Genomic DNA, 57,671 nt, shown 5'->3' on the forward strand with positions numbered 1-57,671 from the left:
ACAGCAACAGTAATTCTTGTAGGAGCGCACCCGGGCGCGAAAGCAGTCGCCAGACTGCAGCCGTTGGTCGCGCCCGGGTGCGTGCCAAGACCGCATACCGCACGCCCTACGCGTTGCGGCTTTCGGCCTTATGACCAGTGCAAAATATCGGCGATTATCCCCATGGGGATGCCATGTTGTTGTAGGTGCGAATTCATTCGCACAAGCTCGTACAGAATAGTTGAAAGTGCGAATAAATTCGCACCTACGGCTTTACGCACTGCGGCATACGCCTGGATGACCGTGCAGCTTGCGGTCTTGAATAAATATTAACAAACAAAATTAATGGCAGTATATTTTAAAGTCTCAATAAACATATGCGGGAAATGCCATGAAAATTGTGATACTCCATGTTTTTACGAATATCAACAAGTGTTCGGTTCATACAGGAGAAATCCAAGCCGAAGCGGTTTCTGTAGAGCGCATCCGGGCGCGAAAGCAGTCGCCAGACTGCAGCCGTTGATCGCGCCAGGGTGCGCTCCACCAAAACCACGTCACTGCATTTTTGATAGATCAAACATTAAATCAAGCAACAAATAGTCACCGAGCACTTAAAATGAAAATCCAATCAACAAGCAATAAAGCCGACCCAATGCGAGCAAAGCTTTGAAAGTCACCATCGTAGGCACCGGCTACGTCGGCCTAGTCAGTGGCGCATGCCTGGCCGAAGTCGGTAACAAAGTCCTCTGCCTCGACCTCGACCCTGAAAAAATCCGCATCCTCGACAATGGCGACATCCCCATCCACGAGCCGGCCTTGCTCGAAATGGTCCGTCGCAACGTCGCAGCGGGCCGGCTGCAATTCACCACCGACATCGACCGTGCTGTCGCCCATGGCGCGATCCAATTCATCGCAGTCGGCACGCCACCGGACGAAGACGGCTCGGCCGATCTCAAATATGTACTAGCAGCAGCCCAAAACATCGGCAGCCGCATGACCGAATACAAAGTCATCGTCGATAAAAGCACCGTCCCTGTCGGCACCGCCGACAAAGTCAATGCTGCAATCGCAGCAGAACTGCGCAAGCGCGACATTAACAACATCCAATACAGCGTTGTCTCCAACCCAGAATTCCTTAAAGAAGGCGCAGCCGTAGAAGACTTCATGCGACCCGACCGCATCGTCATCGGTGCCGACGACGAACAAGCCATTGACTTGATGCGTAAACTCTACGCACCTTTCAATCGCAATCACGACCGCCTCATCGCGATGGATGTCAAAAGCGCCGAGCTCACCAAATACGCCGCCAATGCCATGCTCGCCACGCGTATCAGCTTCATGAACGAACTGGCCAACCTCTCGGAAAAGCTGGGTGCCGACATTGAAATGGTGCGCCAGGGCATTGGCTCCGACGTTCGCATCGGTTACCACTTCCTCTATCCAGGCTGTGGCTACGGCGGCTCCTGCTTCCCTAAAGACGTCAAAGCCCTGATCAAAACTGCAGCAGAAGATGGCGGCATCACGCTCAAGGTACTCAGCGCAGTCGAAGAAGCCAACGACGCGCAAAAGCACGTCCTCACCAACAAGATCAAAGCCCAATTCGGCAATGACCTCAGCGGCAAAAAATTTGCCCTCTGGGGCCTGGCCTTCAAGCCCAACACCGACGACATGCGCGACGCCCCTAGCCGCAAACTCATCGCCGATCTGTTCGCGGCAGGCGCCACCGTCACCGCCTACGACCCGGTAGCCATGTCGGAAGCAAAGCGTATTTTTGGAAAGGAAACCAGACTCGCCTACGCTGAAGATCCGCTCAGCGCCTGCGAAGGTGCCGATGCGCTAGTCATCGTCACCGAATGGAAAGAATTCCGCAGCCCCGACTTTGATGTGATTAAAGCCAAGCTCAAAAATCCGGTGATTTTCGATGGACGCAATCTTTATGATCCGAAGGCTGTGCGCAGTGCTGGAATTGAGTATTTTGCGATTGGGCGATGAGCAGCAGTTTGCACTCAGCAAAACAACCATTTTTTCCACAAATACCAAACTTTATGCAACAACCTACCAACACACCCTACGCTATGGTCAAGATCTCCGGCATCAAGCATTGCGGAAGATGCCAGTACGGTACTGGCGACAGCGCTAGGTTTGTAGCTGAAAGGTTTGAGTATTCTCAGATTGGTGAGAGATGAACTCTAGAATTCTTCATATCATTACATTAGACAAATTCATACCGCCCTTTATAGATTTTGTGGGTGCAAACTTTGATATCTCTAAACATCATTTTTTGATCATCGGCAAAAAAAAATATGAATATGGGTTGGCACAAGATCATCCCGTGACCTGGATAGACAAAATATCGAAAATTTTTACTCTTCTGATCGCAATGTACAAAGCGGAAAAGATCATTCTCCACGGTCTTTGGAATAAGCAAATTATTCAACTACTTTTTCTCCAGCCGTGGTTGCTCAAAAAATGTTACTGGTGCATCTGGGGTGGTGATCTTTACTACTATCAAAACCGACCAAAAAAATTTCTGGCAGATCAATTTGAAAAAATTCGGACGTCAGTAATTGGCAAAATCGGGCATTTCGTTACCTACATCGAAGGTGACTATGAGTTAGCGAAAAAGTGGTACGGCGCAAAGGGGCGTTACCATGAATGTTTTGGATATATTAGCAACCTTTATAAAGATTACGACATTACATCCAAAGCTCACGAAATTATAAATATACAAGTGGGTAACTCTGCTGATCCAACTAATAACCATTTCGAAGTTTTGGACAGCCTTATTAGGTATAAGGGAGAGAATATAAAAATATTCTTGCCATTGTCTTATGGAAACCAGTCATATGCTCAAAAAGTTATTGAGTATGGAAAAAATAAATTCGGCGAAAAACTTGTTCCAATGACGAACTTTATGCCATTCGAGGAATACCTTGCTTTTCTTTCAACTGTTGATATTGCCATTTTCAATCACAATCGACAGCAGGCTCTTGGAAATACAATCACCTTGCTTGGTCTTGGAAAAAAAGTATTTGTTAGGAGCAGCAATACAACGTGGTCTCTGTTTGAAAAAGAAAATATTAAGATATTCGATATAAATGACCTTGAACTTAGTGTTTTGGATGAGGAAACAAAGAGTATAAACACGGCTGCAGTAAAAAAATATTTCTCTTATGGAAACTTGGTTAGGCAGTGGCGAGAGATTTTCGAGCAGTAATTTGTGCATTTCTCAAAATTGACGTGGACTCAACTTTAGTAGAGGTAAGGTGTGCAGATGAATGTTGTTATTTTTGGCGCTGGCGAGTTTGCGAAATTGATGCACTACTACCTTTCGGTGGAGAGTAAAGGTGTATTCAATGTTGTTGGTTTTGCGGTGGACGATGCTTACGTACAAGATAAAAAATTTTGTGGATTACCAATTGTTGGCATGAGCCAAGTCGAGGCTAAGTTTCCATCACCGACTCACAATATGTTACTCGCTATAGGTTACAGTCAAATGCGAGCCAGAAAAAAAGTGTATGAAGCGATTAGGGGAAATGGCTATCGCCTGATTAACTATATACACCCGAGTGTGGATAAGAAAAATTTAGTATGTGGTGAAGGCAACATTATCTTAACGAATGTAACGATTGAGCCTTTCGTGACAATAGGGAACAATAATATTTTTTGGTCAGATACATTACTGGGTCATGATTTAATCGTTGGGTCGCACAATTATGTGTCTGCGAAATGTTTGTTGGCTGGAAAATGCCGTATTGAGGATATGTGCTTTATTGGTAACGGCATCATTATGATTAACTCGCTGACTATAGCAAATGAAACATATTTGGTAGCAGGAACAAACATAAGGAAAAGCACAAAGCAATATGGAATGTATGCGGGCAATCCTGCAAAGCTCATCAAGTTTAATGATGCTAAAGGCATTGTAATTAAATGAAAAAAATCGCGATCCTTCAGTCCAACTACATTCCGTGGAAGGGCTATTTTGACATGATTGCTGCCGTGGATGAGTTCATTCTCTACGACGATATGCAGTTCACCAAAAATGACTGGCGAAATCGCAATAAGATTAAAACCCCTAATGGGGTTGAATGGTTAAGTGTTCCTACAGGGCAAGACATCAGTCGACGCATCCGCGATGTTGAAATATCTAACCCTATCTGGCAAAAAAAACACTGGCGTACGCTCGAGGCTAATTATCGCCGTGCACCGTATTTTAAAGAGATAGCTGCTTGGCTTGAACCCATTTACCTTGAGCAGTCCTATGCGTACCTCTCAGTGCTTAACCGTGCGTTGATTGAAGCAGTGTGTGGCTACCTCGGCATCAACACTAAGATTAGTAATTCTTGGGATTATCAACTTATCGAAGGTAAAACCGAAAGGTTAGTGGATCTCTGTATGAAGGCAGGGGGTACCGAATACATTTCGGGGCCTGCAGCTAAGGATTACATTGAAGAACATCTCTTTGAAGAGCGTGACATAAAACTCACATGGTTCGATTACGCAGATTACCCAGAGTATCCCCAACTATGGGGTGAATTTATCCACGGCGTGACCATTCTTGACCCACTATTTAATGTAGGCAAGAATGCACCGAATTTTATGAACTACGTAGGAAAGAAATGATTTCATTTAACCACCCTCCCTATACCGGCAACGAAGATCAATATGTATTGGCCGCCATGCGTAGCACCAAAATTTCCGGCGATGGTGAATATGGTCAAAAATGTCAGCAATGGTTTGAACAACTGCTCGGATGCAAGAAAGCATTTCTAACACCGTCCTGCACCCAGGCATTGGAAATGGCAGCGTTGTTAATCGACATTCAGCCTGACGATGAAGTCATCATGCCGAGTTACACTTTTGTCAGTACTGCTAACGCCTTTGTATTGCGCGGGGCAAAAATTGTATTTGTGGATATTCGCCCGGATACCATGAATATTGATGAGTCTTTGATCGAAGCGGCTATCACTTTGAAAACCAAGGCGATTGTTCCGGTGCATTACGCCGGTGTTGCATGCGAGATGGACACAATCATGGACATTGCCAATCGCCATAAGTTGTTTGTTATTGAAGATGCAGCGCAGGGCATGATGTCCACTTACAAAGGCCGCGCTTTGGGTACGATTGGACACATGGCCGCTTACAGCTTCCATGAGACAAAAAACTTTACCAGTGGCGGCGAAGGCGGATTGCTTATCATCAACGACGACCAATTTACGCGGCGTGCTGAAATCATTCGTGAAAAAGGTACAAATCGCAGTCAGTTCTTCCGGGGTATGGTGGATAAATACTCGTGGGTAGATATTGGCAGTAGTTATTTGCCTAGCGAGATTCAGGCTGCGTACCTTTGGGGACAATTGGAGTGTGCTGAAAAAATTACTCAGAACAGATTGGCAATTTGGAATGACTATCATGCAGCCTTAAGCATCTTGGCAAGAGACTGTGTTATTGAATTGCCTACGATTCCGCAAGAGTGCACGCACAACGGCCACATGTTCTATCTCAAGACTAAAAATTTGGATGAACGCACGGCATTGTTAGCGCATTTAAAAACCGATGGTATTTACGCGGTGTTTCATTATGTGCCTTTACACAGCGCACAAGCGGGCAGCAGATTTTCGCGGTTCCATGGAGATGATGAATTTACTACTAAAGACAGTGAATGTTTAATTCGTTTGCCTATTTTTTATGGCATGGACAAGCAGACGGGTGAACATATTGTGCAAAGTATTCTAAAGTTTTTTAAAATAAAATGATTCGTGCATATAACAAACTGAAATATCAAATATACACTGATGACGTAAGAAATTACGGCAGAATAGTTGGATTTAGATTTCGACTCAAAAGTAGTCGTGGTCAACTACTTCTACTTTTAAGAATTTGTAATTTCATGAGTTCAAATGAACCAAAATATATTTTTAGATTGCCTTACAAGTTATTCAGTCACATCGCCACTGCTAGACTATATAAATTGCAAAATAAACTACTTGTAGAAATAAGTCATAGAACAAAAATTGGCTACGGGTTATTTCTGCCACATCCCAACGGGATTATTATTCATCCATATGTAGTTATTGGAGATGATTGTACAATATTGCAGCAAGTTACTATTGGTAATAATATTAATAAAGGAAAAGATAACCTCGCCATTATTGGAAATAATGTTTCAATCGGTGCAGGTGCTAGAATTATTGGCCCAGTAAAAATAGGAAATAATGTAATAGTTGGTGCAAATGCAGTTGTTACTAAGGACGTGCCTGATAATTGTGTTATCGCTGGTGTACCCGCCAAAATAATCAGTAATATAGTGGCAGCGCCTCACAACGGTGACTATGCACCTTATGTAGAAAGATGATGTTGATTGATAAACATAATTGTCGTTTTTTCACAAATTTCAAACTTACTTCTCTGTGACCCTTAAACGTAAAACCTTTTCCGCCGTGCGCTGGACGGCTACTGCAGCGGTATCTCGCGCAGTGCTGCAACTTATCCAAGTTGCGTTACTCGCACGCATACTGCTGCCTGCAGATTACGGTCTCATGGCAATGGTTAGTGTGGTGCTCGGATTTGCCGGTATGTTTGCCGACCTTGGTGTCAATAGCGCTTTTGTGCAGCGCCAGGATGTAACCCAGGAACAGCGCTCTAGCCTGTTTTGGCTAAATATCGCTTTGAGTGCCACGCTAACTTTGCTGGTGGTTGCTGTCAGCCCACTATTGGCATGGTTATTTGGGGATACCCGTTTAACGCCATTGTTGATGTTGAGTGCCACCACTTTTGTGATTGGCGCGCTGGGCTTGCAAGTGCGTATGGCGGCAGAAAAAGAACTCGATTTTCGACCAGTGGTGGTTTTGGAAATCGCTTCTGCTGCTTTGGGATTTGTTGCGGCACTACTTGCGGCCAATTTGGGATGGGGAGTGTATTCGTTGGTACTGGGCAGCATTGTTTCGGCAGTGGTCGGAACTGCGTTTGCGTGGATGTTTGTCGCCCGCGGCTGGCGGCCTATGTGGCGCTTGCGCATGGCAGATGTGCGCCCGTATTTAAGCTTTGGTGGTGCCATGGTGGCAAACAACATCGTCAACCAGATCAATATGTCAATCGATCTGTTTCTCGGTGGGCGCTTGCTGGGTGCTGCGCAACTGGGTTTGTACAGCGTGCCACGCAATCTTGTTTTGCAACTGCAGTTCATGATTAACCCGATCATCACTCGCGTGGGTTTTCCGCTAATTGCCCAAGTTCAAAACGATGTGGTACGGGTTAGAGCTATTTATCTCAAAACCTTAAATATGACGGCATCGATTAATGCCCCGCTTTATATGGGGGTAGCAGCTTTTGCGCCAGAAGTCGTTGCAATACTGCTTGGTGATAAGTGGCAAGATGCTGCACCTTTGTTGCGCGCATTGGCAGCATGGGGGTTTTTCCGTTCAATCGGAAATCCCGCTGGTAGTTTATTGTTTGGTATGGGGCGTGCTGCTTTGGCTTTGAAATGGAATTTCGGATTGCTATTTATTGTTCCTCCAGTCGTCTGGCTAGGCTCGCAATATAGCGCTATTGGCATGACATGGGCGCTTTTTGGTTTTGCGGTTTTAATGTTTATACCAGGCTGGTATTTTCTGGTACACCCATTGTGCAAGGCGGGCCTTCTTGAATACACCGTTGCCGCCCTTCGTCCATTAGCATTGGCTCTGATAAGCATAGCGCCATCGTATTTTGTAGCGACTCAATTTAATGGATCAGTTTTACGTTTTATTTTGGCCATAGTTATTTCGGTGCCGCTTTATTTAGTGATTAGTTACAAGGTTAACCAAGAGTGGTTTTCTGCGATGGCAGGGTTATTTGGACGACGGCGCGCTCTTGGGTAGCTAAGTGAGTGTGAATTTCGACATCGCAGCCCCTTACAGCAAAGGGTTTTGCACTTTTACTTTGAGACTGCCCTATTTGTGGGTTAATGCGCTAAATGTAGCGAGTCAACTGCGTGCTAAAGATGCAACTTAATTATTTCCTTTGCATGAAAAGCCTCTTTCTAGCGATTGCATTAACTATCAGAAAACATCTTGGCCCAAGCAATGACAATCCTCCTTCCTTTTCTCAATCAGCTCCATGCACTGCGCGCTTATGCGTTCAGTCGGCGATTTATGCCTTTCGCCATAGTCTGTCTGGTTGCGATGGTTGGCGGTGCTATCGGCCTTACTGAAACAGTCTATGGTCCCGGCAACAAACTTATTATGTCGCTGGTTACTCTTGGCATGGCAGGTGCTTTATGGATTAGTAGCACTGAAATGCTGCCGCATGAAAAGCGCTGGTTACGACGGCTGACGCGGCAAATCGATGATTGCTGCTACGAGGATGCCGAGCACAAGTTCGCTTCACCACTGTGGCTTTCAGGATTTGCTGTCCGCATCAGGCGGTTGGAAATACAAGCCCGCTTGAAGATCGAAACCGGTGATCTGGCTGCCGCCTATGCGGTGTTGGCAACCGCAGAGCAAGGGGTTTTGCTACCGGAAGAGCGAGTTTCCATTCGACTGGCGAAGACGAGCGTGCTGTTCCAGGCTGGCAATTATGTTGCTTTTCGCAAGGAGCTTGGCGAACTTGCTTCCAGTGTGCAGCAATCAAAATTGCATCACTCCAGGTATCTGTTCTTGAAAAATTACGAGCACGAACTGGACGGTCAATACGGGCCTGCGAAATCCCTGCTTGAAGACGTCATCGAGAGAACGCCCGAACCCTGTCTGGTCGTGGCCGCATACAACAACCTGGCTCGCCTGGAAGATATGCAAGGTAACCACACCAATGCCCAGAGCTACTACGAGCAGGCTTGGCATGCCTTGCAAAAAGAACCGTTGCGGCGGCTGTACCCGGTTGTTATACACAATCTGCTGATCAAATACGCGCGGCACGGGCAGCCTGAAAAGGCTATCAATTTGCTCGAAGCTTATCGTGCTGCGGTCATGCCTGAAAATATCCATCAAGTCGCCCAACTCATCAACAATCAACTGATTTTAGCGCGCCAACTGGGCAACCGGCCCTTGCTACTGGATTCTTACGCGCGCGCCGAGCGTGCGCTGAAACCGCATCTCGACAAGCGCCAACGGCTTGCATGCGCTGTTGCCGAACTGCGCATGCGCTTGAACGATGGCGTCGGATTTGCCAAACACCTAGTCCAGACATTAACCCTGCTCGATGCACACAAGGATTTGCCGGTGCCAGAGCGATTTGCGGCCCTGAGCGAACTGCTTGCCGTGCTCGATCAATGCGGCGAAGCACAAGCAGAAGGTCTGGACCTGCGCGTACCGAGGCAGAGTACAGTTGCAGCCTTGCTGGCGATGCAAGACGATATTGACCTGCAACTCCGCGACGCTCCAGCGAGTTTGCCGTTGGTCAGGGATATCTGGCTACGCCACAAAATTCAGCTGTGCAAACTCAAATTGCAACAGCCGACAGGTGGAATATCCTATTTAGCAGCACAAGAGCTGTTCCGGCTACAGCAGGAACGGCGGCACGTGTGGGCTGATAAAGGTAATTCAGAATGCGAAATCGACGCCCTGATTGTTCTCTGCGATGAGTACGTCGCCTACGCACGGCAGCTCGATTCCAGGTTCGCAAAGGATTACCACCCGGTAGCGCAACAAGCGCTGACCGACGCCGGCCACATCCTCGAAAGCCGCTGGCCCCACCCGTCCATGCACCAATATGCACTGGGAATTGCATATTTCTACTGGCAGATCGGCAATGACCGAGAAAGCGCGGCTTACTGGTTATCCAGATTCGATGGATTGAATCTCAACGTGGCGCATTACGCCCAGTGGCTGCGGGGGCACTATGCGGAGGTTAAAGGATGGGTTGGTGGATTGCATGAATAACTAATGTTACGCATCTTCAATATTATGGAAAACAATGTCCACGAAAAACCCGAAAGGCACGAAACAAGACTTAAGGATGGTAATGGAGTGTGTGGCAGTTGCACAAATTCAAGCTATGGCTAAACGCATCTCTAATACTTGGTTGTGTATATTTTATACGCGCAATAAAAATATGCGGGAAATGCCATAAAAAATACGATACTCTTTCTTTTAAATAAATTTTTGGGTTGGGAGACCTGTTTGTTCTTTTCGTATATTTCGCGGAAAATACGCAACATCAGTCAATAAAAAGATAGCGAAGTGGCGGGGGGAAGTCAAATGATTCACTTGCACGGTCAGTTTGGTTCTCAGCGAAACAATTGAAGACTGTCATCAATTCGCGGTGATGGGCAAGGTCTTACTCCGATTCATGAAAGAAACGCCATTAATCGTCGTTATTTGATGATGCTTTTGTGGAAAGTCACTGAAAGAAAATAAATTTTCAGACGTTGAGGAGCGCTTCAAAACCCCATTGAAAATCAGTCGTTCAGACGCTGTCTGCGTATCAAGAGTATTACTTGTTATCTTATGCCCCAATTTTTTTATAAATATATGCAATCAAAACCATTAATAAGTATTTATATACCGACACATAATAGGATTGAAAAATTAGAGCGGGCCTTAAATTCAGTTTTTTGTCAAACATACAAAAATTATGAAATATTGATTTGTGACGATGGTTCTACCGACGGGACCCAAGATAGAATGAGAAAATTAGCGGAAAGTAATAATCAGGTGCGCTACTTTAGAAATCCCGTACCACTCGGAGCCTGTAGCGCCAGAAATCTAGGTATATTTGCCGCGCACGGAGAATTCATTACAGGTCTGGATGATGATGATGAATTTACTCAAGATAGGCTTGAAACATTTATTTTTGCATGGAAAGATGAATATGCATTTGTATGTAGCAATTTTACAAACAAGTACAAAAATGGTGGGCTGGTATCGCACTATAAAAACAAAAAATTAAATTTTACAATAAAAGATTTACTCGTTAATAACGAAGCCTCGAATCAGATTTTTACCAAGACAGAACGGCTTAAAGCCATCGGTGGATTTAGAGTGGATATTAAACGATTACAGGATTGGGATACATGGATAAGACTCTGTGCCAAATATGGCGATTTTTTTCGATTTACCACTCCTCTTTATATAATGCATCACGATCACGGTGTAGATGAGTCTAGAGTTTCTAACGATATGCCATTGCATACCGCCATGGATGAATTGTGCAACAGGAATAAAGAAATATATGATCAAAGATCCGAGCTTATAATTCGCTCTCGCTCGCGTTTTCTGCAACATAAATTTACATCTCTTGATATGGTAAAAAATATTATTTACAAAAAAAGTGTTAAGCCAATATTTTGTTTTTTGTTTCAAGCATTTAAATAGATTAATAGAGATTTTTAATTTTTCATCTATTTTATAATTTATTTATATTTTTAGAATTATATAAAATATTTATATAATAAATATACTTTTGTTATAATATAAATATAGGTCCCATATTATGGATAATAAAAATTATAAAGGCGTCATTTTTTTTATTTACTCCTATTGCGTAATTTTAATTTCAGCACTGCCAACAGGAGCTATTTTTGGTTTTCCAGTAAAAATAATTTTTCTTATAATATTTTTTTTAATTATATTTTTTATTCTACTAAAAAAACCATTGCCAACTATTTTTTGGAATAATTTTTTATGTATTTCTTCATTTTTAATTTTTTATTTTATTGTTGGGTTAATTGATTATAAATTAGAAGCATTAAAAGAATTTCAGTTAATTTTTACAACAATTATATTATCTGTCTTTATTTGGATTTTGCATTGTAAAGTTTTTTCTTTTAGGGATTTTTTTAATATTTATATATTATCTTTATTAGCTTCTTTATTTGTTAAAATTTTATTGATTTTATATGGAATAAAATTCGGTGCTTTTGCCATGGTTCAAGCTTTCTATGATATTTTTGGGAGCCGAATTATAACCATGGTGTTGCCGTTTAACTTATTCAGGATATATATACAAACTGATATTGTTCTTGCTTTCTTCCCGTTTGTTTATATTTGGGCTACTAGAGATGGAATAATAAAACCAAGTAATTTATTAAGAATTATTTTAATAATTTCTTTTTTTGCAGTACTGGTTAGTTTTTCGCGTTATTTGATAATTATTAATTTAATTGGCTTATTACTCCTATTGAAGTTTAATAGGCATTGGATTATTGGAATCGCATCTTTATTTATTTTTATATTTCTATTTTTATTTTTTAATTTTAATTATTTTTATGAATTTTTTGAATTGAGATTTTTGTCAGATGCTAATACTGAATCTGACAAAATAAGAAAAGAGCAGTTCGATATACTAGTTAATTTATTTAATAAAAATCCTATTATTGGAAGTGGTATTGGTGCATATGACCCCAGCCATATCCGTTCCGCCCTTAATCCATTTTCTTACGAGCAGCAGATCTTATCACTTTTACCTAAATTTGGAATTTTAGGAGGAGTTGTGATTGTTATGACTATAATCTCCATTAGTTATATTTTTTTAAATCGTAAAAACTGGTTTGGATTTTTTGTTTTTGTTTTATTTCTCATGTCAGGTATATTTAATCCATATCTATTTTCATCAAATGTTATTCTTATTTATTCTTTTATATTTATAATGATTTCTTCTAAATTATCAATTCGAAACAATCGTTTTGAGCGGAAATTTCCACGCTCAATTCATCCGATAATTATTTTCAATAAATCTTTTCTAAATTAGATGAGAAAATTAATCTGTGAAACTTATTTAGAGTATAGCCAAGACATCCGAATTATCTAATTTATATGAAGTATATTTTGAAAACTTGCGCAGTAATTGTCACATACAATCCAGTAACTCATATTCTTGAAAAAACAATAAATGATCTTAATGATATTGATATAGATTGTTGCGTAGTAGACAATACTAAAGGTAGCTACATAAATAATATCTTTGAAAATAATAATCTTATTCGTCTCGAAGAAAACTATGGCATCGCAAAAGCACAAAATTTAGGTATTACATTTGCCATTAAAAATAGCTATAATTTTATTATATTTTTAGATCAGGACAGCATAATAAATAAAGAATGCATCTTTAAACTAATAAATACACTTGATAATCCTGACGTAATGATTGCAGCTCCTGTATTTAGGGATAAAGAAAAGGGTTTTTTCTACAAAATTGTTGATGTTTCTAAATATGGTTTTCGAAAAATAATAAAACCAGAAAATATGCAAGAAAGCCATATTGTTTCAACGGCAATATCTTCTGGTACTATTGTTAAATCATTAGTTTTTGAGTCTATTGGACTGATGGATGAAGATTTTTTTATTGATTACGTAGATACTGAATGGTGTTTACGGTGCGCCAAAAATAAAATTTTTATTAAAGTTAACCCAAATGCTCAGATGATTCATTCTATTGGGGAAAAAAGTTTGAATTTTTATTTTTTTCGCGTTCCAGTTCATACCCCAGTAAGACGATATTATAGAGTTAGAAACTCTTTTTTGTTATTAAGGAAAAAAAGCATCCCTAAATTTCTAGCTTTGCGTGAGATATTTTTTGCAATAGTGCATCAAGTTATAATAATCATATTTTGTAAAAATAAAATCCAGTACTGCAAATACATGATTCGCGCATTTATTGATGCTATAAGATTCAAGACAGGGAAAATCAGTTAATTTATACATATGATTCTATATTTATAAGGCCTATTGTTTATGTTCTACTCTGTTTTTTTACGGGATTGTGTTTTTGTAATTTTTACAGATAAACAGTTTAATTTTTTGAGAAATTTTTCTGGAGAGGTTTTTTAAATGGGCAGAGTGGTGATTTCAGTTGATAGATCCCAAACTCGCATAGCTTGCATTGTGCCCACCTATAACGGTAGAGACGATCTCGAGCGTCTTTTGGATTCGTTGGATAAGCAGCGCGCGCAGTTCGATCTGTTCGTGGTTGATTCCAGTTCCAGGGACGGCACCGGTGAACTGGCTGTTTCTCGTGGCAAGAATGTGGTGACCATTCCGAGCAGCCAGTTCAACCATGGAGGTACCCGGCAGATGATGGTCAGCGAAAATACTGGATATGACCTTTATATATTTCTGACGCAGGACGCCTATCTGGAAGAAGCGGACGCGATCGAGCGCCTGATAGTGCCTTTCGCTGATGTTAAGGTCGGTGCGGTTTGTGGTCGGCAGTTGCCGCATTTGGATGCCTCGCCTTTGGCGCAACATGCGCGCCTGTTCAATTACCCGGATACTTCGCAAACCAAGTCGTTCTTGGATGCGCCCGTTTTGGGGCTGAAGGCGGCCTTTATGTCGAATTCCTTTGCCGCGTATCGCGGTAGTGCCTTGCTAGAAGTGGGTGGTTTCCCTGAGCATGTCATCTTCGCCGAGGACATGTATGTGGCGGCCAAGATGCTGCTTGGTGGTTGGAAGGTCGCCTATGCGAGTGATGCTAGTTGTCGGCATTCCCATAACTACACGCTTCTGGAAGAGTTTCGCCGATATTTCGACATGGGCGTGTTCCATGCGCGTGAGCCGTGGATTCGCCAGCGCTTTAGTGGAGCCGGTGGGGAAGGGATGCGCTATGTGAAGTCGGAGTTGCAGTTTCTTGGCCTTGCACGCCTTTATCTCTGGCCTACGGCTATCTTGCGCAATGCTTGCAAGCTGCTGGCTTACAAATTGGGCCAGAACGAGCAGCGCATGCCTATCGGCCTGAAGAAAAAAATCGGTATGTATAAAGGCTATTGGGCTAGCTCTTACGCGAAGAAGCATTGAGACGAATGCTTTTTACCTACGCCGACTTTATCGGTTTGACCGTGGTTCGCTGCTACGTGCGGCAGGCTCTGGCGAATGGTGCTGGCGTGTTCATGAATCTATAACTTTTTTTAATTTCCTTTTTCCATGCCTAAAAAAATTCTGGTCACCGGCGCGTCCGGCTATATCGGTTCGCATACCTGCGTCGAATTGTTGCAGGCGGGTTTTTCTGTTATCGCGCTGGACAATCTTTGCAACAGTTCGCGTGAGGCGATTGCACGGGTGGAGCGCATTACAGAAAAATCATTGCCGTTTTATGAAGCCGACGTGCGTGACCGCTCCGCGCTGGATCGCGTCTTGCGCGAACATGCGTTTGATGCGGTGATTCATTTTGCCGGACTGAAGGCGGTTGGGGAATCGGTCGCCAAGCCGCTTTTGTATTTCGATAACAATGTGTCGGGCACGGTGACATTGTTGCAGGCATTGTCGGATGCGAACGTCAAGCGCTTCGTGTTCAGTTCGTCAGCGACTGTCTATGGAGACCCGGAAGCATTGCCCATCCTGGAGACGGCGCGGCTGTCCGTGACCAATCCTTACGGTCGTTCCAAGCTGATGGTGGAGCAGTTGCTCGGTGATGTGGTGCAAGCCGACCCGGATTGGCGCATCGGTGTTCTGCGTTACTTCAACCCAGTGGGTGCGCATCCGAGCGGATTGATCGGGGAAGATCCGTTGGGTATTCCCAATAACTTGATGCCTTTTGTCGCCCAGGTCGCCGTCGGGCGCCGCCCTAAGCTGGCAGTGTTTGGCAATGATTACCCGACACCGGACGGCACCGGGGTGCGCGACTATATTCATGTGGTAGATCTGGCACGCGGCCATGTTGCGGCGCTGAACCGCTTGTTTGCCGAGCAGGGCGGATTTACAGTCAATCTCGGGACCGGGCAGGGCTACAGTGTATTGGAGACGGTACGTGCCTTCGAGAGCGCGAGTGGTTGCGCTGTGCCGTATGAGATTGTGCCGCGCCGTGCGGGTGATATTGCCAGCTGTTATGCGTCTTCAATCAGGGCGCAGCAATTACTGGGCTGGCATGCAGAAAAGAATTTGGAAGATATGTGTGCGGATCACTGGCGCTGGCAACGGATGAATCCGCAGGGTTATGCCGTCTAATACTCTCTTCGGACGCGATTCGTATCGCGCGGCCGGGATTATTCAAGCTGCAAATCGTTTTTTGATCATGGGTTGCATAGTGCGGTTGATGTCGCGGCTCCTTCTACAAGACAGCATACCGCACGCCCTACGCCATGCGGCTTACGACCTTGTGACCAGTGAAAAATATCGTCCATGATCCCCATTGGGATGTCATTTGCTTGTAGGTGCGAATTTATTCGCATCAGTTCGCACAGTTAAAAGTGCGAATAAATTCGCACCTACAGCGCTGCTGTCTCTACGTGAAAAGGCTTGATGTTGAACAGAGTAATAGGTAGTGTTCTAAAGAAATATGATGGAGTATGGGCAATAACATGCCAATTTCCGCATATATATAATGAATATTTATAAATACATACCATAGTTCATTGGTACTGAGCTTGCGAAGCCCAACATTGTGCGTACAAAGTTGGGCTGATAAGGCGTTAGCCCAACCGCGTTCAAGAAATAGGAAGGAGCGATTGCGCGGGTAGGGCGTATTACAGAAAAATCATTGCTGCTTTATGACGGTGCGTAAGCGCTCTGCGCTGGATATCAGCTTGCGCGAGCATACGTTTGATCGAATGGCATATTCTGCAAGAAGGCGCGAAATGCCTCTTTCACTTCCGGGTGTTTGAGTGCAAATTGCACTGTTGCCTGTAAGTAACCTAGCTTGCTGCCACAGTCATAGCGGATGCCTTCAAACTGGTAGCCCAGCACCGTTTCTTGCGCGAGCAGAGCGGCAATGGCATCGGTCAGTTGCAGCTCACCGCCGGCACCCGGCTGCAAGTTGCGCAGATGCTTGAAAATCGACGGCGTCAAAATGTAGCGGCCAACTACACCCAGGTTGGAGGGGGCATTTTCGGGCGCTGGTTTTTCTACGATGCCGTGCAGTTTGAGTAAGCGCTCGTCAAACAAGGTGCCTGCTATGACGCCATAGGATCGGCTCTGCTCGGGAGCAATGGCTTCCACGCCGATGATGCTGTTACCACACTGCGCATGCAGTGTGGTCATTTGTCGCATGACAGGAACCGTGCCGTCCAGCAGATCATCTGCCAGGATTACAGCAAATGGCTCGTCATGCACCAGGCGTTCCGCGCACAGTACTGCATGACCCAAGCCCAGCGCTTCCGCTTGCCGTACGTAGATGCACTGGACGTTGTGAGGCTTGATGTCGCGCAGTACATCGAGTAACGCATGCTTATTGTGGGCTGCCAGTTCGGTTTCCAGTTCATAGGCTTTGTCGAAGTGATCTTCGATTGCGCGCTTGTTGCGCCCAGTGACAAAAATCATTTCAGTGATGCCTGCTGCTGCGGCTTCTTCTACAGCGTATTGGATCAAGGGTTTGTCGACAATCGGCAGCATTTCCTTGGGGCTGGCCTTGGTGGCGGGTAAAAAACGCGTACCAAGTCCGGCAACAGGAAAGACAGCTTTGGTAATTTTTTTGTGCATAACGGAAGCTCTTTTTTGCAGAATATTATTGATGGAACTTGGCTACTATTCAGTCCCCTATAAGATACCTCCAAGCCGAAGTTGTTCTTGTAGGAGCGCACCTGGGCGCGACCAACGGCTGCAGTCTGGCGACTGCTTTCGCGCCCGGGTGCGCTCCTACAAAAAAACCAAGTTTAGGGATGACGGGCTAGCCATCTCATAGACGGCTGAATAGTAACTGGAACTTAGTCAAAACAAGGTAGGTGGTTTTTCGGGTGTTGGCCACACTTACAATTTTTTTCAGATGTTTTATGTCACAACCTATTCAATACGCGCCATCTCTTTTCAAGATCACTTTTAGCGTTTTAAGCATAATAACGAGATCGTTGAAAAGTGACCAGTTCTTCACATACCAGGCATCGAGATAAACCCGTGTATCGTAGGTGATATCGTTCCTGCCGCTGATTTGCCATAGTCCGGTAATTCCTGGCTTTGCTTCCAAATAAAAATCGACCTGATTGCCGTAGCGTTCCAGTTCGGCATCTACAATCGGGCGCGGCCCTACCAGGCTCATTTCGCCTTTAAGTACATTCCATAATTGGGGCAACTCATCCAGGCTTGTTTTTCGCAAGAATGCGCCAATGGATGTAATCCGCGGATCTTTTTTGAGCTTGAAGTCGCGCAGCCATTCGGCCTTGGCTTCAGGATCTCGGGCTAACAGTTCCTGTAGCAATTTATCGGCGTTTGGCAGCATTGTGCGGAACTTATAGCAGGGAAAATGTTTGCCATGCTGTCCAACGCGTTTGTGTCCATAGAATATCGGTCGACCAGAAACGAGAACCTTTGCTGCTATCCAGCATAGAACAGGCGATCCGATGATCAATATGCATATTGACGCAAATAAATCAAAACAGCGCTTGAGCAATTTTGGTCCGCGTCGTGCCAAATTGTTGCGCAAGGTCAGCAGCATTACTTCGTGACTAAAGAAGTAGTTAACCTCCATGCCATATAGAGGCAAGCCGCGCAGCGACGGTACAATTTGCATATCGTTATAGTAACGACTAAGCTGCTGGATCAGTCCCTGAAATGTATCAATCCCGCCTTGCTCTAACGCCAAAACTATATGCGGGTTACCGAGGTACTTCAATGTTTGTTCTGGATTTTTCCCAAGTGAAATGCAAGGAACTGGTTGACCATTTCGATCTTTGTAATCGTGTTCAAATTTCTTCTTTCCATTGGGGATCAAAAATGCAGTGAGGCCAAATCCCATCAACGACTCGTCATCAAAAGCGTGCGCTGTTTCTACTGCATTTTCGCCCCAACCGATAATCACCATGGGACGAATCCATCCACCGGCGGATGTCAGAAGATACTTTAAAGTCCCGCGCATTAACACTAAAAGACACGGCGCTAGCAACCAGTTCACAAGAAGTAAGGCGCGAGAAAATGGCCATTTTCCAAAAAAAACTAAGGCAGTATCAATTAATGCTAATACCAGGGTGATATTGAGAATCTCTCTAATTTCATGCCAATAAGGCCTGCGCTTTGAATAATGTCCCTTACTCAAAAAAGCTGCGATGGTTAATATAACCAGCACAAAATACGTCCACAAGCGCGTAAAGTTTTCCTTTGTCCACCACTCATCGAAGGCAATACCGATTGGCTGATGTTCCACCATCGACTTCAATGTTCTGGCTAAGCAAAAAGCCGTCATCATGGCAAGAATATCAATAGCGACAAGCAGCCATTTTTCTATCTCTTTGCTGCAATACCATTGTGTCTCGCGGAGGAAGACAGCATCAATCGACTTCATATTTTGCTCCCAAACTTAAATGGATTACTAGAGATAGAGTGCTTATCAATGTCTTCTGCCGCATCTGTTTCAGTGCGCGGTTGATGGTATCCAATGGTGTAATGGGTAAGCCGCCGCCTTGTCATGGCCGCATTCACGGTAGACAGCATCAGTACACTCGACAACGCTGCTAGCATGTCAAACGCCCAGTCAGCCAAGTCCGCACTGCGGTATGGCATCAAGCTTTGTATTGCTTCATCCAGTCCGCCCAGCAAAGCGATTAGCAGCAATGTGCGTAGCGCGCGACGCGCCATGCCACCTGCCAAGCCGCCATAAATCAAGCTGCTTAAACAGGCATACGCCGTAAAGTGCAGTAGTTTGTCGGGCACCTTGGCAGATAGCGCTGTGGCTTCGCCCGGGATGGCGCCAATCAATACCATCAACGCGAAAAAAGTGCATGCGGTTATCAGGCAACGCTTGTGCGTGATGAACGCGCTCAGTGTCTGGCGGTGAGGTTGAGGATGCGTGTGCTGCATGTTGGCTCTGCGTGTCGCTCGCTGGGAATGGATATTCTTTTGCTACGTTGATTCATCACTGAAGAGAGACTGGGTTCAGGCACCCCCCATTGCGGGCGCAGTATTGCGGCGCATTGGTTCCAGAAGAATCTGTGCATCGTCGATGCCGGTTTCCCGCAATTGTTCTGCAGCTACAAAACGTGATGATTCATTGCATACCAGTAGCGCTGGACCCATTGCCTCAATGCTAGTAAGCCGTTGCATCATTTGCTGGAGCAGGCTCTCTTTACCTAACAAGCGCAAAAACTGCTTTGGATAAGTTGCGCGGGAGAGTGGCCACAGGCGGGTGCCGGAGCCACCGCAAAGAATCACTGGAATCAGGGCAGAACGAGTCATTGTTGGATCAATTCAAAAAAATTGGCTTATCCGATTGTCCAATTGACGGAATGCTTGGCGGTATATATGGGGACAGGCGGAAATTTGCCCCGAATTAACAATATCAGCAAAGCACCTAAGAATTTCCGCAAGGGAATTTTTTATTTTTGCAGCGCAGCATATCTGTTTTATTGCATCAATGCAAGCGTGAATGGGATTATTCAGCCCGCTATAAGAGGAGTCCAAACTGAAGCAGTTTTTTGTAGGTACTCTGTTCAAAATCAGGTTTTTTCACGTTGAAACAACAGCGGCGTAGGTGCGAATTTATTCGCACTTTTAACGATTCCATGCGAGCTGATGCGAATAAATTCGCACCTACAAGGAAATGGCATCCCAATGTGGATAATCGCCGATATTTTTTACTGGCCACAATGTGCACCGTACAGCGGATCTATCGGAAGGCAGTAAGTCGTATAGCGTAGGCATCGTCAGCATACAAGGAGCGCACTTGGGTGCGATCAACGGCTGCAGTCTGGCGAGCGCTTTCGCGCCTGAAGGCGCTCCTACCGAACTGCACCATCTTGTCCCTGACGGGCATGCTGGCTGAACAGTGCCAATATTTATGAATAGGTTCTTCTGAGCATTTATCCAAAAATACCGTCTTTATCAGCTGGCGCAGTAGAAACCAATCCGCTCATTTTTACTTCACCATTGGGATTGGTCGCGCTAACGGGAATGAAAATTGGATTAGTGAAATACGCTGCGACACTTCCTGAGCCAGAAAAACGCTTCACTCTCAAGTCATCCTCAGCGTTGTGGGGTGGGGCGGCTGTGAATAATCTAATGGTGCTGTTTGCAGCTCCACCGCCTTTTCCGATTATTGCAGGTTTGATTATGGGGATTGCTACCTGGATGAATATCGGGAGCCGGTATGAAAAAGAGGATCAGTTGCTGGCCGCACGTAATAAGAAGACTCCAGATAAGAAGACTCCAGATATTGAGGCACAGACTGCATCAAATCCAGCACAGATAAGCGTAGCGGTTATTGCCCCGGCATCACTGCCAGCGGCGGAGCCCGGCCTGGTGTCAGTACCTAAGCTAGAATAATCGTTGCAGATGGCGAACTATGTCAGGCACGTCTCAAGCAGGAATGCGATAAATACGCACATGCCTGTGATGCTAAGCAGCAACACCGCGCCAGCCGCACAGTCCTTTGCGATCTGAATGGCAGGGTGTTGTGCGGGATGCAGATGATCCAGCGCATGCTCTAATGCCGTGTTGAAAAGCTCGGCAGCCAGTACCACGCCGCAGTTTATCAGCAGCAATGCCCACCAGAACATGGCGGGTCTGCGCCAGATCAAAACCAATATCACAGCCAGGGTAGTAACACACTGCTGTCGGAAACTCATTTCTCTATGCCAGGCAGTGGCGATGCCTTGCATGGCAAACCCAAGGCGCTTGCGAAAAGATTGATTTTTCATGAGGGACGTTTTTTGCCAAGATGCAACTGCCCGGTATTCGGCGAAGGGGATTGCAGAAAAGTGAAAAAAATTTAAAACGATTAAATTTTTCCAAGTTTAACTGAGGAACAGTCAATTGCCGGAAAACAGCGGTGGTTTGTGCTGAGGGGAACTCGGGAACACCATACGGTATTCCCGATAAACTTAATGATGCGTTGTGGTTGTGTGTGTTGTTGCTGAGTCGGAATTAGAGGCAATTGCAGCAACCGCAGCAATACCAACACCTATCGCAACTAATGTAGCCGTACTCAGACCGGCTGCAGTACCGCCAGCAGCACCTGCGGTAGATCCAGTAGTAGTTTCAGTAGCAGAAGTAGTTACTGGCGCTGCAGAGGTCTGGGCGATTACTTGGGCAGAAAACAGGCTGAAGATGGCTGCGGTAAGTAAAATCTTCTTCATGAGAACATCCTTTCTTTAGTGAGATGGTAAGTAGGGTGGAAAAATTTATCATTGATGCAATTGCATTATACTAATTTTGCCCTGATAAGTGCCGGTTGGCAATCAAACTAACCCCATGTAAGTGCAAATGAAGTGATGGAAAGAAAGTTGCTTTCTTGCGATTCTTTTGCCGCGTTGCGATCCGGCAGAAAGAGGATGTGCGTCGGAGGTGTGCCGGTCAACGGTTCGAACAGTTCTGTGCCATTCAGTGTTACGAGCATCTTGTGCTGAGCGCCGGCTAGGGACATCCGCTTGGGCGCGTCTTTCGTGAGCGACACATGGAGCAGGTTGATGATGCGTTTGTTCAGTTCGTGCAGCGGTAACCGCTTGACGCCGTGCTCGGTAGGAACTGGCTTTTCAGGATCACGCAACACTTGGGAGCCGGCCGACTCCGCACCGAAATACGCCAGAAGGCCAAAGGCATCTTCGGCGTTCAGAGCCGCTTCTTTGGCGATCACAGTGCGAAGCACAACTTCAGGTAAAAAGTTATCGAAATACCACCGGACGGGACTGTTCGATGCGCCATTCGCATGCAGTCCAGCCGCGCGAGGCAACGCTGGAGAAAGATCGAACCCCTGCGGAGACTCTACCCATTGATCGGCGTATTTGAACTGCCAGAGGTCAGTTTCCTCGTGCAGGTGGCCTACCTGCTCGCCGTTGACCAGTACCTCCAACGCACGGGTAGTCCCGTGTCCTTGTCGGGCGGCGCGTCGTTGTGTCGTACTCCGTCAGACTTCACCTTCGGCGCGAGTCGACGCGGCTTGAGGGGCTTAACACTGGTGAGCTTGAGCGCGGCGAGGGTGGGCATAATGTCATCGGTACATCGGCCTTGAGCTCGATGCCCAACTCGGACAGGATTTTCATGGCACGTCCCAGTCGGACAGTTTACTTGCCGCGCTCCACTTCGCGAACGAATACTGATCCAACGCCAGTGCTGCCGGCGACATCATCCATCCGAATCTTCTGGTGCTTGCGCGTAGCCTGGATGAGGAGCCCTAATTCCTGCGGTGATCTGATACTGATAAACATGGCTTGCCGAAATCGATGCGATCGCATCATTTTATGCAAAATCGGAGGCAGTCCAATAAGAATCGATGTGAACACATTGATTCCGGTAATCACATGAACAAATTTAGACACAAGCCAACAGCCATAGCCAGAAGCCGCTTACCACCCCAAAAAGGTGAGCAATGCGAATCTCATGAGCGTCTGGTTTGCAGCGATGGACAACCCTTACGGTCGCAGATATTAGGCCGCAGATGCTTGCCCGGCATAATGGCCGATAGCAGTCGGATTTTATCCGGAAAACGGTAATTTTCGAACGGGTGAGACTTATGCTCACTTTCTGAACCCATCGAGCGAAACCATGATGCTCACGAAAGCGGCATTATTCCGGCTGATGAAGCAGATCTTCCGTGATGGCTATCTGTACAAGAAGGCAGGCGTGATGCTGATGGTGTTAATAGATTCGACAAGTCGCCAGGCTACCTGTTTGATGACGTTGCAGTGGACGTGCGCGAGGCAAAGCTGATGGGTGTGCTCGATGTCCTTAATCGGCAGCATGGCAGAGATACCGTGCAATTGGAAGCAGCAGGCATCCAAGCCAGATAGATCATGCGTGCCGACAATCGAACGCCGAGGTACACGACCAACTGGGATGAGGTGTCTGGTGTGTGGGTGATCTGAACTGTCGAACAGTACTAAACGACTAAGATGCGGCCGTATGGTGGTGCGTGTTGATAGTCAACCCTGCAGGTAAGTCAATATAGCGGCTGTTTGGGTGGGACGTTTTAAAAATTCCTGTACGTATAACAGCACTCCTTAACACTCAGCAGGAGTTGCCGATTATCCGGACACCTGCCGGACACGGATCATGATAAATAAAAATGGTTTCAGACCTAAATATGTAACCCGTTGATTCTATTGGTCGGGACGGAGTGATTCGAACACTCGACCCCTTGCACCCCATGCAAGTACGCTACCAGGCTGCGCTACGCCCCGACGAGCTTGCGATTATAACTGAACGCGCCGGAATTTAGCTGTCCGAAGTGCGTGAAGTTTGATGCGATTGGCTATGCGAAATGGATTTCCGGACGCACAATGGCAGCTTCTTCATTTCCCAATAAGGTTGTCCCGACGCTGCAGGCGGCCTGCTTGCGCAAGTCTGTTTGGGCAAAAAAATTACTTATGTCGATAACAATCAGTCAACAATTTGATGCCGGTGCGATTGAGGTGGTGCGCGCTGATGATCCGCAGGATATCGTTTTGAACTTGCGCAAGGATTCCAGCGCCGATTTTACCCAATGGTTTTATTTTCGCCTGCAGGGTGCGCGCGGCCTGCCTTGCACGATGCGCTTTTTGAATGCAGGGCAGGCGACGTATCCGGATGGCTGGAAAGATTATCGGGTGGTGGCGAGTGTCGATCGGGAACACTGGTTTAGGGTGCCTACCGCATTTGATGGTCAGGTGATGACGGTATCTCATACGCCGACTTCCGATGTTGTGTATTACGCCTATTTTGAGCCATATTCCTGGGAGCGCCATTTGTCCTTGCTGGGGCGAATCGCGTCTGCGCCGCTGGTGCGACTGGAGTCGCTGGGTCGCACGGTGCAGGGGCGCGAGATGGATCTGGTGGTGGTGGGGAATCCTGCGGCTACCAAAAAAATCTGGGTCATCGCGCGCCAGCATCCGGGTGAAGCCATGGCGGAATGGTTTGTCGAGGGCATGCTGGATGCGCTGCTGGATACGGCCAATCCGCTGGCGCGGCGCTTGTTGGCGGAGGCGGTGCTGTATGTGGTGCCGAACATGAATCCGGACGGTGCTGTTCTGGGTAATTTGCGCACCAATGCCACGGGGGCAAACCTGAATCGCGAATGGATGACGCCATCGCTGGCGCGCAGTCCGGAAGTGTTTGTGGTGCGCGAGAAGATCCATGCGATCGGGTGCGATCTGTTCCTGGATGTACACGGTGATGAAGGATTACCGTATGTATTTGTGGCCGGCAGTGAAATGCTGGAGGGTTTTACTGCGGAGCAGTTGGCACAGCAGCAGGCGTTTATTGATGCATACCGGCTGGCTAACCCTGACTTCCAGAATAAGGTCGGCTATCTCCCCGGTAAATATCAAGCTGATATGTTGACCCTGGCGTCGAAATATGTGGGCCATCATTTAAAGTGCTTGTCGTTGACGCTGGAGTTGCCGTTCAAGGATAACGCCAACCTGCCGGACCCCGAGTCGGGCTGGAACGGTGCCCGCAGCGCGCGTTTGGGTGCGGCGGTGCTGCAACCGATGCTGCAATCTATCAAGCGAATGCAGTTGCCCATGAGCAGGGCGTGATGGTGCTGGCGTATTAATAAAAAGCGGGAGTATGCCTTAAAATAATGGCATTCCCGCTTTATTTTATTGCGATATTAAAAATACTGTTGTATGTATTTATATGGTCTGCTGCTCAGTGAAAATGCTCGCTGCCTTGTGGAGCGTCTTCCGGCATTTCGGGGTGCACCAACTCGCCTTCGTCATCGGCGAAGAGGGGCGCGCCGCAATCGTCGCAAAATTCTATCGAGAAGCGTGTGTTATGGCGTTTGATGTTGGTGATGCCTTCTTCTTGCAGCAGGGCCGTGATGATTTCGATCGGCCTTTTTTGTTCTTCCTGGATCGACAGGTCGCTGTCATCTTCCTCGCCGTAGAGCGGCCAGATGATGCCGTAGACGATTTCCGGTTGCGTGCCGATGGCAAAGCCGATCCGGTACTCACTGATCTGGTCGTCGCTGCCGTCGTCGCCGAAGCCGCCGATGATGGCGCGCAGTTCCGACGCTGCCACATTGAGCGTATGGGTCAGATAATGCTGGGCGGCGCGAATCGCTGCCGGACGGATTTGCTTGTCGGCTTCGCGACAAGCGATGTAATACGCTTCCGGCAACAGTAATTCAATACCGCAACCCGGTAACAGGCGGGCGATATTGGGCGCGGCCTGCTCTTGCCATTGCGCCAGCACCTGCTGCTGATCGGCAATGACGTTTGGCTGGTTTTGCGGCATTTGCCAGCGAAACAGCGGTGTGCCTGCTGGTACCACAACGATTGCCAGCAAGTAGCGGGTATCGGCCAGGAAAGGCACGGTTTCCGCCGCTTTGGCTGGAAATTGAACCACGCTGTTTTTCAGCGCAGCTTGTGCCATGCGGCGCGTGAGCGCGAAGGTTTCGGCATGCGTGTGCGGCAGTTGGTCAATCGAAAATAGCGCTGGTGCAACGACTAAATGTGCGCCATCGGCCAATAAGTGCGCGCCGAGTTGTGCCGACAGAGTCAGGCGTATATCTTCCGCGATCGGCCCTGACGGGATAACAAAACGTGTCCACGCCAAAATTGGCGCAGCAATCAGCAGCGCATCAAACTGGACGCCGTCCTGTTCTATCACGCAGGACTCGCTGGTTGCCTCGATGGCTTCGACCAGCGAGTCGTAGGCGTCCAGGTCGGCCTTGAAAACATTATCGAGCGCGGCGTCGATGGTGTCCTGATGGTTACTCTTCAACAGTTTTTGGGACAATGTGTCCAAGCCGCGCTCCCAGGCGCGTTCTTCCAGGCGGCTAGCAGCTTGCGCGACGGCATGGCTGAAGCCAATCAATCGCTGGCTGTCTGTAGATAGTTTGGGAGAGGAGCTTTTTGACGGACGACGCATGTGAAATTTCGATGTAGTGAAACGGGAGGCACGTATTGTACGTGGATTAGCGCTGCATTCATGCAATTACGTTCGCGAAAGCTGCGCTGGTTGCGGGCGGAACTGGATTCTTTGCGTTGATATGGAAAATAAAAACGCATGGTCAATTTAGGAACCCAGGCTCACTGCACTTTTAATTCTGCAGTCATTTGTGCCGCGTTCTTGCACTCATTGGCGAGTTGCTGACCTTTCTTGGTGTCCAGCAACATGCTTTTTGCCGGTATGCCAATCCAGAGCAAGCCATATTTGTGGTTTTCGAAACGGTTCGCGCCGGTTGTTGTCTCTACGCGCCGGAGACGATGTATGCGTTTTTTCCAGGCCAGAGCAATATGTTTGTCATCATCCGCATTCTGGTACATCGTTAGTTTATTGCCGAGTTCGCAATTGTATTCAGTTGAAAGCGCGTTTTTGGTATCCAGTTCCAGATCATCTTCGTCTATCGCTGCATTGGAGATTACGAGGGGTTTTTTTACTTTGCCATGTTTCGCGCTGGTTTTACCTGATTTGGCAGGCGCAGTCGTGGCGGCCAGTGCCTGCGGTGCAACAAATGCGATACAGGCGATCGTTAAAAGAATTTTGGGATATGTCATTTTCATGGGGTGTGTCTCGTTTGTTGGAGGTTATTTACACAATAGTGTTTTCGGGCCGGTGGCGCATTCACCCTGCAGCAGGGTGTTAGCCCAATCCGGTATTGCCATGCCACTTAATTTTGCGCGCTTCAAAAGCATCCAATAATATCTATAGCTGGCCCTGTCATATAAGACGCCATTATGCTGTATCGGCCCCCATTGGGCGTTCCTGGCCTCGGAAATGATGAGGGCGGCGTGATTGATCTCGTCATTTCGGGGTGACATTGCCTGCAAAATAGGCTTGATCTGGTTCGGATGGATGCTCCACATCCTGGTGTAACCGAATTCTGTCGCGGCCCGGTAGGCATCATTGGCGACAATCGCCATATCCTTGATTTCTGTGGTGACATTGTGCGACGGCACCTTGCCGTGCGCATGACAGGCAGCGGCAATCTCAAGTTTGGCGCGTACCACCAATCCATGTGTGAATTGGGCAGGCGAGCGCATTGCATTATCAGGAATAGCGCCGTGATGCTCCGAGACGAAATCCATGATGCCAAATGACAGGCACTCTACCTGCGGCAGCGCCGCAATCGCCTGGACATCGGCCAGGGCGCCGTGGGTTTCGATCAACATGTGCACTGGCAGCGCGTCGCGACCGGCTTGTCGGGCATGTTGATTGATGCGTTCGATGGCATGCCTGGCGTCGGCTATGTCATTAATTTTAGGTACGACCAGATAGGCCAGCCGTTTGGCCGCGCTTTGGCAGAGGAGGGCGATGTCTTGCTCGAAGAATGTGTGGAGGCGGTCGTGAATACGGGCGCCGATCCTGTCGAAGCGGTTATCTTCGCTATTGATGATCGATGCGATCAGTTGTGCGTGGGATGCTTCGTTGCCGGTTGCTGCGCCGTCTTCTGCATCGAACGTGATGTCAAAAACCGGGCCAAGTTGTTGCTGTAGTGCGACCGACTTGCGCATCAGCTTTTCGGAGCCGGCATAGTGATCGCAAACCGGTAATGAGGCCGGTTGATGCCTGCCTTGAAATAAGGCTTCGGAGGGATGCATGCCCTGTATACCCAAATCTTATGATGAATACCGGACAAATGATGTGACTGCGAACAGCCGCATCACTTGTCCATCCAACGGAAGGTTTTAACCTACCAGGTGTTTTACGCCATTACGTTCTTCGAGCAATTCGTTGAGCGTCACGTTGATGCGTTCGCGTGAGAATGCATCAACTTCCAGACCCTGGACGATCTTGTATTCGCCGTTTTCGGTCGTGACCGGAAAACCGAAGATCGTGCCTTCCGGAATTTCGTAAGAGCCGTCAGAAGGAATACCCATCGTGGTCCATTTGCCATTAGTGCCCAGAACCCAGTCATGCACGTGGTCGATCGCCGCATTGGCTGCCGACGCTGCCGACGATAATCCGCGCGCTTCGATAATAGCGGCGCCGCGTTTGCCAACGGTTGGCAGGAATACATCCTTGTTCCATTCCTGGTCGTTGATCATGTCCTTGACTGACTGGCCATCAATGGTCGCATAGCGATAATCTGCATACATGGTCGGGGAATGGTTGCCCCATACAAACAGTTTTTCAATCGCGGTCACCGGTTTGCCGGTTTTGGCTGCGATTTGTGACAATGCACGGTTGTGATCCAGGCGCAACATGGCTGTGAAGTTTTTCGCTGGCAGGCCAGGAGCGGATTTCATCGCGATGTAGGCATTGGTGTTGGCTGGATTGCCGACTACCAGTACTTTTACGTTGCGGGATGCAACTGCATCGAGTGCCTTGCCTTGCACCGTGAAAATTTGTGCATTGGCTTCCAGCAAGTCCTTGCGCTCCATGCCGGGACCGCGAGGACGTGCACCCACCAGCAATGCAACATCAATATCCTTGAATGCTGTCATTGGATCTGCATGTGCAGTCATGCCAACGAGCAACGGAAATGCGCAGTCGTCGATTTCCATCATGACGCCCTTAAGCGCTTTCTGTGCTTTTTCGTCAGGAATTTCGAGCAATTGCAAAATAATTGGTTGATCTTTTCCCAGCATGTCGCCATTGGCGATGCGAAATAGCAGGGAATAACCGATTTGACCGGCGGCGCCGGTCACGGCAACACGCATGGGGGCTTTAGCCATGTTGAATCTCCAGTGAGGGAAAGGAATAAATTATTTGAAAGGAACCGTTATTCATGTTCGATGACTACAATAATAACGCCGAAAAGCATTCGAGTCTGCTGTGGTAAATGTACACGGCAACCAGGATTTTTTGTATTCAGGCGTATGATAATCGACATTGTGACTCTGGCATGCATCGGATGCAAGAACGATCCAAAGGGAAGTTTAGGGGCGCAGTTCTTGTGTGTCAATAAATATCTTATGTCTTATATAAGACATAAGATATTTATTTTGCTGGACGGCAGTAGGTAATTTATGGTGAAATCATAGGTTATGAATCCTGTCTTATCCAATTTGAGTCCCAATGCTATCCCTAACGTAGGGACAGGAACTGCTTTTCCTGGCACCCCACCGACGTTTAGTCCCCTCTATCAGCAAATAAAATCTCTTATCACCCAAAGTCTGCAGAGCGGTGAGTGGAAGCCTGGGGAATTGATTCCGAGCGAAATGGAGCTTGCCAACCGTTTCAAGGTGAGTCAGGGTACCGTGCGCAAGGCGATTGATGAACTGGCAGCTGAAAATCTGGTAATGCGTCGTCAGGGGAAGGGTACCTTCGTTTCGTCGCACCATGAAGCTCGGGCCCAGTATCGTTTCCTGAGGTTGATGCCGGATGTGGGGGAGCCGCGTCCGGCAGACAATAAGATTATTGAGATCAAAAGATTGCGGGCGCCGGCTGAAGTGGCACGTCTGCTGGATATGAAGTCCGGAGATTCAGTCGTGTTTATCAAGCGTATCCAGTCTTTCGATCAAATTCCAACCATTATTGAAGAACTCTGGCTGCCCGGTTTAATTTTCAAAGGCCTGACAGCAGAGCGCTTAATTGAATATAAGGGGCCAATGTATGGGCTCTTTGAAACTGAATTTGGCACCAGAATGATACGTGCAACGGAAAAAATTCGCGCTATTTCTGCATCTAAAGATGTGGCCGAGTTACTTGACATTGCCACCAATGAGCCCTTGCTAAGTGTGGAGCGCGTTTCTTTTACTTATGGTGATAAACCAGTTGAAGTGCGACGCGCTCTGTATTCAACCAGCCAGCATTATTATCAAAATGATTTGAGTTAGTCTTGGCTTAACACCAAGCCAGGTGTAAGTGCGTTCCAGGATTGGACCGCATTGCGCCTGATAAATGGGTTCGCTGTTTTACTCGCAGTGCACAATTTTTATTTGAGCGCTGTGAAAAATAGGCGAAAATAGCAATATTATTTTAGTCAAGTCAAGAGAGGGCACCTTAATGTCAGAAGCCATAAATGGGGTTGTAAAAAAGGAGCGTCCGGAGTTCCGGAATATTCATTTGACGGACATCGCGCAGTACCGCATGCCTTTGGCAGCGCTAGTGTCTGTTTTGCACCGTATCAGCGGGGCTTTGATTTTTTTGCTGTTGCCTTTCATTTTGTACCTATTAGATAGCAGCCTCACTTCCGAAATTTCTTTTGATTACTTTAAAGGATTTGCTTCAGGTTGGTTTGTGAAGTTGATCATTCTTGCCCTGTCTTGGTCTTACTTGCATCATTTTTGTGCCGGTATCCGTCACCTCATAATGGATACCCATGTGGGTCTGGACAAAGATTCGGCGCGTAAGTCCGCTGTGAGTGTTTTGGCGGTTAGCCTGTTTCTGGCTGCGCTGGTTGCATTGAAACTATTTGGAGTGTTTTAAATGCCAAAAAATAATATTGGGCCGAAGCGTTTGGTTGTTGGTGCGCATTACGGCTGGAAAGACTGGTTAGCGCAGCGCGTAACGGCAATTGTCATGGTGATTTACACCATCTTGTTGCTAGTGAGTTTTTTGACGGCTAGCAGTTTTAGCTACGAAACCTGGGCTGGCCTGTTTGCAAATCAATGGTTCAAGATCGCTACTTTTGTAACCTTTCTCGCGCTTTTTTATCATGCATGGGTTGGTGTTCGTAACATCTGGATGGATTACATCAAATCGGTTTCGGTTCGGATTGCATTACAAGTTGCCACACTCCTGTGGCTGATTGGTTGTGCCGCTTGGTCGGCACAGATTCTCTGGAGAGTGTAATCGTGGCAGCAATTAAATCTGCAATTCCTGTTCGTCGCTTTGATGCGATTATCGTTGGCGCCGGTGGTTCTGGCATGCGTGCTTCGCTACAAATGGCTGAGGCTGGTCTGAACGTGGCAGTATTATCCAAAGTGTTTCCTACCCGTTCGCACACGGTTGCCGCACAAGGCGGCATCGGTGCGTCGCTAGGCAACATGGCTGAGGACAGTTGGTACTGGCACATGTTTGACACAGTCAAAGGTGGTGATTACCTGGGTGACCAGGATGCTATCGAGTTCATGTGCCGTGAAGCGCCAAAAGTTGTTTATGAGCTTGAGCATTTCGGCATGCCTTTTGACCGCAATCCGGATGGCACGATCTATCAGCGCCCGTTCGGTGGTCATACGGCTAATTTTGGTGAAAAAGCGGTACAGCGCGCATGCGCTGCTGCGGATCGTACCGGCCATGCTCTGTTGCATACGTTATACCAGCGCAATGTGCGCGCCAAGACGCATTTCTTCGTTGAATGGATGGCAATCGACTTGATCCGTGATGCTGACGGTGATGTGCTGGGTGTGGTAGCACTGGAAATGGAAACTGGCGATGTAATGTTGCTGGAAGCCAAGACCACGGTTTTTGCAACTGGTGGCGCCGGTCGCATTTGGGCCTCGTCAACCAATGCTTATATCAATACGGGGGATGGCCTCGGAATGACGGCACGTGCCGGTCTACCTCTGGAAGATTTGGAATTCTGGCAATTCCATCCAACTGGCGTCGCCGGTGCCGGGGTGTTGATTACCGAAGGCGTGCGCGGAGAAGGTGGTATTTTGATCAATAGTGAGGGCGAGCGCTTCATGGAGCGTTATGCGCCCCAGTACAAAGATCTGGCACCACGTGATTTTGTTTCGCGTTCGATGGATCAGGAGATCAAGGAAGGCCGCGGCTGTGGCCCGAACAAGGATTATATTCATCTGGATTTGCGTCATATTGGTGCCGATACCATCATTAAACGGCTGCCTTCCATACTTGAAATTGGTCGTAAATTCGCCAACGTAGACGCAACCAAAGAGCCGATTCCAGTAGTGCCTACCGCGCATTATCAAATGGGTGGAATTCCGGTGAATATCCATGGTCAGGTGGTCGCGCCCAAAGATGGCAATCCAAATGCCGTTGTCAATGGCATGTACGCGATTGGTGAATGCGCCTGCGTATCAGTGCATGGCGCCAACCGGCTCGGTACCAATTCTTTGCTCGATATAGTTGTATTCGGTCGCGCCGCGGGCAATCATCTGGTGCAAAGCAATTTGAAGGATAAGCAGCACAAGCCGTTGCCGGCTGATGCCGCTGATTTGGCGCTGTCGCGTTTGGCCAAGCTTGAAACCAGCACCGGTACAGAGCGGGTTCAGCATGTCGCGAATGATATTCGGACCACGATGCAACAATACTGTGGCGTATTCCGTACCGATGAGTTGCTGCAAAACGGTTACAAGAAAATAATGGAACTCGATGAGCGTCGTAAGCATGTGTCGTTCAAGGATAAGTCCAAGGTATTCAACACCGCACGCGTCGAAGCTCTGGAACTCGACAATCTGATCGAGACGGCGAAAGCGACCATTACATCTGCGGTCGCACGCAAGGAATCGCGTGGTGCACACGCACATCGCGAATACGAGAAACGTGATGATGAGAATTGGTTGAAACACACGCTTTGGTTTTCGGAGGGCAATCGACTCGAATACAAGCCGGTAATCACCAAGCCGCTGACAGTTGAATCCTTTGCGCCTAAAGCACGCACTTTCTAACAAGGTAAGAATATGGCACGCACTCTCAAATTTCAGATTTACCGCTACGATCCAGACAAGGATGCTAAACCTTACATGCAAGACTTGACGGTTGAATTGCAAGATACCGACAGGATGCTGCTGGATGCATTAGTTCGCATTAAAGCCGATGTAGACGATTCACTCGCTTTGCGCCGTTCCTGTCGTGAAGGTGTGTGCGGCTCCGATGCGATGAACATCAATGGAAAAAACGGCCTGGCTTGTACTACCAATTTGAATGAATTGAAAGAGCCGATCGTTTTGCGTCCTTTGCCAGGTTTGCCTGTCATCCGCGATTTGATCGTCGATATGACGCAATTTTTCAAGCAATACGATTCAATCAAGCCATTTTTAATTAACGATTCCATACCGCCTGAAAAAGAGCGTTTGCAGTCGCCGGATGAACGTGAAGAACTGGACGGTCTTTACGAGTGCATTTTGTGCGCATGTTGTTCCACTGCATGTCCTTCGTTCTGGTGGAATCCCGACAAGTTTGTCGGACCTGCTGGGTTGCTGCAGGCATACCGTTTCATTGCAGACACTCGTGATCAAGCTACAGCCAATCGTTTGGATAATCTGGAAGATCCATATCGACTGTTTCGTTGTCATTCTATTATGAACTGCGTGGATGTCTGTCCAAAAGGACTCAATCCAAACAAAGCTATCGGCAAGATCAAGGAAATGCTGGTTCGACGTGGCGTGTAAGTAGTACCGATATGCAATAACAACGGGTGGAGGTAAAAAAACCACTTCCATCCATTTCGTGCGTTATCCAATTGAAATCGCTTGTGATTTCATGCAACAAGTTGAATGGTATTTTTATGTCCATCACTCATCAGGCCGATCCAGCAAAGCGTGCCCGCCTACGGTGGCGATCCCGGCGCGGTTTGCTGGAGAATGATTTGATTTTGACGCGTTTTCTTGATACGCAAGAGACAACTTTGACAGATGATGAGGTTGATGCGTTTACCCGATTGCTGGAACTTTCGGATAGTGCGTTAATGGATCTGATAATGGGACGCAATGAACCATCTGATGATCTGGATTTGCCCAACGTTCATGGACTTTTGAAAAAAATACGCAGCGCTTGATTGACGCGTCGTTTCAGTTTTTTGACTAACGACTCACCCCTCATCTTGAAGGAAGAGCTATGACTACTACTGTAAAAAGTAAAGCCACACTATCGTTTTCTGATGGCACACCCTCGCTGGAAATGCCAATTTACGGAGGAACAATTGGGCCAGATGTAATCGATATCCGTAAACTGTATGCATCGACTGGGAAATTCACTTACGATCCAGGGTTTATGTCGACGGCGGCATGCAATTCCTCCATCACCTATATCGATGGTGACAAGGGTGAGTTGCTCTATCGCGGCTACCCTATTGAGCAGTTGGCTGTGAATTGTGATTTCCTTGAAACATGCTATCTGTTACTGAATAGCGAGTTACCTAACGCTACAGAGAAAGATAAATTTGTATCGCTCATAACCAACCATACGATGGTTCACGAGCAGATGCAATTCTTCTTCCGTGGTTTTCGGCGGGATGCGCATCCAATGTCAGTGCTGGTTGGAACTGTTGGTGCCCTGTCGTCGTTCTATCATGATTCGCTGGACATCAATGATCCGCATCATCGCGAAGTCTCTGCAATTCGTTTGATCGCAAAATTGCCAACCCTGGTGGCAATGACGTACAAATATAACATTGGACAGCCATTCGTCTATCCGCGTAATGACTTGTCGTACAGCGCGAATTTCATGAACATGATGTTCGCTACGCCCTGCGCGGATCACAAAGTCAATGAAGTGCTGGTGCGCGCGCTGGATCGTATTCTGATTCTGCATGCAGATCATGAACAGAATGCTTCCACTTCAACAGTGCGTCTGGCTGGCTCATCCGGCGCCAATCCATTCGCGTGTATTGCTGCCGGTATCGCATGCCTGTGGGGTCCCGCACATGGCGGTGCTAATGAAGCTGCACTGAACATGCTCGAAGAAATCGGTAGTGTTGATAACATTGGCGAGTTCATCAAGAAAGTCAAAGACAAAAATTCTGATGTGAAATTGATGGGCTTCGGCCACCGCGTGTATAAAAATTATGATCCGCGCGCAAAATTGATGCGTGAAACATGCTACGAAGTTCTGGAAGCCTTGGGACTGCAAAATGATCGTTTGTTCAAACTGGCGATGGCACTGGAAAAAATTGCACTGGAAGATGAATATTTTGTTTCCCGCAAACTTTACCCGAACGTCGATTTTTACTCAGGTATTGTGCAGCGCGCATTAGGCATTCCGGTTTCTTTGTTCACCGGGATTTTTGCACTTGCCCGCACCGTTGGATGGGTTGCTCAATGGAAAGAAATGATTTCTGATCCAGAGCAAAAGATTGGCCGTCCACGTCAATTATTTGTCGGCGCAACACGGCGTGATGTGCCGCCGATGAGCAGCCGAGGTTAAACTGAAAAAGCGAGCCAATCAGGCTCGCTTTGTTGTTGTTGTGTTCAAGTATGAATGATATGCTTGAAAAGTTAAGTGCAACACCACGTAACGTCGTCCTTCCCCACAACTTGATGTGCAATCCGCTAACCGGTCAGGCCGTGTCGCGGAAGGTTAAATTAACCCGCTAATCTCGCGAAACGCGAAGAAAGGTGAGCAATATATGATGCAACAATTCAGTGACAACTCCTATCTGTTTGGAGGCAATGCCCCGTATGTGGAGGAATTATACGAGGCTTATCTTGATAACCCCAGTTCGGTGCCCGACAACTGGCGCGCTTATTTTGATGCAATGCAGCATGTTCCGGCGGTTGACGGATCTAATAAACCAGATGTGGCCCATGCCTCTGTTATTGCGTCATTTGCCGAGCGTGCGAAGCAGGGTCCAATCCGGACGGTAAGCGCTTCAACCGATGCCGATATGGGTCGCAAGCGTGTGGCAGTCGTGCAATTGACCGCTGCTTATCGTTATCTGGGCTCGCGGTGGGCCAATCTCGACCCGCTACAGCGACAAGAACGCCCGGGAATTCCAGAGCTGGACCCGAATTTTTACGGATTTTCGGATGCCGATCTGGATATCGTATTCAATATTAGCAATACTTATTTTGGGGTCGAAACTGCTTCCTTGCGCGACCTGATCAATTCCCTGCGCGATACTTATTGCCGTTCTATCGGCGCCGAGTTCATGTATATCAGCGATCCTGCCGAGAAACGCTGGATACAGCAAAAACTGGAATCGATCCGCTCCACTCCGAATTTCACTGCGGAAAAGAAAAAACATATTCTGGATCGCCTGACAGCTGCCGAGGGTCTTGAACGCTATCTACACACCAAATATGTCGGACAAAAACGTTTTTCACTGGAAGGCGGCGAGAGTTTCATTGCGTCAATTGATGAAACGATTCAGCGCGCCGGCGAGCGTGGCGTACAGGAAATAGTCATAGGTATGGCGCATCGCGGACGCCTGAACGTATTGGTTAATACACTCGGTAAGATGCCGGGAGACCTGTTTGCCGAGTTTGAAGGCAAACACGCGGAGGACCTTCCTTCAGGCGATGTCAAATATCACAATGGCTTTTCGTCCGACATCACGACCCCGGGTGGTCCAGTGCATCTCTCGCTGGCGTTCAATCCGTCCCATCTTGAAATTGTCAATCCAGTGGTTGAGGGTTCGGTCAAGGCACGCATGGAACGTCGTGGCGATAAAAATGGTGCACAGGTTCTACCTATTTTAGTGCATGGCGATGCGGCATTCTCTGGGCAAGGCGTTGTAATGGAAACGCTCAACCTGGCCCAAACCCGTGGTTACGGCACCGGTGGCACAGTGCATATTGTGATCAATAATCAGATTGGTTTCACGACTTCTGATCCGCGTGATTCACGCTCCACGCTGTACTGCTCCGATGTCGTCAAGATGATTGAGGCACCGGTGCTACATGTGAACGGGGATGATCCGGAGGCGGTGGTGCTGGCAACTCAGATTGCTCTTGATTATCGTCTTGAGTTCAAAAAAGATGTGGTCATCGATATTCTCTGCTATCGTAAATTGGGCCATAACGAGCAAGATACTCCTGCGTTGACGCAACCTCTGATGTACAAGAAAATTGCTCAGCATCCCGGAACGCGCAAACTATATGCCGATAAACTGATTGCGCAAGGCTTGTTGCCCGCGGACGGCGGCGATGCAATGGTGATGGCATTTCGCGATGCAATGGATACCGGTCACCTTACGGTCGATCCAGTTCTCACTAACTTCAAGAGCAAGTTCGCAGTTGACTGGATGCCGTTCCTGAACCGCAAATGGACCGATGCAGCCGATACTGCCGTGCCGCTCGCCGAACTGAAACGCCTCTCCGAGCGGATCACGGTTATTCCGGAAGGATTCAAGGCGCACTCTCTGGTCGAGAAAGTACTGAACGATCGTGCCGCGATGGGCCGCGGCGAACTCAATCTGGACTGGGGCATGGGCGAGCACCTCGCTTACGCATCCCTGGTGTCATCCGGGTATGCGATTCGCTTGACCGGCCAGGATGTCGGACGCGGCACCTTCGTTCATCGCCATGCAGTATTGCATGACCAGAAACGCGAACGCTGGGATGTCGGCAGCTACATACCATTGGAAAATGTGACGGAAAATCAGGCGCCATTTACAGTGATTGATTCAGTTCTTTCCGAAGAAGCCGTGCTTGCATTTGAATACGGTTACTCAACTTCCGAGCCAAATACGCTCACCATCTGGGAAGCGCAGTTTGGCGACTTTGCCAATGGCGCACAAGTGGTGATCGATCAATTCATCAGTTCCGGCGAAGAGAAATGGGGCCGTGCCTGTGGTTTGGTCATGATGTTGCCGCATGGTTATGAAGGGCAAGGCGCAGAGCACTCGTCAGCACGCATTGAACGTTACCTGCAATTATGCGCAGATAACAATATGCAAGTGGTGCAACCCACCACTTCTGCGCAGATTTTCCATCTGTTGCGCCGCCAGATGATCCGCCTGTTCCGCAAGCCTTTGATCATCATGACGCCGAAATCCTTGCTGCGTAACAAGGATGCGGGTTCGCCATTATCCGATTTAGCCAAAGGCCAATTCCAAACGGTGATTGGCGAAATGGATAATTCTATTGATGCGAAAAAGGTCAAGCGCATTATTGCCTGCTCCGGCAAGGTGTATTACGACCTGATTAATTCCCGCAAGGAGCGTGGGCAGATGGATGTAGCTATCATCCGCGTGGAACAACTTTATCCTTTCCCACACAAGGCATTTGCGAATGAATTGAAAAAATTCCCGAACTTCAATGAGTTGGTGTGGGCGCAGGATGAGCCGCAAAATCAGGGGGCATGGTTCCAGATCGAGCACAATATTTTTGAAAACCTGGGAGATGGGCAGAAGCTTGCCTACGCTGGCCGTCCTGCGAGCGCAGCGCCTGCAGTTGGCTATTATGACAAGCACTATGCCCAGCAAAAAGCGCTGCTGGATACCGCTTTTTCGAAACTTAAAGGTTTTGTGCTAACAAAATAATGAGATGGTGGCGGGCAGAATTGCCCGCGCCACTTGAACAACTAAAAACGGAGAATTACATGGCAATTATTGAAGTTAAAGTTCCGCAACTGTCCGAATCCGTCGCAGAAGCGACCTTGCTGCAATGGCACAAAAAAGAGGGCGAAACAGTTGGCCGCGATGAAAATTTGATCGACGTGGAAACTGATAAAGTGGTCCTCGAATTGCCAGCGCCAGCAGCCGGCGTGATTACGCAAATTATCAAAGGCGATGGCACCACGGTTGTTGCTGGCGAAATCATCGCAATCATCGATACTGAAGCAGTGGCTAAAATGAGTCCAGTCGAAGTCTCGGCTGCTCCGGTAGTCGTTTCAGCAGAAACTGTGGCGCAGGCAGCAGCACCGGTGTCTGCTCCAGCGGCAGGCATTGCCATGCCGGCAGCCGCAAAAATGCTGGCCGATAACAATATGACTACTGCCCAAGTCGCCGGTAGTGGTAAGGATGGCCGCGTTATCAAAGGTGATGTCATCAACGCTCTGGAAGCGAAACCTGCTGCAGTTGCGAATGTTGCGCCGCTGGCAGTGGCTACTGCCAAACCTGCTTTACAGCAGGTGATCTCACCGGTTGCGCTGAACTTGGGCGATCGTGCTGAAGAGCGGGTTCCGATGAGCCGCCTGCGGGCCCGTATCGCTGAACGTTTGCTGCAATCCCAGCAGACCAATGCGATTCTGACCACGTTCAATGAAGTCAATATGCAGCCGGTGATGGATTTGCGCACCAAATACAAGGATAAATTCGAAAAAGAACACGGCGTCAAGCTAGGTTTCATGTCGTTCTTCGTCAAGGCTGCTGTAGCTGCGCTGAAAAAGTATCCGATCATCAATGCCTCCATTGACGGCAACGATGTCGTCTACCACGGCTATTTCGACATCGGCATCGCAGTGGGTTCGCCGCGTGGTCTGGTGGTGCCGATCCTGCGCAATGTCGATCAAATGTCAATTGCAGATATTGAGAAAAAAATCGGTGAATTCGGCCAGAAAGCCAAAGAAGGCAAATTGACACTGGATGACCTGACGGGTGGTACTTTCACTATTTCGAATGGGGGTACTTTCGGTTCGATGCTGTCGACTCCGATCATCAATCCGCCGCAGGCGGCTATTCTTGGCGTGCATGCTACCAAGGATCGCGCAGTAGTGGAAAACGGCCAGATCGTGATTCGCCCGATGAACTATCTTGCGATGTCTTATGATCACCGCCTCATCGATGGCCGCGAAGCTGTATTGGGCTTGGTAGCGATGAAAGATGCACTGGAAGATCCTGCACGTTTGTTGCTGGATATTTAATCGTACTTAGCGAAAAGACACAATGCCTGCAAAGAACTCCTTTGTGCGCTTGTGTCTTTTTGCATTAAATGGATTTGATTATGTCGAAAAATTTTGATGTTGTTGTTATTGGCGGCGGTCCTGGTGGCTATATTGCAGCGATCCGTGCTGCGCAACTGGGTTTTACGGTGGCATGCATTGATGATTGGAAAAATGCCAAGGGCGGTCCCGCACCCGGTGGAACTTGCACCAATGTCGGTTGCATCCCGTCGAAAGCGTTACTGCAATCGTCCGAACATTATGAACATGCAGGGCATGCATTCGCCGAACACGGCATTGAAGTCAAGGGCCTGAGTTTCAATGTCGGCCAAATGCTGGCGCGCAAGGATGGCATCGTCAAACAAAATAACGATGGCATTCTTTACTTGCTCAAAAAGAACAAGGTTACGTTTTTCCACGGCCATGGCTCTTTTGTTAAAAATGATGCCAGCGGCATCACGCTCAAAGTTGCGGGCGCCAATGAAGAAACATTGAGCGCCAAGCACGTCATTATTGCCACCGGATCGAATGCGCGCGCATTGCCAGGGGCGGCTTTTGATGAAAAACGGATTCTTTCCAATACCGGCGCTTTGGCAATCGAAGCAACGCCGAAAAAACTCGGTGTCATCGGTGCTGGCGTGATCGGTCTGGAAATGGGCAGCGTTTGGCGTCGTCTGGGTGCTGAAGTGACTGTGCTGGAAGCGCTGCCAACCTTCCTTGGCGCGGTGGATCAGCAGATCGCCAAAGAAGCGCATAAATTGTTTGCCAAGCAAGGCTTGACGGTTCATCTGGGCGTAAAAATCGGCGCCATCACTGTCGGCAAGAAGGATGTATCTGTTGCTTACACAGACGACAAGGGCAATGCGCAACAGGCCGTTTTCGACAAGTTGATTATCTCGATCGGTCGGGTGCCGAACACCAACGGCTTGAATGTCGAGTCGGTCGGCTTGCAACTTGATGAGCGCGGCTTCGTTGCGGTAGATGCCGACTGCAAAACCAATCTGCCGAATGTATGGGCGGTCGGCGACGTGGTGCGCGGACCGATGTTGGCGCACAAGGCGGAAGAAGAGGGCGTCGCTGTCGCTGAACGCATTGCCGGCCAACATGGTCATGTCAATTTCAACACGATTCCCTGGGTTATTTACACGTCTCCCGAGATCGCCTGGGTCGGCAAGACCGAGCAGCAACTGAAGGCCGAAGGCATCGCTTATAAAGCGGGCACTTTCCCATTCCTGGCCAACGGCCGTGCTCGTGCATTGGGCGATACTGCTGGCATGGTCAAGTTCCTGGCCGATGCCAAGTCCGATGAAATTCTCGGCGTGCATATCATCGGCCCAATGGCTTCCGAATTGATCGCCGAGGCAGTAGTGGCGATGGAATTCCGCGCCTCTGCGGAAGATATTGCCCGTATCTGCCATGCCCATCCTTCGCTGTCGGAAGCGACTAAAGAAGCGGCGCTGGCAGTGGATAAGCGCGCACTTAATTTTTAAGGAGACTGTCATGCGTCATCTGACCTTGTTATTGCCTATTGTGCTCGCCGCGTGTGCAACAGCCGGGCCGGGTGACGGCACTATTTTGATTGAGACGGCGGTGCAAGGCCGTTTATTGACGGGCGTCGCTTGCACTGTTGCAAGCAATGCCGGAAGCTGGAAAATAATCACGCCGGCCAAGGTCAATCCTGGTCGCGCCTATGGCGACTTACATGTGTTGTGCAGCCAGCCGGGTTATCGCACCGCAGAAGTGGTTTACCAGGCGATGGGAGTTGGGGCCAGCGGCTCCAACGTCGGCGTCGGTCTGGGCGGCGGTGGCGGCAATGTCGGTTTTGGGGTCGGCTTGAGCTTTCCAGTCGGTTCGGGTGGCGGCGCTGCCTATCCGGCACGCATCACGGTCGGGATGCATCCGCTGTAATCTGCCCGAATTGCATTGATGTTCAGCTGCTTCCGTGCCTTGATTGTATTCAATTTAATTGGAGTATATTAAAAAACACTGCTTTTCCCGCATGTATTTAGTATATTTTTAAAAATACCTGCTGCAGTATATTTTCAGATATAAAACACCTGAAATTGAATGCGGCAAAACCGCCGTACCGCATCAATATCAACTATCACCAGCTTTTCCGTCATATCAGGGCCGCGCCGACTGGCGCTGGTCGGCTGGCCTATGGCTAGTTTAGTAAATCACAACACGCCTGATCCTAAGGCGCTCGTATGGAAGTAAGCGAATGCGAATGAATGTCCAGCAGTATTACGAGCATGCGCTGTCTGCGCGCGGCTTCACATCGGATGAGGCCCAGCGTCGCGCAGTAGCGCGCCTGCAGCAAAGTTTTGACGAATGGGTTGCGTTCAAGTCGCAGCGTTCCAGCAAGTTCAAGCGCTTGATCAATCGGCCTCTGATGCCGCGCGGGCTATATATGTGGGGCGGCGTCGGACGTGGCAAATCGTTCTTGATGGATAGCTTTTATTCGGTGGTGCCGGTGGTGCGCAAGACGCGGGTGCATTTTCATGAATTCATGCGTGACGTGCATCGCCAGCTGGATGAATTCAAGGGCGTGGCCAACCCGCTGGACGAAGTGGCGCGCCGTATCGCCAAAAAATACCGACTGATCTGTTTCGACGAGTTTCATGTGTCCGATATCGCCGATGCCATGATTCTGTATAACCTGATGCGGGCACTGTTTGAGAATGGCGTGTCGTTCGTCATGACCTCCAACTACGCGCCGGATACGCTCTATCCGGACGGTCTGCATCGCGACCGGATGTTGCCTACCATTGCCTTGATCAAGCACAACATGGATGTGATGAACGTTGACGCCGGCCTGGATTATCGCAAGCGCGCGATGGAACAGGTGGCGTCTTACCATACTCCTCTGGGTGCTGCGGCCGATCACGCGCTGCGCGAGGCCTATGCCGGCATCGCCGATATCGCCGATGAAGATCCATGCATTCGTATCGAAACGCGTGAGATCAAGGCTTTGCGTCGCGCCGGCGGCGTAGCGTGGTTTGATTTTGCGACCTTGTGCGGCGGGCCGCGTTCGCAAAACGATTATCTGGAGATTTCCAGCCGTTTTCACACTATCATCCTGTCTGGCATACCGTGTCTTTCAGCCTCGATGTCGTCGGAGGCGCGGCGCTTTACCTGGCTCATCGACGTGTTTTATGACAATAAAATAAAGCTGATCATGTCGTCCGAGGTCGAACCTGAAGAACTTTACACGGAAGGCATGCTGGCCAATGAATTTCACCGCACCGTTTCCCGCATCATCGAGATGCAATCGCGCGAGTATATGCAGTCCGAGCGACGCGATACTTTGACAGGGCTGGTGTAATCCGCTATGAATTGTCTTTTAAACGTATATCGCATGCTGCCTATTCACAAAAGCAGGCTTCTTTTACGAGGGTTGGCAGGCGGCCTGCTGGCCCTGTTTTTCCACTGCGCTATGGCTCAGGATGCTGGCGCAATGTTGTCTGCACGATACCCGCCCGGTTCAATTGCGACAGTCGAGGCGGCTGAGGCTGCGCAGCAACAGGCGGCCAGCGAAAACGCCCGCATCGAGCTGCAATATGGACAGGATGAGCAGGCCTGCGGCGGCGTGTTTTTTGTCAGCGCCTGCCGGGGCAAGGCGCAAGAACGCCGCCGCGCTGCGCTGGAACCGGTCCGTTTGGTACAGATTGAAGCGGAAACGGTAATACGGCGCATGCGGGTCGCCGACAGGGATCGGGCATTGATCGACAGGCGCCGGGAAAAGGCGGTGGAAGCGGTCCAGATCGAGAAAAATGCTCAGCAAAAAGCACAAGAAATTGCACAAAAACAGGCGCGTAATACAGAAAAAGACAGACAGCACGTGCAAAACGAACAACTTCATGCGCAAGATGCCGGGCAGCGCCGCGCCGACCATCAGGCCCGGCAGACACGCATGCAGACGGAGGTTGCAGCCGATGCGCAAAAACGCGCGGCCAATGTTGCCGCTTACGACAAAAAGATCAGGGAGGCGCAAGCGCATCAGCGCGACCTCGCCGCCAGGAAGGCCGAAAAAGATCGCAATCGTAAAGTTCAACCACCAGCGGTGCCGCCCACCGTGGCAACAGAAAGCTTGCCGCCACCGCTAGATTCGCATTAGCAATACCCAAGCCGGGGTCCAGGATGATTAGCTTAAGCTGGCTGGCCGGATAATTTTTTCTGGGTGGACCAGTTTGACGATTGCCATACTGCAGTTGTCGCCGCTACCGTTGGCCCGCTCCCGGGCTTTGCGGATCAGCATTTCGGACCCGTTGCGGGGCGTATTCATGGCGATTGCCGCACCCATTTCGAGCTCCGAAAAATAATGCCACAAACCGTCGCTACAGAGCAGAAATGCGATTCCGGCGTGCAGCCTATCGTGTTGTCCGAAGGTGATGGTGGGTTCGCTCTTGTGGGAACCCAGCGCATTGGTCAATACGTTGGAGAGCGGATGATTTTTTGCTTCCTGCCGGCTTAGCTTGCCTTCGCTGACCAGTCTTTCCACATACGAGTGGTCAACCGTGCAGTGGATGCAGTTTGGCCCTTCAAAAAGATACAGGCGCGAATCGCCGACATGGGCCCAGACGGCCCGCTGGTCCGGGCTGATGACCAGCGCGACCATGGTGCTGTGCGGTTCTTTTTCGGATGAGAAGCTGCTCAGTTTGATGATGCTGTGGGCTTCATGCACGATTCTGCCCAGCAGGGCTTCAACCGTTTCCAGTCCAGGTGAGAATTCGTTGAATAACTGTTGCGCCGAGTTGATGATTTGCTCCGCCGCCAGCGCGCCGCCGGTACGTCCGCCCATCCCGTCCGCCAGCACCGCCAACATGGTGCCGGGGGCTTTGGGGGCGGCAAACAGGGCGACCCGATCTTGCTGTTCATGACGGTCGCCGATGTGTTGCCCGGTACCTGCTTCTAACTTGTATTGGCGCATACGTCCCGGTGGATTAAACTGTCAGCCTGAATTGCCTTGGAGCGACAAACGTAGCGCGAGAAAGTCTGCCGAACCGCAGCAGCCCCGCACAAAGTCACACAGTGTCGTGACCAAAAAGACGTTAATACTACTGTATTGCAAGCCGGTTATGCAATGATGACTGTCGGATCAATTTGCAAATTTTTTAGTTGGATGCCACCACATGACTACACCAATTCCAGAACTTACCCAGCGTCGCATCATTGAACTGGAAGTCGAGCACCGTGATCTGGATACGGTAATCGATGCGCTTATCTTGAGCGGGCGCCCGGATGAGCTGCAACTGCGGCGCTTGAAGAAGCGCAAACTGCAATTGAAAGATTATGTCACCCTGCTGAAAATGCAGCTTATCCCCGATGTTCCGGCCTGATTGACGACCGTTATTTCTGGTCCTTCCCCTTATTCTCGTTAGCTATCTTGACTGAAGACTCTTCCGCATCGCAACACCAGGGCATGCATGATGCCGATATCGATCAGCTTTTCGGCCCCGCCGGACGCCTGGGGGAAGTGGTCAGCGGCTTTCGGGCGCGCTTGTCGCAGACTGAAATGGCGAAAGCGATTGCAGACGCGATTGCCGGCCAGAGCACCCTGATCGCCGAAGCCGGCACCGGCACCGGCAAGACCTTTGCCTATCTGGTGCCGGCGCTGCTGTGGGGCGGCAAGGTGATCGTCTCGACCGGCACCAAGAATCTGCAGGATCAGCTGTTTCTGCGCGATATTCCGACCGTGCGCCGCGCGCTCAATGTGCCGGTGTCGGTGGCGCTGCTCAAGGGGCGTGCCAATTACGTCTGTCATTATCATCTGGAGCGCACGCTGGAGAACGGCCGCCTGACATCGCGTGATGACGTTGGTTATTTGCGTGCCATTTCGCGCTTCATAAAAACCACCACCTCGGGCGACAAGGCGGAACTGGCGGAGGTGCCTGAAACCGCGCTGATCTGGAACCTGGTGACATCCACCCGCGACACCTGCATGGGCGCGGAATGCCAGTATTACCAGGATTGCTTCGTCATGAAGGCGCGCAAGGAAGCGCAGCAGGCCGATGTGGTGGTGGTCAATCACCACCTGTTCTTTGCCGATGTCGCGCTCAAGGATACCGGCGTGGCGGAGTTGCTACCTTCGGCCAACACCATCATCTTTGACGAAGCGCATCAACTGCCGGACACCGCAACCCTGTTTTTCGGCGAAACCATATCGACTTCGCAAGTGCTGGAATTGTGTCGCGACGTGCTGGCCGAAGGCTTGTCGCACGCCCGCGACGGTGCCGAATGGGCCAAGGTCGTGATGCGGGTGGAGCGCGCCGCACGCGATTTGCGGTTGGCATTTTCGCAGGATTTCTTGCGACTGTCGGTGAGCCAGATCGCAGCATCCTCGGCATTTTTCCCGGCGCTGGAGACCTTGCGCAAGGAGTTCCGCGCGATGATCGAAACCCTGGAAAGCCAGGCCGAACGGGCCGACACCATCGAGCAATGCCGCACCCGTGCGATTGAACTCGGTGCCCGGCTCGATCAATGGAATACCCCGCAGGCTGCGCCAGCCATTAATGCCGATGACAAATCCGGCGAAGGCCAGGAATGCGTGCTGTGGGTGGAAGCGTATTCTTCATCCCTGCAATTGCACCGCACGCCGCTCTCGATTGCGCCGATTTTCAACAAGCAGCGCGAAGGCGTGCCGCGGGCCTGGATTTTCACCTCGGCCACGCTGGCGGTAAAGAACGATTTCAACCATTACGCATCGCAAATGGGCTTGTGGAATGCGCCGGCGCAAACCTGGCCGAGCCCGTTCGATTATGCCCAGCAAGGTTTGCTGTACGTACCGAATCACATGCCGCTGCCGAATTCGCCGGATTACACCGATGCGGTCGTCGATGCCGCGTTGCCGCTGATCGAGGCTGCCGGCGGGCGCAGTTTCCTGTTGTGCACCACCATCCGGGCCGTGAATCGCGCGGCCGAGCGCTTGCGCACTGAGTTTGAAAAACGGCAACTGCCGTTCCCGCTGCTGGTGCAAGGCGAGGCCGGGCGCACCGAGTTGCTGGAGCGTTTTCGTGCGGCGGGCAATGCGGTGCTGATCGGCAGCCAGAGTTTCTGGGAAGGCGTCGACGTGCGCGGCGAGGCATTGTCGCTGGTGATCATCGACAAATTGCCGTTTGCGCCGCCGGATGACCCGGTGCTTGCAGCCCGTATCGAAGTGATGGAAAAGAAAGGCTTGAATGGCTTCATGCATCACCAGTTGCCGGAAGCCATCATCACGCTGAAACAGGGCGCCGGCCGTCTGATCCGCGACGAGGCCGATCGCGGCGTGCTGATGATCTGCGATCCGCGCCTGATTTCAAAACCGTATGGCAAGCGTATCTGGCAAAGCTTGCCACCGTTCAAGCGCACCCGGGAATTGAGCGTCGCGCAAGCATTTTTTAATTCGCCGGAAAAATAGAATATTTGTAGGAGTATGTGCAGTAATTAATGGTTTTCCGCTTGTAAAATAGGCGGTAATTTATTTACTGGATAGTAGTATTTATTTCATCTGTGGATTTTGGTGGGGCGGCTTGAGTTGCCCCGATGGCTGTAACTGAAGGTTTATAAATGCGCAAATTCTCTTCTCTGGCCCCGGTCCTTGCCACCGATATTGCTCTGGGCAGGCCGCTGCCGTGGTCGGTTTATGATACCGGCGGCAAGCTGTTGCTGGCATCCGGTTTTATCATAGAATCGCAAAATCAGCTGGATGGCCTGATTGAGAGCGGTTTTTTTCGTAATGCGCACTGGGACAGGCCGCACAGTGTCGTCGCCAAGAATTCCAGCGCAAAGCAAAATGAGCGCGAACCACTGGCGGAAATCAAGCAGGATGTCGGTTCCGAAAGCACGGTCGCGATGGACGCACTGCGCTGGCAGGTGGGCGAGACGCTGCATCTGCAGTCGCACGACAATCCAGCGATTCGCTACACCGTACGCTTGATCGGCTTCGTCAAGAATCAATCGGTATTGGTCACTGCGCCCACTCTGGATGGCAAATTCGGCTTTATCCAAAACGGACAAGCTTTTGTGGTGCGCTCATTTTCCGGCAAGAAAGCCTACGCCTTTGCTGCAACAGCCCTCAAATCGGTGCATGCGCCATACCCGTACCTGCATCTATCGTATCCGCAGCAAGTGCGCGGCGCAGTAATCCGTAAGGGTTCACGGGCGCAGGTCAAGATCATCGCCGCTGTCATCATCGGACAACCGGCGCGCAATATTGCTACCACTTTGACCGATTTGAGCGTGGGTGGAACCTCGGGCACGGCCAGGCAGGCGATCGGCGTCAAAGGCGCAGTGGGGCGGATCGCCTTCAAGATTCATGCGGCCGAGCAGGATGCACTGCTGAACCTGAAAATTGCATTGCGCTCAGTGGCGCAGAGCGAGAGTGGCGGCACGTATAACCACGGCTTTGAATTTGTTGACCTAACCGCCAATGAGCGCCTGATCCTGAGCGCGTTCGTGCATCAGACTCTGGCTGAAATCGACTGAACGGCGGGTTTGTGGCAGGATTAATGGCAATAGGAGTATGTTGAATTACATATCATTTACCGCATGTATTTATTGCGGATTAAAATATACCCCTGAATTTAATATATTTACCCGACGCACTATCTACAAAAGCACGAAAAACACGAACAAGCCACATGACACAAGCCTTTGAGGTTTTTTCGTGCTTTTCGTGGACCATGTCTCCAACTTACGGCTTGATCAACACCTTGCCGGTTACCTTGCGCGAAGCCATTGCATTGAGCGCGGCGGCGGTGTCTGCCAGCGCGTAGCGCGCCGAGATATGCGGGCGAATCGTGCCATCGGCCAACCAGCCCAGCAATTGCTGCATCGCAGCCAGGTTCGCTTTTGGCTCGCGTTTGACAAACTCGCCCCAGAACACGCCCACCAGCGACGCGCCCTTGAGCAAGGCGAGATTGAGCGGCAGGCTCGGGATTTCGCCGTTGGCAAAACCAACCACCAGGTAGCGGCCGCGCCAGCCGATCGAGCGGAAAGCCGGTTCGGCATATATGCCGCCGACCGGATCGTAAATCACATCCGGCCCTTTGCCCTCGGTTGCCGCCTTGATGGCTTGGCGCAAGTCTTGCGTGCTGTAATTGATGGTGGCGTCAGCCCCGTGGGCGGTGCAGACCGCCAGTTTTTCATCGGTGGATGCGGCGGCGATCACGCGCGCGCCGAGCGCCTTGCCGATTTCGATCGCAGCCAGTCCGACACCGCCGGCGGCGCCCAATACCAGCATGGTTTCTCCGGCCCGCAACTGCGCACGGTCCACTATTGCATGATGTGAAGTGCCGTAAGTCAGGCTGATGGCAGCGGCAGTGTCGAAATCCATGTCTGCCGGCATCGGTATTACTGCGTGTGCCGGCACCGCGACTTGTTCTGCAAACGCACCCTGGGCGACGAAGGCAATCACCCGGTCGCCCACCTGGTAGCGGGAGACGCCGGCACCGACCGCGCATACGGTTCCGGCCAGTTCACTGCCGGGGGTAAACGGCAACTCTGGTTTGTATTGGTATTTGCCCTGGATAATCAGGACATCAGGGAAATTTACGGCGGCCGCCTTGACCGCAATGACGACCTGGCCTGCAGCGGGCAGCAGATCCGGCATATCTTCAAGTTTGAGCGTGTCGGGCAGTCCCCATGCATGACAGACGGTAGCTTTCATTTAGTCTCCTCGGATGTTATATAAAATAGAACGGTCGTGATATTTTGTGATTATGCCGTAAATTTTGCGAGACCTCATATCAGATGCAAATTCAGGATGGTCCATCAGGTAAAATTGCCACATGAGAATCCTTATCAGTAATGACGATGGCTACCTGGCGCCAGGCATCATCGCGCTGGCTAATGCGCTGGCGCCGATTGCCGAAATCGTGGTGGTGGCGCCCGACAGCAATCGTTCAGGCTCGTCCAATTCGCTGACGCTGGATCGGCCACTATCGGTGTTTCGCGCCGAGAACGGCTTTTATTTCGTCAATGGCACGCCATCGGACTGCGTCCATGTGGCGCTTACCGGCGTATTGTCGTATAAACCCGATCTGGTGGTGTCCGGCATCAATCAGGGCCAAAACATGGGCGATGACACGCTGTATTCCGGCACTGTGGCAGCAGCTACCGAGGGCTTTCTGTTCGGTATTCCGTCGATTGCCTTTTCGCAGGTGCAAAAAGGCTGGGAACAGCTGGAAGCAGCGGCACGCGTGGCGCGCGAGATCGTCGAGAAACAATTTGATGCATTGCCAAAGCCATATTTGCTCAATGTCAATATTCCGAATCGGCCCTACCATGAACTTAAACCGCTGCTCGCCACCCGACTAGGTAAGCGCCACCAATCGGAATCGGTGATCAGGGCGCATGACCCGTCTGGGCGTGAGATATTCTGGATTGGCCCGGTAGGCGCGGCCAAGGATGCGGGCGAAGGCACCGATTTTGACGCGGTAGCGAAAGGACACGTGTCAGTGACCCCTTTGCAGATTGATTTGACCCATACCATGCAATTAGAAGCGCTCAAGAAAGGGTTGCTATGACCGACAAAGCCAAGCGGTTTCCGCTTTCGCTGTCTGCTCTTGCGCAAAAGCCGTTCAAGTCATCGTATGGTGCGTCTTCTTCTGCTCATCCAATTGCCACGCCGCAAACTGCCACTAAAAACAGTGCACAGCATAGCCAGCGCCAAGCCAGCCAGATGACGCCAATCGCTGTGGCATCGAAGCCGGCACCAGGCAATTTGACGGCTGGCGCACACGCCCCGCTGGTGCCGGATGCATTGCGGCGTGCGATGGTGGCACGACTGGTCAAGCAGGGCATTACGAACACGGCCGTACTAACGGCAATGGAGGCGGTACCGCGCCATCTCTTCATGGAGCCCGGTTTTTCGGGTCAGGCGTATGTGGATGCTTCGATTCCTATCGGGTACCAACAGACCATCTCGCAACCGTATATCGTGGCGCGGATGCTGGAAATACTGTGTAATGGCCGCACCCTGAATCGTGTGCTTGAAATCGGCACCGGTTGCGGTTATCAGGCATCGGTATTGTCGCGGGTGGCGAAGGAAGTTTTTTCGATCGAGCGGATCAAACCGTTGCATGAACTGGCCAAAACCAACCTGCGCCCAATGCGCATCGCCAATATCCGGCTACATTACGGAGATGGTATGCTTGGACTGCCGCAAGCAGCACCGTTTGATGGCATCATTCTGGCTGCGGCCGGTCTGGAAGTACCGCACATATTGCTGGAGCAACTGTCCTTGGGTGGACGCTTGGTAGCGCCGATAGGCGCCCAGCAGCAGCAATTGCAATTAGTCGAGCGTATCAGCAAATCGGAGTGGAGCAGGGTGACTTTGGAACAATGCTATTTCGTCCCCCTCCGTCCAGGAACGGCATGAAAACTGCAGCTATGACATGCGCTGCAGCGCCATATCAACATAATGAGAGAATGAATAAAATACGCTTAAGTTTGTCAGCAGCACTGCTTGGTCTATTGGCCGCGTGCAGCACACCACGTCATTCGGCACCTGTGACCGACCACGCAGCGGGAACCCGAGCGGTTGAGCTGGCCAGGTCGCAAACCCCTGCCGGCCCCGGGTATTACACCGTTAGAAAAGGTGACACCCTGTATCGCATTGCATTGGATCAGGGGCAGGCCTATCGCGATATTGTGGCTTGGAACAATCTGGCCAATCCGAACGATATCCAGGTTGATCAAGTCTTGCGCATTCTGCCACCCGATGCGGCAGCGGGAGCTGCGCAAACCGGCAGTATCGCCAGTTCCGGGGTTGAAGTGCGCGCGTTATCGGCCCCAGTGGCAGCATCTGGCGGTGCCAGCAATAAATCAGCTCCCCGTGGCGACAAGCGCCCCTATTCGGAAAGCGCGCTGACCGAATTGCAAAAGCCGGAAGCTGCTGCCGCCATTGCAGCGGCAAAGGTGCCGGTAACATCCGCCACTGCCACCGCTACGCCCCCGGCGAAAGTGGAACTAGCCAAAACGGCTGATGCAGCCGACGATGGAATCGGCTGGATCTGGCCGGCACAAGGTAAAGTCATTGCTCGCTTTGAAGAGGGCAAGAACAAAGGCATCGATATTACCGGCAAACTGGGACAACATGTGATTGCCGCCGGATCAGGCAAGGTGATGTACGCCGGCAGCGGAATTCGCGGTTACGGCAATCTGGTCATCGTCAAGCACACCAACAATCTGTTGTCAGCCTATGCCCACAATAAAACCATTACAGTCAAGGAAGGTCAGAGCGTCAACAAGGGTCAGGTAATCGCTGAAATGGGCAATACCGATACGGACGCAGTCAAGCTCCACTTCGAGATTCGGCAGCAGGGAAAGCCTGTCGATCCATCCAAATTCTTGCCGAGCAGATAACCATCCATGATGAACAAGCCGCCGCACCCGCAGAATAACAATCAGGATGACGAGGCTGAGGACATCCCCGATACGCCATTCGATGGTGCGGTTGCGGAATATGGCGAGCCAGTCAACGATGGTGGCGATAGCGACGATAGCGAAAACCAGGATGCGGTCGAGACGGTAGCCTTACTGGCTAGTTCGGATGATCTGAAAATTGTGCTGGTGGCAGAGCTTTCTACCGATACCACGCAGCATTATCTGAACCAGATCGGAACCCGCCCATTACTGACGGCGAGCGAAGAACTGCATTTCTCGACACTGGCCAAACAGGGGGATTTCGAGGCGCGACAGAAGATGATCGAACACAATCTGCGCCTGGTGGTTTCAATCGCGAAGCATTACATCCATCGCGGCGTCGTATTGCTGGACATGATCGAAGAAGGCAACCTTGGATTGATGCGTGCGATCGACAAGTTCGAGCCTGAACGCGGTTTTCGTTTTTCGACTTACGCCACTTGGTGGATACGCCAGAACATAGAGCGGGCGATCATGAACCAGGCTCGTACCGTGCGCTTGCCGGTGCATATGGTGCGCGAATTGAACCAGGCTCTGCGGGCGAAATATCATCTGGAAGCGCAACATCAGGACGGCAAAGAGGCAACAGTCGATGACATTGCGCACCTGATCGACCGGACGGTGGAAGAAGTGCAGGATATCCTTGCTCTCTCCGAACATGCCGCTTCGCTGGATGCTCCTTTGGATGGCGACCCGCAATCGAGTTTGATGGATCTGCTGCCCAGCGATACCGACGATGCGCCGGACATGCGTGCCGAGCAACTTGAAATGACGATGCTGGTGCGGGAATGGCTGCATAAATTATCGAACAAGCAACGTATGGTGATTGCGCGCCGTTTCGGTCTGGATAACGATTCTCCGGCTACGCTGGAAACGCTGGCAGAAGAAATGGGTGTAACGCGTGAACGCATCCGGCAAATTCAGCAGGAAGCGCTATACAAATTGAAGCGTTCGCTGGCTGCCCGAGGAGTAGGAAGGGATTCTTTGCTGTAGGGCTTTAAGCGGAATTTTCGCATTCAAATGTATTTGTCTTTGCAGTAACGTCGCATGGTGTATCTCCCCGCAGCAAATTTTTTCAATATCGGATTGAGGTCGCATCCGTAACTTTATGTATTCCTATGTCGCTTAACATGATTGAAATCGAGTCCCTGGACATGGATGGCCGCGGCGTCGGTCACCTCCAGAATGCAGACGGCAGCGTCGGTAAAGTGGTCTTCGTGGAGGGCGCATTGCCGGGCGAGCGTGTCAGTTATCAAACCTATCGCAAGAAGGCGCACTGGGAAGCCGCCACCATGATCGCCGTTCATCGGGAGTCGGCGTTGCGGCTCAAACCGAAGTGCGATTATTTCGGACTGTGCGGCGGTTGCGCAATACAGCATCTGGAGCCTTCGGCACAGGTGGCGGTCAAGCAGCGCGTGCTGGAAGATAATTTGTGGCATATCGGACGGATTCGGGCAGAAACCATGCTGCGGCCAATTTACGGCCCGACCTGGGGTTACCGCTATCGGGCGCGCCTGTCCGTCAATTGCGTTCCCAAAAAGGGTGGCGTACTGGTGGGGTTTCACGAGAAAAAATCGCGCTACATCACTGACATGGAAACCTGCGAAATTTTGCCGCCGCATGTATCGAAGATGCTGGTGCCGCTGCGCCATTTGATTGCAACGCTTTCGATCGTGCGCCAGTTGCCGCAAATTGAGCTGGCAGTAACCGAGGATGTAACAGCGATGGTGTTGCGCATCATGGCGCCGCTCACCGCAACGGACGAAACCAAGCTGAAAGCTTTTGCCGATGCGCATGCAGTGCAATGGTGGTTGCAGCCCAATGGACCGGAGAGTGCGGTGCCGTTTTATCCCAAGAATACGACGCTACATTATTCTCTACCCGAGTTTGGCGTGAAGATGCCTTTCAAGCCGACCGACTTTACCCAGGTAAATCACCAGATCAACCGCGTCATGGTGGCGCGTGCACTGCGCCTGCTGGATGCGCAAGCCTTGGATCGTGTGGCTGACCTGTTTTGCGGCCTGGGCAATTTCACGCTGCCGATTGCAACCCAGGCGCGGGAAGTGATCGGCATTGAAGGCAGCACAGCCTTAACCGAGCGTGCGCTGGAGAATGCGCAAGCGAATGGTCTGGCGCAGAAAACGCAGTTTTTATGCCGCAACCTGTTTGAAGCGACCACGCAAGATTTTATTGCCTTGGGTAAATTTGATCGTCTTTTGATCGACCCACCACGCGATGGCGCAATCGCCGTATGCAAGGCACTGGTCGGCCTGCGGCACAGTCATCCGGACATGATGCCCAAGCGCATCGTATATGTATCTTGCAGTCCGTCAACCCTGGCCCGGGACGCCGGACTGCTGGTGCAGGAAGGCGGCTACACGCTGAAATACGCCGGCGTAGTCAACATGTTTCCGCATACCGCGCATGTGGAATCGATGGCGGTATTTGATCTGAACACATGATCGATTTCGGCTCAGACATGGGTACGGCGGCATAGTCATGCGCAGATTCATTCCCTCCACATCCTGTTTGATTGCTTTTGAAACGGCAGCGCGTTATCTGTCTTTTACCCAGGCGGCACATGAACTGCACCTGACCCAAGGTGCGGTCAGCCGCCAGGCGGCAATACTGGAAGAGTATCTCGGCACCAAGTTGTTCGAGCGGATTCAACGCCGGCTGGTATTGACCGAAGCCGGGCGCGAATATGCGCTGCAGGTGTCGGCGATTCTGCAACAGATCGAAATGGCGACCTTTCAGGCCATGACCCACAATAATGCGATTGGCGTGCTCAAGCTGGCAATCCTGCCGACTTTCGGCATCAAGTGGCTGATTCCACGGCTGCCAAAATTCACCGCTGCGCATCCCGATGTACTTCTCAATCTCAGCACCGAAGTACTGCCGTTTGATTTCAGCCAGCGCCAGGTTGACGCTGCGATTCACTTTGGGGCGCCGGACTGGCCCGGCGCAGTGATGGTGCGTCTGATGGGCGAGGAAATGGTGCCGGTCTGCAGCCGGGCTTTAAGCAAACAAGTGAGCAGCGTTGCCGATCTGACCCGCATGACGTTGTTACAGCACACCACGCGCCCGCAAGCCTGGCGCGACTGGTTCGACCATGTCGGCGTTGATTGCCCCAATGCGTTGTTTGGGCCGCGCTTTGAACAATTGTCGATGGTGATTCAGGCAGCGGTGGCCGGATTGGGCGTTGCCTTGATGCCGAAATTTCTGGTTGAAACCGAAATCCGCCTGGAACAGTTGCTGGTGCCATTTCCGTTTGCAGTCAAAAGCGCGCAATCCTACTATCTGACTTATCCCGAAAAAAATGCCGGCAAGCCGGCCGTAATCAAATTCCGCGATTGGATTGTGAGTGAGTTGCAGGACGATTGATGGCGCAGCAGGTGTGTCCACGAAACACACGAAACACACGAAAAGCACGAACAGGGCAAGCCATCCAAAGAATATAATAATAGGGAGTATGGCAATTTTAATGCCATTATCCGCATATATTTATTGCGCATACTAAAAATACAATATCCAGTATTTTTTATCGGGCCGTAGGATGGGTGCAACCCATCTTGGAAGTTCTAGATGCGATGGGTTGCACCCATCCTACGTGCTGTTTTTTCGCGCTTTACCTGGCCCTCCTTTTCGTCATGACGCACATGTTTGCATGAGCATAAGTAATGATGTCATGGTTATTTTTGATTTTGAAAATAACTGGCTCATTGCATATACTCAAGCGCAAACCATGCGACCAACACTCTGTCTGGCCTGATTTTCCAATCACGCTGAAGACAAATCGCTGTTGAACTCGCTCCCCATTTGTTGTACTTGATTTCGAGGCAAAAATGCATACTGATCTGATTCACACCGGTAGCGGTGGAAAAGTCCTTGTCGATAGCTTGATTACGCATGGCGTGCGGCAAGTGTTTTGCGTGCCGGGCGAAAGTTATCTGGACGTACTCAATGCCTTGTATGACGTGCGCGAGCAGATCGCCCTGCGGGTGTGCCGCCACGAAAGCGGCGCGTCCAATATGGCAGAAGCCTATGGCAAGCTGACCAGCACACCTGGGATTGTGATGGTTACGCGCGGCCCGGGCGCTACCAATGCTGCAATCGGCATTCACACCGCGTATCAGGATTCGACCCCGCTGATCATGTTCGTCGGCCAAGTTGCGCGCGATTGCATGGATCGCGAGGCATTTCAGGAAATCGACTATCGCCGCATGTTCGGTCAGATGACCAAATGGGTGGCGCAAATCGACGACGCCAGACGGATTCCCGAATATCTGAGCCGCGCTTTTCATACCGCGGTCTCCGGCCGGCCCGGTCCGGTAGTGCTGGCGCTGCCGGAAGACATGTTGCGCGATCAGGTCTGCGCGCCCGCTGCGCCCAGGTTTCAGCGCGTCGCTGCAGCGCCGACGCCAGCCGCACTACAGCAATTGTCCGGCTTGCTGGCACAGGCCAAACGCCCGTTGGCGATTCTCGGCGGCAGCGGCTGGACGTCGCAAGCTTGCGCCGATCTGCGCCGCTTCGCCGAAGCCTGGCAATTGCCGGTGGCGTGCGCGTTCCGGTTTCAGGATTTGTTCGACAATACGCATGCGCTGTATGCCGGCGATGTCGGCATCGGCATCAACCCGAAGCTGGCGCAGCGCGTCAAAAATGCCGATCTGGTGCTGGCAATCGGCCCGCGCTTGGGCGAAATGACCACCAGCGGTTACAGCCTGTTTGATATTCCGGTGCCAAAACAGCAATTGGTGCATGTACATGCCGGCGCCGAAGAGCTTGGCAGCGTGTATGCAGCGACCCTGCCGATCAATTCCGGCATGCCGGAATTTGCTGCTGCGGTGGCTGACTTCATTCCACACTTAACCCCAGTCGCAGCGCCAGTCTGGCAGGACCAGGCTGCGACAGCCCACGCCGATTATCTGACCTGGAGTACCCCGCCGCAGGTTGATGGCCCGGTGCAAATGGGCGAGATCATGCTGTATCTGCGCGATCATTTGCCGGCGGACGCAATTATTTGCAATGGCGCGGGTAATTATGCGACCTGGGTGCATCGCTTTCACCGGTTTCGCCATTTCAAATCGCAACTGGCGCCGACTTCCGGCGCGATGGGTTACGGCGTACCGGCCGCGATTGCTGCCAAATCGCTGTATCCGCAACGTACCGTGGTGGCGTTTGCCGGCGACGGTTGCTTCA

The 57,671-nt window shown here is 50.1% G+C and carries 53 protein-coding genes and 1 tRNA gene (1 of these 54 running past the window's edge); 40 read left to right on the forward strand and 14 right to left on the reverse strand.

The genetic code is table 11. The features are described from left to right. The first annotated feature begins 645 nt into the window (after nucleotides 1-645). The 13 genes from KGFNPO_RS07410 to galE all read left to right on the forward strand — a co-directional run bounded on the left by KGFNPO_RS07410 (nucleotide 646) and on the right by galE (nucleotide 15,836). Entirely contained in the window at nucleotides 646-1,971 is a 1,326-nt protein-coding gene (locus KGFNPO_RS07410; RefSeq protein ID WP_472634037.1) for a UDP-glucose dehydrogenase family protein, read from the forward strand. 190 nt (nucleotides 1,972-2,161) lie between these two features. Continuing rightward, nucleotides 2,162-3,196, forward strand: coding sequence for a TDP-N-acetylfucosamine:lipid II N-acetylfucosaminyltransferase (locus tag KGFNPO_RS07415; protein ID WP_472634039.1), 1,035 nt, complete (start codon nucleotides 2,162-2,164; stop codon nucleotides 3,194-3,196). 57 nt (nucleotides 3,197-3,253) lie between these two features. Beyond that, nucleotides 3,254-3,916, forward strand: a complete 663-nt coding sequence (locus KGFNPO_RS07420) for a PglD-related sugar-binding protein (protein WP_472634041.1) — start codon at nucleotides 3,254-3,256, stop codon at nucleotides 3,914-3,916. Beyond that, nucleotides 3,913-4,605 (forward strand): WbqC family protein, encoded by a 693-nt coding sequence (locus KGFNPO_RS07425; protein ID WP_472634043.1) that lies wholly within the window; start codon nucleotides 3,913-3,915, stop codon nucleotides 4,603-4,605. Before KGFNPO_RS07420 ends, KGFNPO_RS07425 begins: the two co-directional genes overlap by 4 nt. Beyond that, nucleotides 4,602-5,738, forward strand: coding sequence for a dTDP-4-amino-4,6-dideoxygalactose transaminase (rffA, locus tag KGFNPO_RS07430; RefSeq protein ID WP_472634045.1), 1,137 nt, complete (start codon nucleotides 4,602-4,604; stop codon nucleotides 5,736-5,738). The genes KGFNPO_RS07425 and rffA overlap by 4 nt, the downstream gene beginning before the upstream one ends. Nucleotides 5,739-5,872: 134 nt before the next feature. Continuing rightward, the gene (locus KGFNPO_RS07435; protein WP_472634047.1) at nucleotides 5,873-6,337 is read left to right on the forward strand and encodes a serine acetyltransferase; all 465 of its coding nucleotides are present in this window, start codon (nucleotides 5,873-5,875) and stop codon (nucleotides 6,335-6,337) included. A gap of 19 nt (nucleotides 6,338-6,356) precedes the next feature. Next, nucleotides 6,357-7,841, forward strand: coding sequence for an MOP flippase family protein (locus KGFNPO_RS07440; RefSeq protein ID WP_472634049.1), 1,485 nt, complete (start codon nucleotides 6,357-6,359; stop codon nucleotides 7,839-7,841). Between the two features lie 192 nt (nucleotides 7,842-8,033). Beyond that, the gene (locus KGFNPO_RS07445) at nucleotides 8,034-9,839 is read left to right on the forward strand and encodes a tetratricopeptide repeat protein (protein ID WP_472634051.1); all 1,806 of its coding nucleotides are present in this window, start codon (nucleotides 8,034-8,036) and stop codon (nucleotides 9,837-9,839) included. Nucleotides 9,840-10,430: 591 nt separating this feature from the next. Next, the gene (locus KGFNPO_RS07450; RefSeq protein ID WP_472634053.1) at nucleotides 10,431-11,273 is read left to right on the forward strand and encodes a glycosyltransferase family 2 protein; all 843 of its coding nucleotides are present in this window, start codon (nucleotides 10,431-10,433) and stop codon (nucleotides 11,271-11,273) included. Nucleotides 11,274-11,391: 118 nt separating this feature from the next. Further along, on the forward strand, nucleotides 11,392-12,648 hold the full coding sequence (locus KGFNPO_RS07455; RefSeq protein WP_472634055.1) for an O-antigen ligase family protein: 1,257 nt from the start codon (nucleotides 11,392-11,394) through the stop codon (nucleotides 12,646-12,648). 65 nt (nucleotides 12,649-12,713) lie between these two features. Further along, a complete protein-coding gene (locus tag KGFNPO_RS07460) occupies nucleotides 12,714-13,592 on the forward strand; it encodes a rhamnosyltransferase (protein WP_472634057.1) in 879 nt (292 codons plus the stop codon). 135 nt (nucleotides 13,593-13,727) lie between these two features. Beyond that, on the forward strand, nucleotides 13,728-14,690 hold the full coding sequence (locus KGFNPO_RS07465; RefSeq protein WP_472634059.1) for a glycosyltransferase family 2 protein: 963 nt from the start codon (nucleotides 13,728-13,730) through the stop codon (nucleotides 14,688-14,690). 126 nt (nucleotides 14,691-14,816) lie between these two features. Then, complete coding sequence (gene galE, locus KGFNPO_RS07470; protein ID WP_472634061.1) at nucleotides 14,817-15,836, forward strand: UDP-glucose 4-epimerase GalE; 1,020 nt, start codon at nucleotides 14,817-14,819, stop codon at nucleotides 15,834-15,836. Nucleotides 15,837-16,409: 573 nt separating this feature from the next. On the opposite strand, the gene galU is transcribed toward galE, so the two are convergent. The 4 genes from galU to KGFNPO_RS07490 form a co-directional block, all read right to left on the reverse strand. Then, entirely contained in the window at nucleotides 16,410-17,306 is an 897-nt protein-coding gene (galU, locus tag KGFNPO_RS07475; protein WP_472634063.1) for a UTP--glucose-1-phosphate uridylyltransferase GalU, read from the reverse strand. 304 nt (nucleotides 17,307-17,610) lie between these two features. Next, entirely contained in the window at nucleotides 17,611-19,098 is a 1,488-nt protein-coding gene (wbaP, locus tag KGFNPO_RS07480) for an undecaprenyl-phosphate galactose phosphotransferase WbaP (RefSeq protein ID WP_472634065.1), read from the reverse strand. Beyond that, nucleotides 19,095-19,613, reverse strand: coding sequence for a VanZ family protein (locus tag KGFNPO_RS07485; RefSeq protein ID WP_472634067.1), 519 nt, complete (start codon nucleotides 19,611-19,613; stop codon nucleotides 19,095-19,097). The genes wbaP and KGFNPO_RS07485 overlap by 4 nt, the downstream gene beginning before the upstream one ends. A 75-nt stretch (nucleotides 19,614-19,688) precedes the next feature. Further along, on the reverse strand, nucleotides 19,689-19,988 hold the full coding sequence (locus KGFNPO_RS07490) for a sugar phosphate nucleotidyltransferase (protein ID WP_472634069.1): 300 nt from the start codon (nucleotides 19,986-19,988) through the stop codon (nucleotides 19,689-19,691). A gap of 714 nt (nucleotides 19,989-20,702) precedes the next feature. Between KGFNPO_RS07490 and KGFNPO_RS07495 the strand changes: the two genes are divergently transcribed. Beyond that, a complete protein-coding gene (locus KGFNPO_RS07495; RefSeq protein WP_472634071.1) occupies nucleotides 20,703-21,074 on the forward strand; it encodes a hypothetical protein in 372 nt (123 codons plus the stop codon). A 17-nt stretch (nucleotides 21,075-21,091) separates the two neighbouring features. On the opposite strand, the gene KGFNPO_RS07500 is transcribed toward KGFNPO_RS07495, so the two are convergent. The 3 genes from KGFNPO_RS07500 to KGFNPO_RS07510 form a co-directional block, all read right to left on the reverse strand. Next, on the reverse strand, nucleotides 21,092-21,448 hold the full coding sequence (locus KGFNPO_RS07500; protein WP_472634073.1) for a diacylglycerol kinase: 357 nt from the start codon (nucleotides 21,446-21,448) through the stop codon (nucleotides 21,092-21,094). 183 nt (nucleotides 21,449-21,631) lie between these two features. Continuing rightward, nucleotides 21,632-21,886 carry a hypothetical protein gene (locus KGFNPO_RS07505; RefSeq protein ID WP_472634075.1) on the reverse strand — a complete coding sequence of 85 codons (255 nt, stop codon included), beginning with the start codon at nucleotides 21,884-21,886 and terminating at the stop codon, nucleotides 21,632-21,634. Nucleotides 21,887-21,993: 107 nt separating this feature from the next. After that, nucleotides 21,994-22,599 (reverse strand): HipA N-terminal domain-containing protein, encoded by a 606-nt coding sequence (locus KGFNPO_RS07510; protein WP_472634077.1) that lies wholly within the window; start codon nucleotides 22,597-22,599, stop codon nucleotides 21,994-21,996. A gap of 692 nt (nucleotides 22,600-23,291) precedes the next feature. Here KGFNPO_RS07510 and KGFNPO_RS07515 point away from each other — a divergent pair. Together KGFNPO_RS07515 and KGFNPO_RS07520 are read left to right on the forward strand one after the other, a co-directional pair. Then, nucleotides 23,292-23,456, forward strand: a complete 165-nt coding sequence (locus tag KGFNPO_RS07515; protein WP_472634079.1) for a hypothetical protein — start codon at nucleotides 23,292-23,294, stop codon at nucleotides 23,454-23,456. After that, entirely contained in the window at nucleotides 23,456-23,536 is an 81-nt protein-coding gene (locus tag KGFNPO_RS07520; protein WP_472634414.1) for a DUF4113 domain-containing protein, read from the forward strand. The genes KGFNPO_RS07515 and KGFNPO_RS07520 overlap by 1 nt, the downstream gene beginning before the upstream one ends. Before the next feature lie 313 nt (nucleotides 23,537-23,849). Here KGFNPO_RS07520 and KGFNPO_RS07525 read toward each other — a convergent pair. Beyond that, nucleotides 23,850-23,926: transfer RNA gene (locus tag KGFNPO_RS07525), tRNA-Pro, on the reverse strand. Nucleotides 23,927-24,112: 186 nt separating this feature from the next. On the opposite strand from KGFNPO_RS07525, the gene KGFNPO_RS07530 reads away from it, so the two are divergent. Then, entirely contained in the window at nucleotides 24,113-25,261 is a 1,149-nt protein-coding gene (locus tag KGFNPO_RS07530) for a M14 family metallopeptidase (protein WP_472634081.1), read from the forward strand. A 112-nt stretch (nucleotides 25,262-25,373) separates the two neighbouring features. Here KGFNPO_RS07530 and KGFNPO_RS07535 read toward each other — a convergent pair whose 3' ends face one another. The 4 genes from KGFNPO_RS07535 to KGFNPO_RS07550 form a co-directional block, all read right to left on the reverse strand. After that, nucleotides 25,374-26,597: a DUF2863 family protein gene (locus KGFNPO_RS07535; RefSeq protein WP_472634083.1), complete on the reverse strand. Its 1,224-nt coding sequence runs from the start codon at nucleotides 26,595-26,597 to the stop codon at nucleotides 25,374-25,376. 161 nt (nucleotides 26,598-26,758) lie between these two features. Beyond that, complete coding sequence (locus KGFNPO_RS07540; protein ID WP_472634085.1) at nucleotides 26,759-27,232, reverse strand: hypothetical protein; 474 nt, start codon at nucleotides 27,230-27,232, stop codon at nucleotides 26,759-26,761. Between the two features lie 24 nt (nucleotides 27,233-27,256). After that, on the reverse strand, nucleotides 27,257-28,270 hold the full coding sequence (locus KGFNPO_RS07545; protein WP_472634087.1) for an HpcH/HpaI aldolase/citrate lyase family protein: 1,014 nt from the start codon (nucleotides 28,268-28,270) through the stop codon (nucleotides 27,257-27,259). Between the two features lie 87 nt (nucleotides 28,271-28,357). After that, the gene (locus KGFNPO_RS07550; RefSeq protein WP_472634089.1) at nucleotides 28,358-29,347 is read right to left on the reverse strand and encodes a malate dehydrogenase; all 990 of its coding nucleotides are present in this window, start codon (nucleotides 29,345-29,347) and stop codon (nucleotides 28,358-28,360) included. 312 nt (nucleotides 29,348-29,659) lie between these two features. Between KGFNPO_RS07550 and KGFNPO_RS07555 the strand changes: the two genes are divergently transcribed. The 13 genes from KGFNPO_RS07555 to KGFNPO_RS07615 all read left to right on the forward strand — a co-directional run bounded on the left by KGFNPO_RS07555 (nucleotide 29,660) and on the right by KGFNPO_RS07615 (nucleotide 44,181). Then, nucleotides 29,660-30,451, forward strand: coding sequence for a GntR family transcriptional regulator (locus KGFNPO_RS07555; RefSeq protein ID WP_472634091.1), 792 nt, complete (start codon nucleotides 29,660-29,662; stop codon nucleotides 30,449-30,451). Between the two features lie 169 nt (nucleotides 30,452-30,620). Next, entirely contained in the window at nucleotides 30,621-31,043 is a 423-nt protein-coding gene (gene sdhC / locus KGFNPO_RS07560) for a succinate dehydrogenase, cytochrome b556 subunit (RefSeq protein WP_472634093.1), read from the forward strand. Then, nucleotides 31,044-31,409, forward strand: a complete 366-nt coding sequence (gene sdhD / locus KGFNPO_RS07565; RefSeq protein ID WP_472634095.1) for a succinate dehydrogenase, hydrophobic membrane anchor protein — start codon at nucleotides 31,044-31,046, stop codon at nucleotides 31,407-31,409. 2 nt (nucleotides 31,410-31,411) lie between these two features. Next, on the forward strand, nucleotides 31,412-33,190 hold the full coding sequence (gene sdhA, locus KGFNPO_RS07570) for a succinate dehydrogenase flavoprotein subunit (protein ID WP_472634097.1): 1,779 nt from the start codon (nucleotides 31,412-31,414) through the stop codon (nucleotides 33,188-33,190). A gap of 12 nt (nucleotides 33,191-33,202) precedes the next feature. Beyond that, complete coding sequence (locus tag KGFNPO_RS07575; RefSeq protein ID WP_472634099.1) at nucleotides 33,203-33,913, forward strand: succinate dehydrogenase iron-sulfur subunit; 711 nt, start codon at nucleotides 33,203-33,205, stop codon at nucleotides 33,911-33,913. A 116-nt stretch (nucleotides 33,914-34,029) separates the two neighbouring features. Beyond that, a complete protein-coding gene (locus KGFNPO_RS07580) occupies nucleotides 34,030-34,299 on the forward strand; it encodes an FAD assembly factor SdhE (RefSeq protein WP_472634101.1) in 270 nt (89 codons plus the stop codon). A 59-nt stretch (nucleotides 34,300-34,358) separates the two neighbouring features. Continuing rightward, a complete protein-coding gene (gene gltA, locus KGFNPO_RS07585; protein ID WP_472615502.1) occupies nucleotides 34,359-35,666 on the forward strand; it encodes a citrate synthase in 1,308 nt (435 codons plus the stop codon). A gap of 202 nt (nucleotides 35,667-35,868) precedes the next feature. After that, the gene (locus KGFNPO_RS07590) at nucleotides 35,869-38,724 is read left to right on the forward strand and encodes a 2-oxoglutarate dehydrogenase E1 component (protein ID WP_472634103.1); all 2,856 of its coding nucleotides are present in this window, start codon (nucleotides 35,869-35,871) and stop codon (nucleotides 38,722-38,724) included. Nucleotides 38,725-38,783: 59 nt separating this feature from the next. Continuing rightward, the gene (odhB, locus tag KGFNPO_RS07595; protein ID WP_472634105.1) at nucleotides 38,784-40,046 is read left to right on the forward strand and encodes a 2-oxoglutarate dehydrogenase complex dihydrolipoyllysine-residue succinyltransferase; all 1,263 of its coding nucleotides are present in this window, start codon (nucleotides 38,784-38,786) and stop codon (nucleotides 40,044-40,046) included. Between the two features lie 80 nt (nucleotides 40,047-40,126). Further along, on the forward strand, nucleotides 40,127-41,554 hold the full coding sequence (lpdA, locus tag KGFNPO_RS07600) for a dihydrolipoyl dehydrogenase (RefSeq protein WP_472634107.1): 1,428 nt from the start codon (nucleotides 40,127-40,129) through the stop codon (nucleotides 41,552-41,554). A gap of 10 nt (nucleotides 41,555-41,564) precedes the next feature. Next, nucleotides 41,565-41,972, forward strand: a complete 408-nt coding sequence (locus KGFNPO_RS07605; protein ID WP_472634109.1) for a hypothetical protein — start codon at nucleotides 41,565-41,567, stop codon at nucleotides 41,970-41,972. A 319-nt stretch (nucleotides 41,973-42,291) separates the two neighbouring features. Further along, nucleotides 42,292-43,389, forward strand: coding sequence for a cell division protein ZapE (zapE, locus tag KGFNPO_RS07610; RefSeq protein WP_472634415.1), 1,098 nt, complete (start codon nucleotides 42,292-42,294; stop codon nucleotides 43,387-43,389). Between the two features lie 132 nt (nucleotides 43,390-43,521). Then, complete coding sequence (locus KGFNPO_RS07615; RefSeq protein ID WP_472634111.1) at nucleotides 43,522-44,181, forward strand: hypothetical protein; 660 nt, start codon at nucleotides 43,522-43,524, stop codon at nucleotides 44,179-44,181. 27 nt (nucleotides 44,182-44,208) lie between these two features. On the opposite strand, the gene KGFNPO_RS07620 is transcribed toward KGFNPO_RS07615, so the two are convergent. Continuing rightward, entirely contained in the window at nucleotides 44,209-44,994 is a 786-nt protein-coding gene (locus KGFNPO_RS07620) for a PP2C family protein-serine/threonine phosphatase (RefSeq protein WP_472634113.1), read from the reverse strand. A 202-nt stretch (nucleotides 44,995-45,196) separates the two neighbouring features. Here KGFNPO_RS07620 and KGFNPO_RS07625 point away from each other — a divergent pair, with 202 nt between their 5' ends. From KGFNPO_RS07625 to KGFNPO_RS07635, 3 genes are all read left to right on the forward strand, one after another. After that, nucleotides 45,197-45,403, forward strand: coding sequence for a YdcH family protein (locus KGFNPO_RS07625; protein WP_472615509.1), 207 nt, complete (start codon nucleotides 45,197-45,199; stop codon nucleotides 45,401-45,403). An 83-nt stretch (nucleotides 45,404-45,486) separates the two neighbouring features. Then, complete coding sequence (locus KGFNPO_RS07630) at nucleotides 45,487-47,463, forward strand: ATP-dependent DNA helicase (RefSeq protein WP_472634416.1); 1,977 nt, start codon at nucleotides 45,487-45,489, stop codon at nucleotides 47,461-47,463. Between the two features lie 149 nt (nucleotides 47,464-47,612). Next, a complete protein-coding gene (locus KGFNPO_RS07635) occupies nucleotides 47,613-48,530 on the forward strand; it encodes a flagellar brake protein (protein ID WP_472634115.1) in 918 nt (305 codons plus the stop codon). 208 nt (nucleotides 48,531-48,738) lie between these two features. Here KGFNPO_RS07635 and KGFNPO_RS07640 read toward each other — a convergent pair whose 3' ends face one another. Continuing rightward, nucleotides 48,739-49,713, reverse strand: a complete 975-nt coding sequence (locus KGFNPO_RS07640) for an NADPH:quinone oxidoreductase family protein (RefSeq protein ID WP_472634117.1) — start codon at nucleotides 49,711-49,713, stop codon at nucleotides 48,739-48,741. Nucleotides 49,714-49,834: 121 nt separating this feature from the next. Between KGFNPO_RS07640 and surE the strand changes: the two genes are divergently transcribed. From surE to KGFNPO_RS07675, 7 genes are all read left to right on the forward strand, one after another. Beyond that, nucleotides 49,835-50,572: a 5'/3'-nucleotidase SurE gene (gene surE / locus KGFNPO_RS07645; RefSeq protein WP_472634119.1), complete on the forward strand. Its 738-nt coding sequence runs from the start codon at nucleotides 49,835-49,837 to the stop codon at nucleotides 50,570-50,572. Next, complete coding sequence (locus tag KGFNPO_RS07650) at nucleotides 50,569-51,426, forward strand: protein-L-isoaspartate(D-aspartate) O-methyltransferase (RefSeq protein ID WP_472634121.1); 858 nt, start codon at nucleotides 50,569-50,571, stop codon at nucleotides 51,424-51,426. The genes surE and KGFNPO_RS07650 overlap by 4 nt, the downstream gene beginning before the upstream one ends. 50 nt (nucleotides 51,427-51,476) lie before the next feature. Further along, nucleotides 51,477-52,412, forward strand: a complete 936-nt coding sequence (locus KGFNPO_RS07655) for a peptidoglycan DD-metalloendopeptidase family protein (RefSeq protein WP_472634123.1) — start codon at nucleotides 51,477-51,479, stop codon at nucleotides 52,410-52,412. Nucleotides 52,413-52,418: 6 nt separating this feature from the next. Continuing rightward, nucleotides 52,419-53,465 (forward strand): RNA polymerase sigma factor RpoS, encoded by a 1,047-nt coding sequence (gene rpoS / locus KGFNPO_RS07660; RefSeq protein WP_472634125.1) that lies wholly within the window; start codon nucleotides 52,419-52,421, stop codon nucleotides 53,463-53,465. 125 nt (nucleotides 53,466-53,590) lie between these two features. Then, complete coding sequence (rlmD, locus tag KGFNPO_RS07665) at nucleotides 53,591-54,934, forward strand: 23S rRNA (uracil(1939)-C(5))-methyltransferase RlmD (protein ID WP_472634127.1); 1,344 nt, start codon at nucleotides 53,591-53,593, stop codon at nucleotides 54,932-54,934. 37 nt (nucleotides 54,935-54,971) lie between these two features. After that, on the forward strand, nucleotides 54,972-55,856 hold the full coding sequence (gene gcvA / locus KGFNPO_RS07670; RefSeq protein ID WP_472634129.1) for a transcriptional regulator GcvA: 885 nt from the start codon (nucleotides 54,972-54,974) through the stop codon (nucleotides 55,854-55,856). A 461-nt stretch (nucleotides 55,857-56,317) separates the two neighbouring features. Further along, nucleotides 56,318-57,671, forward strand: the 5' portion of a protein-coding gene (locus KGFNPO_RS07675) for a thiamine pyrophosphate-binding protein (RefSeq protein WP_472634131.1). It continues 350 nt past the right edge of the window; the window shows 1,354 of its 1,704 coding nt (coding positions 1-1,354); it begins with the start codon at nucleotides 56,318-56,320; the stop codon falls past the right edge of the window.

This window comes from Gelidimonas diazotrophica, from assembly GCF_055694025.1.

What these genes read in the sequence shown, in the direction of transcription:
- KGFNPO_RS07415 (WP_472634039.1), top strand. Translation starts at nt 2,162, where the DNA reads ATGAACTCTAGAATTCTTCATATCATTACATTAGACAAATTCATACCG.
- KGFNPO_RS07420 (WP_472634041.1), top strand. Translation starts at nt 3,254, where the DNA reads ATGAATGTTGTTATTTTTGGCGCTGGCGAGTTTGCGAAATTGATGCAC.
- KGFNPO_RS07425 (WP_472634043.1), top strand. Translation starts at nt 3,913, where the DNA reads ATGAAAAAAATCGCGATCCTTCAGTCCAACTACATTCCGTGGAAGGGC.
- rffA (WP_472634045.1), top strand. Translation starts at nt 4,602, where the DNA reads ATGATTTCATTTAACCACCCTCCCTATACCGGCAACGAAGATCAATAT.
- KGFNPO_RS07435 (WP_472634047.1), top strand. Translation starts at nt 5,873, where the DNA reads ATGAGTTCAAATGAACCAAAATATATTTTTAGATTGCCTTACAAGTTA.
- KGFNPO_RS07450 (WP_472634053.1), top strand. Translation starts at nt 10,431, where the DNA reads ATGCAATCAAAACCATTAATAAGTATTTATATACCGACACATAATAGG.
- KGFNPO_RS07455 (WP_472634055.1), top strand. Translation starts at nt 11,392, where the DNA reads ATGGATAATAAAAATTATAAAGGCGTCATTTTTTTTATTTACTCCTAT.
- KGFNPO_RS07460 (WP_472634057.1), top strand. Translation starts at nt 12,714, where the DNA reads ATGAAGTATATTTTGAAAACTTGCGCAGTAATTGTCACATACAATCCA.
- KGFNPO_RS07465 (WP_472634059.1), top strand. Translation starts at nt 13,728, where the DNA reads ATGGGCAGAGTGGTGATTTCAGTTGATAGATCCCAAACTCGCATAGCT.
- galE (WP_472634061.1), top strand. Translation starts at nt 14,817, where the DNA reads ATGCCTAAAAAAATTCTGGTCACCGGCGCGTCCGGCTATATCGGTTCG.
- galU (WP_472634063.1), bottom strand. Translation starts at nt 17,306, where the DNA reads ATGCACAAAAAAATTACCAAAGCTGTCTTTCCTGTTGCCGGACTTGGT.
- wbaP (WP_472634065.1), bottom strand. Translation starts at nt 19,098, where the DNA reads ATGAAGTCGATTGATGCTGTCTTCCTCCGCGAGACACAATGGTATTGC.
- KGFNPO_RS07485 (WP_472634067.1), bottom strand. Translation starts at nt 19,613, where the DNA reads ATGCAGCACACGCATCCTCAACCTCACCGCCAGACACTGAGCGCGTTC.
- KGFNPO_RS07490 (WP_472634069.1), bottom strand. Translation starts at nt 19,988, where the DNA reads ATGACTCGTTCTGCCCTGATTCCAGTGATTCTTTGCGGTGGCTCCGGC.
- KGFNPO_RS07495 (WP_472634071.1), top strand. Translation starts at nt 20,703, where the DNA reads ATGAAAATTGGATTAGTGAAATACGCTGCGACACTTCCTGAGCCAGAA.
- KGFNPO_RS07500 (WP_472634073.1), bottom strand. Translation starts at nt 21,448, where the DNA reads ATGAAAAATCAATCTTTTCGCAAGCGCCTTGGGTTTGCCATGCAAGGC.
- KGFNPO_RS07505 (WP_472634075.1), bottom strand. Translation starts at nt 21,886, where the DNA reads ATGAAGAAGATTTTACTTACCGCAGCCATCTTCAGCCTGTTTTCTGCC.
- KGFNPO_RS07515 (WP_472634079.1), top strand. Translation starts at nt 23,292, where the DNA reads ATGATGCTCACGAAAGCGGCATTATTCCGGCTGATGAAGCAGATCTTC.
- KGFNPO_RS07520 (WP_472634414.1), top strand. Translation starts at nt 23,456, where the DNA reads ATGGGTGTGCTCGATGTCCTTAATCGGCAGCATGGCAGAGATACCGTG.
- KGFNPO_RS07530 (WP_472634081.1), top strand. Translation starts at nt 24,113, where the DNA reads ATGTCGATAACAATCAGTCAACAATTTGATGCCGGTGCGATTGAGGTG.
- KGFNPO_RS07535 (WP_472634083.1), bottom strand. Translation starts at nt 26,597, where the DNA reads ATGCGTCGTCCGTCAAAAAGCTCCTCTCCCAAACTATCTACAGACAGC.
- KGFNPO_RS07540 (WP_472634085.1), bottom strand. Translation starts at nt 27,232, where the DNA reads ATGAAAATGACATATCCCAAAATTCTTTTAACGATCGCCTGTATCGCA.
- KGFNPO_RS07545 (WP_472634087.1), bottom strand. Translation starts at nt 28,270, where the DNA reads ATGCATCCCTCCGAAGCCTTATTTCAAGGCAGGCATCAACCGGCCTCA.
- KGFNPO_RS07550 (WP_472634089.1), bottom strand. Translation starts at nt 29,347, where the DNA reads ATGGCTAAAGCCCCCATGCGTGTTGCCGTGACCGGCGCCGCCGGTCAA.
- KGFNPO_RS07555 (WP_472634091.1), top strand. Translation starts at nt 29,660, where the DNA reads ATGAATCCTGTCTTATCCAATTTGAGTCCCAATGCTATCCCTAACGTA.
- sdhC (WP_472634093.1), top strand. Translation starts at nt 30,621, where the DNA reads ATGTCAGAAGCCATAAATGGGGTTGTAAAAAAGGAGCGTCCGGAGTTC.
- sdhD (WP_472634095.1), top strand. Translation starts at nt 31,044, where the DNA reads ATGCCAAAAAATAATATTGGGCCGAAGCGTTTGGTTGTTGGTGCGCAT.
- KGFNPO_RS07575 (WP_472634099.1), top strand. Translation starts at nt 33,203, where the DNA reads ATGGCACGCACTCTCAAATTTCAGATTTACCGCTACGATCCAGACAAG.
- KGFNPO_RS07580 (WP_472634101.1), top strand. Translation starts at nt 34,030, where the DNA reads ATGTCCATCACTCATCAGGCCGATCCAGCAAAGCGTGCCCGCCTACGG.
- gltA (WP_472615502.1), top strand. Translation starts at nt 34,359, where the DNA reads ATGACTACTACTGTAAAAAGTAAAGCCACACTATCGTTTTCTGATGGC.
- KGFNPO_RS07590 (WP_472634103.1), top strand. Translation starts at nt 35,869, where the DNA reads ATGATGCAACAATTCAGTGACAACTCCTATCTGTTTGGAGGCAATGCC.
- odhB (WP_472634105.1), top strand. Translation starts at nt 38,784, where the DNA reads ATGGCAATTATTGAAGTTAAAGTTCCGCAACTGTCCGAATCCGTCGCA.
- lpdA (WP_472634107.1), top strand. Translation starts at nt 40,127, where the DNA reads ATGTCGAAAAATTTTGATGTTGTTGTTATTGGCGGCGGTCCTGGTGGC.
- KGFNPO_RS07605 (WP_472634109.1), top strand. Translation starts at nt 41,565, where the DNA reads ATGCGTCATCTGACCTTGTTATTGCCTATTGTGCTCGCCGCGTGTGCA.
- zapE (WP_472634415.1), top strand. Translation starts at nt 42,292, where the DNA reads ATGAATGTCCAGCAGTATTACGAGCATGCGCTGTCTGCGCGCGGCTTC.
- KGFNPO_RS07615 (WP_472634111.1), top strand. Translation starts at nt 43,522, where the DNA reads ATGTTGTCTGCACGATACCCGCCCGGTTCAATTGCGACAGTCGAGGCG.
- KGFNPO_RS07620 (WP_472634113.1), bottom strand. Translation starts at nt 44,994, where the DNA reads ATGCGCCAATACAAGTTAGAAGCAGGTACCGGGCAACACATCGGCGAC.
- KGFNPO_RS07625 (WP_472615509.1), top strand. Translation starts at nt 45,197, where the DNA reads ATGACTACACCAATTCCAGAACTTACCCAGCGTCGCATCATTGAACTG.
- KGFNPO_RS07630 (WP_472634416.1), top strand. Translation starts at nt 45,487, where the DNA reads ATGCATGATGCCGATATCGATCAGCTTTTCGGCCCCGCCGGACGCCTG.
- KGFNPO_RS07635 (WP_472634115.1), top strand. Translation starts at nt 47,613, where the DNA reads ATGCGCAAATTCTCTTCTCTGGCCCCGGTCCTTGCCACCGATATTGCT.
- KGFNPO_RS07640 (WP_472634117.1), bottom strand. Translation starts at nt 49,713, where the DNA reads ATGAAAGCTACCGTCTGTCATGCATGGGGACTGCCCGACACGCTCAAA.
- surE (WP_472634119.1), top strand. Translation starts at nt 49,835, where the DNA reads ATGAGAATCCTTATCAGTAATGACGATGGCTACCTGGCGCCAGGCATC.
- KGFNPO_RS07650 (WP_472634121.1), top strand. Translation starts at nt 50,569, where the DNA reads ATGACCGACAAAGCCAAGCGGTTTCCGCTTTCGCTGTCTGCTCTTGCG.
- KGFNPO_RS07655 (WP_472634123.1), top strand. Translation starts at nt 51,477, where the DNA reads ATGAATAAAATACGCTTAAGTTTGTCAGCAGCACTGCTTGGTCTATTG.
- rpoS (WP_472634125.1), top strand. Translation starts at nt 52,419, where the DNA reads ATGATGAACAAGCCGCCGCACCCGCAGAATAACAATCAGGATGACGAG.
- rlmD (WP_472634127.1), top strand. Translation starts at nt 53,591, where the DNA reads ATGTCGCTTAACATGATTGAAATCGAGTCCCTGGACATGGATGGCCGC.
- gcvA (WP_472634129.1), top strand. Translation starts at nt 54,972, where the DNA reads ATGCGCAGATTCATTCCCTCCACATCCTGTTTGATTGCTTTTGAAACG.